Below are 57,671 nucleotides of genomic sequence, written 5' to 3'. Positions count from 1 at the left end.
CCATGGAAGCCTGCGGCGACTGGATAGCCGATGTTGACGCTCAGTGGGGCGACGGTATCCTTACTGTTAAGGATTATGAAACAGCATGGGGCAGCCCCGTTATCACAAAAGCCATGATACAGGGAATGGCTGACGAGGGCTTCGGAGTCGTTCGTGTGCCTGTGGCGTGGTCAAACCTTATGGGTGATAACTATAAGATCAGCGAGGAGCTCGATGCGCGTGTACATGAGATCGTTGACTGGGTAATAGACGCTGATATGTACTGTATCATCAATATCCACTGGGACAACGGCTGGGTCAATACATTTCCCGATAATAAGGACGAATGTATGAAGCGTTACAAGGTAATGTGGGAGCAGATATCTGACAGCTTCAAGGATTACGGCGACAAGCTCATGTTCGAGTCACAGAATGAGGAGCTTGGCTGGGAGAGCGTATGGAATCCGTGGGGAAGTACCGACGGAAAAGCTGAGTCCTACGGACTTGTAAACGAGATAAATCAGAAGTTTGTTGATGTTGTGAGAAATTCAGGCGGTAACAATCCTAAGCGTCATTTGCTCATATCAGGCTATAATACAGGATTTGACCGCACTTGTGATCCTCTTTTCAAAATGCCTGACGATCCCGCAAACCGTATGGCTGTTTCGGTACATTATTATACTCCCGCAGGTTTTGCTATCCTCGAAGATAAGGATGAGTCATGGGCAAAGGCACGTTCCACATGGGGAGCAGCTGATGACTATAAGGAACTCAACGACAATATGGAAATGATGAAAAAAGGCTTCATTGACAAGGGTATACCTGTAATAGTCGGCGAATACGGTTGTCCTACAAAGGGAAAAGAAACAGATTCTGTACGACTTTTCCTCAGCTCTGTCTGCAAATCTGCATACGAACACGGACTTTGCCCTATACTCTGGTCAACTCCTGATTCAACTACAGATGACGGAACTGTTATAAAAGGGCACTATGACAGAGCAACCTGTAAGCTTGTGGATCAGGAATTAAAGAAGCTCTTCAACGAGATATCAGGATTTGAGCCAAAGGAAACTGCTTCCACAACAACTTCATCTGCTACTACAACCACAACAGCATCTACCACTACTACATCATCTGCGACAACAGTTACAGAAACTTCTGCAACTTCTGCAACAACACTTACATCGACAAGTGAGACAACTACTTCTACAGTTACCACTGCAACAGTTGTACTGCCTGCTGTAACATTATGGGGTGATGCTAACTGTGACGGAGATGTTGATATGTCTGATATAGTGCTTATCATGCAGAGCCTTGCAAATCCGAATAAATATGGTCTTGGCGGTACAGATGAAAAAGCTATAACAGCACAGGGTCAGGCAAACGGCGATGTTGATACTGCAAGCAAGGGCATCACATCTAATGATGCTGTATTTATTCAGGAATTCCTTCTCCATAAGATATCATCTCTTGAACCTGTAAAATAATGATAAATACTTATGCTTTAACGCGATGATCATATATAAATTATCGGGGGACTCTTTCTCGTGAAAGAGTCCCCGATGTTTTTTGCATATGAACTCATAAAACTGACAAGACTATATAATAGAGGTGATATAATGGTCAGAAAACGCGGAGAGCATGGAGTAATAGTACTTATAGCTGCATTTTTTATCAGCTTTACGGTGATAACTGCAAACTATTACAGAATTGCGCTGGAGCAGAAAAACGTACCTGCCGCTCAGCAGAGCAGGATATTCACATATGAAGTCGGACGGTGTCAGGGAACGATATATGATACAAAAATGCGTCCGCTGACAAATGCGGAGACAAAGCTGAAAGCAGTAGCTGTTCCCGATATGACGGACAGGGAAATAACAGCCGAGTATGCAGTTGACCGTGATAAATTCTATGAAGAATATGACAAGGGACTGCCTTTCGAGTTTGAGTATACTTCCTCAGCCTACGAAAGTGACGGATTGACCATATTCAAAGTACCGCAGAGATACAGCGAAAGACAGACTGCAAGACACGTAATAGGCTATCTTTCCGATAATGAGGGAGCTGACGGCGTGGAATACGCATATAACAGCATACTGAGAGCAGATCATGCCAATAACAGCGTATCTTACGAAACAGACGGCTTCGGCAGGATATTAACGGGCAACGGCAAAAGCGTATTTCGTACAAATTCATACAAATGTGGAGTAGTTCTTACTATTGACAAGGATATACAGAAGATATGCGAGGACTGCGGAAAGGGCATAAAGACAGGAGCTATAGTGTGTGCTGATATAAAAAGCGGCGATATACTGGCAATGGCGAGTTTCCCCAATTATTCCCCCGAAAAGCTGGACGAAGCAATGGAAAACAAGGACTGTCCGCTTATAAATCGAGCATTATATTCCTACAGTGTTGGCTCTGTGTTCAAGCTCGTGACGGCAGCAGAAGCACTCGAAGAAGGAGCAGGAGATATTGTGTATGACTGCTGCGGAAGTACAGACGTAGACGGCAAGGTATTCAATTGTCATAAGCTTGACGGACACGGTACCCAGACCATGAGCGAAGCTCTTACAAATTCCTGCAACACCTATTTTATCGAGCTGAGTCAATGCCTTGACCTTGAAAAGCTGAGAGAAAGAGCCTATTCATTGGGCTTCGGAAGAGAAAACTACCTTTGCACAGGCATGATAGGTTCGGCAGGAGTACTGCCCACAGAAAAGGAACTGAGCATACCTGCAGAGAGGGCGAATTTCTCCTTCGGACAAGGGAAGCTTTCTGCAACTCCGCTCCAGATAACGCAGCTTACCTGTTCCATAGCAAATGGGGGCAAGAAGCCTGTTCTGCGGTTGATAAAGGGGCTTACAGTGGACGGTGAGACGGTCGGAAACGAGAAAAAAGTAAGGTATTCTCAGGTCATGAGCAAAGATACAGCGGAGCAGCTGAGGAAGATGATGATACTTGCGGTCAGGGAAAATGAGAATTCCAAGGCAAAGACAAAGAAAATGAGTGTTGGTGCTAAAACTTCCACAGCACAGACGGGAAAAACAGACGCAAAAGGTGAGGAGCTCTGTCACGCATGGATAACAGGTTTTTTCCCTGCGCGTAAGCCTAAATACGCGGTTACAGTATTTATTGAAAACGGCGGATACGGAAATGATGCAGCAGCACCTGTTTTTCGCATGATAGCCGACAGAATGAGCGAATTGGATTAAATTTGTGAGTAACATTATACAATTATGAAGCATAGCTTTTTCTTTACAAATCCTGCTCAGATGTGGTATAATCATTGTAAATGGATACAGTCATTCATTATACTTGATCTGAATGTCCACCGAAAGGAGCACGGTACATTATGAAGCGGATATTAAAACGGTTTTCGGCTGCATTTTCGGCAGCTATAGTAACGGCAGTTTCAGTTCCTGCCGCAGTATATGCGGAAGCAGGCAAATTAATAAACATCGGTGACTATGGAAAGAAAGGGATATCATCATCTCATACATTTTCGTTCTCCATGCCGCAGCTGCACAGTGTTACGGTCGGTAAATGTACTGACCTTGTGCCTTTGGTCACATATTCACCTATAAGAGGCACAGCTTCCGAAACAGAAGCTGCATCACTTCCCGAAGCCTTTGATATGAGAAAAGTTTACAGCATGACATCTGTAAAGGAGCAGGGAAACTACGGTACTTGCTGGGCGCACTCGGCTATAGTTAGTGCCGAGACAAGTATGCTTGCAGCTGATCCGTATATCGACCTTTCGGAGCTGCACACTTCTTATTACAGCTATTACGGCGACGATCAGATGATAATCAGCAGCAATACCACAAACGGCATACTGTCCGAGGGCGGAAGTCCTCGTATAGTTTCAAATCTCTGGTCGCAGTGGATAGGACCTGTTAACGAAAGTGCGATGCCGTATTCCGATACAGCTGTTTTTGATAATGCTTCAAAGACCGTATTTATGAAGTATCAGTCCGATTATCACATGAAAAACGCTTACAGCTTCGATTTCGATGCGGATAGAAGCAACTTTGATGATGTAAACGCACTTGTAAAGGAGTTCATTTATAAGGGACAAGCAGTAGATATATCTTATATGTCTGAAAAGTCATCGAACTGGAACCCTGAATATTGTACATCAAATTCCAAAAAGAAACCAAGATTTGCAGATCACGGAGTTGCTATAGTCGGCTGGGACGATAGTATTTCAGCAGATAAATTCGTGAACGAGCCTGAGGGCGACGGTGCATGGCTTTGCAAGAACAGCTGGGGTACAAAAGATAGTGATGACGGATATTTCTGGATATCATACTATGACAGAACACTTTGTGATTTTACCGTTTTTGAACTTGAAAACGCTGATGAGCATGAGATAATTTATCAGCACGACACCTATGTACCGATACAGAATTATTCAGCCTATGATACTGCCGAAGAGGAAGGACCTTCCTATTTTGCAAATGTTTTCGATGCTGTCGGACCTTCGCAGATAAGCGCAGTAGGCACATATATACTCAATCCCGATACCGAATATGAAATAACGGTATATACTGATATCAAGGACGCTTCCGATCCTGTATCGGGAACTCCTTCATCGGTTACAAAGGGTAAGGCAAAGCTCACAGGCTTTCAGCAGCTGGGACTTGACAAGCCTGTAGTCATTGACAGCACAGAAAAGTTTTCGGTAGTCGTTAAGCTTTACAGCGAGGATACTCCTTTTGTACTTCCCTTCGAGAGCAGTTTTTATGCCGAGAATGAGGAGAAAGAGGAACTGTATGATATTACAAGTTTTGCCACAGATGCACAGATCGCAGCACATACAGGCGAGGGCGAGAGCTTCATCAGTGCTGACGGAAAAGACTGGGAAGATGTATATGATAGTGTTGAGGTTTACAGCGGAGAAGAAAAGGCGTTATTGTTAGAGTCATTCATAGAACAGTTTTATGACGGACTTGATGAAGATGATACCGTGCTCCTTGAAGATGCTGCGAAAAAGGAGGCATTTTTCAGAAATATTTTTTCCGAATGTGATATCAAAACAAGAATGGGCAATGCATCATTGAAGGTATACGGAGATCCGATCGGCAAGGTAAGATTTTCTCATGCCGAGGGATATGTACCAGAAAATGAAAAGGTAGAGCTTTCATCGGGATTTGATGACGCTAAGATATACTGGAAAGCTGATGACGGTGAATATAAGGAATACACTTCACCTATAACAATTACTTCACCTGTTACCATATCTGCTTATACAGACCTTACAGGCAGTTACGGCGATAAAGTACCCGAAACAAGCCTATGTGCAGCAGCTGAAAGAAAATTTGAACCTGCGAAAGCAGTTTTTAACTGGCTTGCATATAATACATCGTCACCTGATAATAAAGGTGAACTTAAATATGCACAGCGTATATCGGACAGCGAGTACAGTATTGATCTTCCCTCGGATAAAGACCATATATGCCTTTCCCTCGGAACTACAGCTGATACTGAATACGGCGGAAAGAGCTATGACGGTTACAGCTGGATAGAGAACGTTTCGGCGAAGTACGGCAATACAGATATAAAGCTGAAGCTTTCGGGAGATGAAAAGGTCGATAATGAAGTGACCGTACATATAAACAGAAGGATACTTGGCTTTAATTATTTGTCAGAGACTATTAATTTCTCTCTTGCAGACGAGATATATGCTCCTGACGGTACAGAATTGAAGATCAATTCATACGTGGGAAAATACTGCGGACAGGAGCTGCGCGTCATCAAGGACGGTTCGGAGATAAAGGTAAAAGTCCCCGAAAGAAGGGTAATGCCCGATATAGCAATAAACTATATGGCAGAAGTTATTGGACCTTTTACCGAGGAAATGATGAACTATATCGAGATATGTGTCGATGCTGATAAGAATGACAATTACTATTCTGCAAGGGGCAGAAAGGTAAGCGGCGACGACTGGATAATGCTTGAGAACGGCTATTATTACCTCTCGGTGATACCGGGTGAGGTCATATCCGTCAAAATAGACGGCGGCGACGGTATGTTCGAGAGCGAACCCTATCTATGCAGAGTCCCGCAGGCACCTGCCGCAAAGCCTGATAAAAAAATGTTTGACACCAGCGATGCAGCTGTGGTAAAATGTAACGGTACTGCAATGATCGAAGCATCACCGCTCATGTACATGAATGATATAATGTACGAAGCAATGGCAGAGGACTTCGGTTACAGCAGGGAAAGATTTACAGAACTCCAGAAGCAGAGACTTGGTGTCAGCGATGATGACGTAAAGGGTTTTACGGGTAATACCTTCAAAAGCATTAATGAACTGCAATACGGCGTTGAATATCTTGTCAGATATCCTGCTACAGGCAGCAGCTTTGCATCTCAGGGAGAAAAGGTCGTGTTCTACACGAGGGGAGATGTGAACAGAGATCGAAAAGTCGATTCTGTTGACGCATCACTGGTATTAAAGCACTATTCCCTCGTATCTGTAGGAAAGGACGGTCTGTTTGACGAGTCTCAGCAGCTTATGGCTGATGTAAATAATGACGGAACTATAACGTCGGTAGACGCTTCACAGATCATGGTGATATACACCAAAGCAATGACCGAATAGGGTACCTATTGTTGTACAAAAAATACGAATATATGTTTGACTAAGTTTACTAAAACCGCACAAAAGAACTGTAATATTTTTTATAGTTTAGTCAATAAGTATAAAACCGAGCCTTGTTCTTTGTGTAATAGGTGTTATTTTGCTTTTACCGTTTTGTAACTTTTAGATAGAAATGGTACTATTTGTGTTATAATTGACAAAAAATAGGTGTTGAAAATGTACATGGTGTTCAAAAAAGATTAAAGAACGATACAAAATATTGACTTTGACCGCAAGATACGGTATATTTGTATATGCAAAAGCAATTGTTGCACAGTGCAGACAAAAACAGTTAGGATTAACTGTTCTGCTGATTTGAAAGCACTGCGGAGCATACAGTGTCCTGTCAGGCTTTTTTGACAAAGGTCTGCGGAGTACATTCGTGACTGATGCCGCTTGCGGACAGTGATGCGAATGATTGCTTAGAAAAATCAAGATCAACATGGACGCAAGTCCTTGTTATAATCAATGAACAGAAGACAGGGTAAACATAACGGCTGCCGGACGCTGCGGTGAGGACAATCATCGGGCAGAACGATTGACCGCGATGCGTACCGCAAAAACAATTCACGAATATTATACACGGTAATGTATAATATACATATTTAAGGAGGAAAAATCTCATGAACACACTTAAGAGAACATTAGCTTTAGTAGCTACACTCGCTATGACAGCTACTGCATTTGCAAGCTGCGGCGATGACAAGAAGGACGACAATAAGGCTGAAACAACAACAGCTGCTGCTACAGAGGCAACAACTGCTGGCGACGGCGAAACAACAACTACTGACGGCGGCACAGAGAAAAAGGATCACGAAATCGATGCTTCAGTTGGACAGGGCGGCGACACATTCACAGTTGCAGCTTGGAACGCTGATGACGTACCTTACCTCATCGCACAGTGGAAGGGCCTTTCATATGAAACAATCGTTGAAGATCTCGCAAACAATAAGGTTGACGGCGTAAACGCTATCATCTTCGGTGTTGGCGGCGGTGAAGCTTCTGAGCGTTATGATCAGCTCTTCAACGACGGCGGCGATCTCGACGTTTACTTCTGCGAAGCTGACTGGGCACTCAAGTACATCAACGATGATGAGAAGACACTTGACCTTGCTAAGCTTGGTCTCAGCGATGCAGACTTCACAAATATGTATGATTACACAAACCAGATCGGTCTTACAACTGACGGCGTTCGTAAGGGCGTTTCATGGCAGGCAGCAGCAGGCGGATTTGCTTACAGAGCTGACCTCGCTGAGGAATACCTCGAGGCTAAGACACCAGCTGAGATGCAGGAAAAGGTTAAGGACTGGGATGCTTTCGTAGAAGCTGCTAAGACAGTTTCTGAAAAGTCAGGTCAGAAGGTTGCTCTTGCTGACTCACTCGGCGGTCTCTGGCAGGCATTTGCTTGTGGACGTACACAGCCATGGGTTAAGGACAACAAGCTCGTTATCGATGACTTCTGCACAAAGTTCGGCGACACAGCTAAGGCACTCTGGGATTGCGGCGGTGTAACAAAGAACAACCAGTGGTCAGATGAAGCTTGGACAGCTGCTGGCGTATCTGGTAACGTAATGGGTTACTTCGTATCAACATGGGGCTTCGGCGGATTCTTCCTCGATGCTGCAGGCGGCGAAGGCGGTGCTCAGTACGGTAAGTGGAATGTATGTGAAGGACCACAGTCATTCTACTGGGGCGGTACTTGGATCGTTGTAAATCCAAAGACAGATAACGGTAAGGAAGCTCAGGAATTCATCCTCTCAGCTACATCAGATGAAGCTCAGATGACAACATATGCTAAGAACAAGCCTGAGTATGTAAACAACTCTAAGGTTATGGATGACCTTATTGCTGGCAACACAGTATTCAACGAGAAGATCTCTGGCAACTTCAAGGATGGTCAGAACTACTTCGCTGAGCTTGCTAAGAACGCTAAGTCAATCGACTTCAAGGGCCTCATCACTCCTTACGATGCAACAGTTAAGGCTGACTTCGTAACAGCTGTAAGAGAGCAGTACCTTGAGGGTGGCAAGTCTTGGGACGAAGCTATGGATAAGTTCAAGGACAAGGTTGCTGAAGACGTAACAACTCTCGACTGGGATGACTAATTTAAAATAGTCTGAACTATTTACAATGTAATAAATATACCTACGGAATACTTATGTATTCCGTAGGTGTATATTTATTTATACTATTATTCCGAGAGGGTGTGTGTTATGGCGTCAGGCGCGCAGAGACGTATAAAGTCTATTAGCTACGCTAAGTATGGTTATATATTTATATTACCTTTTTTCCTTGTTTATTTCTTTTTCCAGTTATGGCCGTTGATTAACACCTTTATTGTAAGTTTCCACGGCAATGGTAAGTCCATTCAGGAATGGGTAGGACTTCAGAACTACAAAGACATTTTATTTGGCGGTACTCGTAAAGTCAGAGTTATCCATGAGAGCTTCTTCAAGTGTCTGAAGAATACAGTTATACTTTGGGTTGGTAACTTTATTCCTCAGCTCGCTCTTTCATTATCTCTGGCTGTATGGTTTACAGAAGCGCAGTTAAAGATCCCTGGAAAGGGCTTCTTTAAGATAGTTATGTATCTTCCAAATATCATCACAGCTGCATCAGTTGCTGTACTTTTCCTTCAGCTTTGCGGACAGTCAGAAACAAACCCCGGTGCATTAAACTTACTCCTTCACAAGATGGGTATAGTACATAGGAACCCGGTATCCGAGCACTATGAGTCTATACAATTCATTGACGGTGTATGGCAGTCACGCGGCGTTGTAATGTTTATCCAGACATGGATGTGGTTCGGTAATACCATGATTATGCTCATGTCAGGTATTCAGGGTATCAACCCTTCACTGTTTGAAGCTGCAAGCATCGACGGTGCAAGCTCCGGACAGGTATTCAGAAAGATCACTCTTCCTCTGTTGACACCTATTATGGCATATACACTTATCACATCTATGATCGGTGGTCTCCAGATGTTTGATATTCCTTTCCTTTACACAAATTCAGTTACTCCAAAGGAACACCTCAGAACTATGGCTGTAATGATCTTCCAGTACTTCCATGCTCAGGCTGATAATAACAAGATGGGTTATGCAGGTGCTGCATCAGTACTCCTCTTCTTCATTACTCTTGCACTCGGTCTTATCGCATTCTACATTACTCGTGATAAGGATGAGATCGCTAAGAAGAAGCAGCGTAAAAAGATCGCTCAGCAGGCTAAGAGAGAAAGCAAACAGTTTGGAGGGATCAGCTTATGAGTACTAATATGAAATCAGTTTACGGTAAGGCAAAGGACAACTATAGCTTTAAGATCAAATTAAAGTCAACTATACTGGTTGTCTGGTTCGTTATACTGACCATCATCTGTCTGCTTCCGATATACATTCTTATTATCAATGCTACTCGTGAGCATTCGGATATTGCAAACGGACTTTCATTCATACCGGGCTCTAACCTGAAAGCAAACTTCCATAAGATAGTTACAGACCAGAACTTCAAGCTTTCATATAACGCTCTTTACGGTTATAAGAACAGCTTGATAATCACTGTTTGTGCTACTTTCCTTACAGTTTTCTTCTCAGCTCTTACAGCTTACGGTATCCATGTATACGATTTCAAACTCAAGGAGATCTCTTACTCAGTTATCCTCCTTGTAATGATGGTACCTATGCAGGTTACATCAGCAGGTTTCGTATCATTCATGTCTGATATGCATCTCACAAATACATACTGGCCGCTCATTATCCCTGCTATTGCAGCACCTGCGGTCGTATACTTCATGCGTTCCTACATGAAGTCGTCATTCCCGCTGGACATCGTTGAAGCAGCTCGAATTGACGGATGCAGTGAGTTCAGAACATTCTTATCAATTGCAATCCCTATGATGAAGCCCGCTATAGCTGTACAGGCTATCTTCGCTTTCATCGCAAGCTGGAACAACTTCTACACACCTAACATGATCCTTATCAATGTTAAGCTCAACAAGAAGACACTTCCAATGATGGTTGCCGCTCTTCAGTCATCAGATAAGTTCAATGACTACGGTGCTATCTATCTTGCAATTGCACTTTCAATTATTCCTATCATTATTGCATACGTACTTCTCTCAAGATTCATCATTGCCGGTGTAGCTCTTGGTGGCGTAAAGGAATAATAATACAAATCACAGCACACTTCGGTGTGCTGTTTTTTTATGGACGCTTTGAGCGTCCTTTTTTTATGCATAAACGAAAACAGCATTGAATATGATTTAGTAAAAGGAGATGATTAAATGCACGGGAGTACAAGCATTGAAACAGTAATGAACTATTTACCCGAAAAGATAAGGGAGCATATCAAAGCGATACCGTACGACAAACTCGAAAATGTAATGGAGATAAGACTTCGTGCAGGCGGACCTGTATATTTTGTCTATGCGGACAAAATATGCTATTTAAGTCAAAGCGGAGAGATTTCGGAAATGATGACTGACAATACATTTAATGTCAGCGGAGTTCAGATCCGTGAAGTTATCGACAGGCTGTGTCACTATTCAATGCACAGCTGTGTGAAGCAGCTGAGAGAAGGCTATTTCGTAGTTGAAAACGGAGTGCGTGTGGGAGTTTCAGGTACATACTCAACAAATGAAACACCGATACTAACTGATTTCGCGTCAGTAAATTTCAGAGTATCAAGGTGCATAAAAGGCTGTGCAGACGATGTTTTTTCAAAAACTTACGGAAAGAACGTTATCATATGCGGCGGAGTAAGCTCGGGGAAAACTACAGTACTACGCGAGCTTTGCCGACTTACGGGAAGCTTTCGCAAGGTCACGCTGATAGATGAGCGCAATGAAATATCATGTCTTACAGGCGGTATACCACAGAATGATGTAGGCTGTCTGACCGATGTGATAAGCGGAAGTCCGCGCTCAGCAGGTATTATGGCTGCCATTAGATCTCTTTCTCCCGATGTTATATTCTGCGATGAGATAGCTTCACAGAGTGACGCAGAGGCAATACTTGACGGTATAGGCTGCGGAGTAAAATTTGTTGTAACTGCTCATGGTGTAAATTATACTGAACTGCTCAGGAGGAAAGAGATAAACTATCTGCTCGAAAAAGGCAAGTTTGATGCAGCAGTTTTTCTGACCGGTTCAAGCTCACCCGGAGAAGTCAGGGAGATAAGGAGGCTTAAAAATGTGGATTAAGCTAAGTGCAGGATTTCTTTTCATACTTGGCGGAATGTTCTGCGGATTTAGTATGGCAGACAGGCTTAAAAAGGGAGTGGATTTTTGCAGGTCAGCAGAAAGGATACTGAACATATGCGAGTCGGAAATACGTTCAAAAAACAGTGACGTATACAGTATAATCAGGCGGCTGAAAAGTGAAAAGCTTAAAATAGATATCTCTTTTGAAAGCTTGCCCGAGTGCTACAGTTACGAGACTGATTTCCGCGAGCAGTGGTCGGAGTCTTTTCGCAAACTCAGCTATTTCGATAATGAGGAGCTTGATATCATGCTCTCGCTCGGAAGTATCCTCGGGACTACCGATACTGAGGGGCAGCTTAGAGGCATAGACGATATCCGCACAAGAGTAGGACAGCTGTATAAAAACAGACAAGGCGAATATGACCGAAAAGGGAGGCTTTACAGGAGTATAGGCTTGCTTTCGGGCGCAGCAATAGGGATAATGATAATATGAAAATTGATCTGATCTTTAAAATTGCAGGTACAGGCATAATCGTAGCGGTGCTAAATCTTGTACTGAAACGGGCAGAGCGCGAGGAACAGGCGATGATGACGACTCTTGCAGGACTTATCGTAGTCCTTGTGGTCATCGTTGACGAGATAGGCGATCTTTTCGACAAGGTAAAGACGGTGTTCGGCTTATGGTAGACAATTGTTTTTCAGTGGGAGCGTTTTGTGTTGTGGGAGCATTGCTTGCTATGATTTTAAAACAATATTGCTCCGAGCAGTCAATACTGGTATCAATAGCAGTCAGTGTGCTGGTGATAGCATTTTTTGTTTCATTTCTTGGTGGGACTATTGACGAGATACGCAGTATATTTGAGTCGGCAGGCATATCTGAGAGCTGCATATCAGTAATATTCAAGGTGCTTGCAATATGCTGCATTACCCATATTTCAGCTGAAATCTGCCGTGACAGCGGCGAGACTGCCATAGCATCAGCGGCGGAGCTCTGCGGCAGGGCTGCAATAATGGTACTTAGTCTGCCGCTTATGACAAGCTTTGTCCAATTGATAGACAAGCTTATAAAGGTCTGATATGAAGAAGTTCTTACCGATATTATTTATAACTATATTGCTCGTCGCTTTTTGTGTACCTGTAAAAGCTCATGCAGAGGATACAGCTTCCACACAAAACGAAATGGTATCACAGTTTGACGAGGTCTTGCAGGATAACGATATAAGCTACAGCACTGATGAACTGAGCGGCATATCTTTCAGCAGCCTTGTAGGCGATGTTACGAAAAGGACGGCTGAGATTTGTGGAGCACCATTGCGACTTCTTGGAACTATGCTTCTTATTATCGTGATAACATCTGTTTTAAAGAGCTTCGGAGGCGGTATTTTAGGAAATTCCGAAAAGATATACAGCTCAGTCTGTGTAATTACAGCTGTTACAGTTATTGCACCGCCGCTTTTTGAAGTCTTTTCACAGACGATAGAGAGCGTAAGGCTCTGCGGCAGTTTTATTGCGGTTTACATACCTGTATTTTCGGGTATAACAGCCGCCTGCGGCAATATCGGCAGCGCAGGAGTATATGATATAATGCTCCTTGCAGGTTCAGAGTTTATAGTGCAGCTTGTCAGCGGTATGCTCGTGCCTATCCTGAGTGCAGTTACCATGCTTTCGATAACAGGAGGAGCAGTTTCAAAAAACAATTTCGGCGGAGCAGTTCAGCTTATGAAAAAGCTAATCACATGGGTGCTTACAGTATCTATGACATTGTTTACGGGCTTTCTCACGCTGAAATGTACGCTTGCAGCCAAGACAGACGGAGCTGTAACAAAGACGGCGCGTTTCCTTATATCAGGGCTTGTGCCCGTAGTTGGCGGAGCAGTTTCCGATGCATATGCAACAGTAAGGAGCAGCTTCGATATACTTCGCGGAACAGTTGGTACAGGGGGCTGCATAGTAATAATACTTATGATACTTCCGCCTGTTCTGCATATTCTTATATACAGGGCAGTGATATGGACTGCTTCGGCGGCTGCGGATATGTTTGGTGAGGAGAACATGAGCGCGGTATTGAAGTCACTTGACAGCGGACTTGCTATAGCTCAGACAGTGCTTATCTGCTATGGAATGATGTTTGTTCTGTGTACAGCTATACTAATGCAGACTGCGGGGTGAAAACATGGAAGATATAACAACAGCTGTAAGAGCTGTCTGTGTTACGGCGGCAGGCATATGCATAATAAGTCATCTTACTGAGGGGACAAGGCTGCGTTCGCAGGCGGAATTCGTGTACAGGCTTGTATTTGCAATAGTTGTTGCAGGACTTATATTCAGCGGCAGTAAAAAAATAGAACTTCCCGATCTAAGTATATTTGACAGCAATGAGTTCAGCTTTTCAACAGAAGCATATGACAATGCCGTAGCCGAACAGACAGCTTCAAATATCTCAGATATACTTCTTTCGCAGCTGAGTGCAGCAGGAATAACAGTTGATGACATTGTGACAGAGGTTAATATTTCAGAAGAAAGCGGCATATCTATTAATAGAGTCATTATCAGAACGGCTGATTTTGAAAGAGCAGCCGAAATAATACGCAGCAGTCTTGGACAAAAAACGGAGGTCATAAATGGAAATAGCTGAAAAGCTCAGGGAACTTATAAAAGGCAGGAAATGGGCTGTATTTATGACAATATGCGGAATTGCCGGACTGCTGCTGATAATGATATCCTCGCTCATACCTGATGATGCTCCCAAAAAGAATGATGTATCTGACAGATGCATCGGTGCAGTTGATACTGAAAAATACTGCAATGACACAGAAAAACGGCTCGAAGTCTTTCTTTCGGAGATCGAAGGTGCAGGAGAAGTGAGGGTATATCTTACAGTGGGGAGTGATGAACGCTACGTTTATGCAACTGAGGGGCGGTGCAGCCGCGGTGATAATAAAACGGAGGAGGAAGAGAGATATGTTATAGTCGGAGGGGGAAGCGAGAAGAACGCGCTTGTGGAAACAGTCAGATCGCCCGAGATAACAGGAGCAGTAGTAGCTTGTGAGGGCGGAGGGAGTGCGCAGGTACGCGAAAGCATATACAAGGCAGTATCAGCTGCACTTGATATACCAACATCGAGAATATACGTAACCAAACTCAGATAAAAGGAGAGAACGGCAATGAAAAAGCCATCACTTATTATAGGAAAAAAGCAGATAATAATGACCTGTCTTACACTTATGCTTGCAGTAGCGGTCTACATAAACTATACAGCATCGCCTGACATGATGAAGGAAGATAAAATGACAATGAAAAAGCAGAGCGAGACCATAAACTATGGTCAGACCGAGTTCGTGAACGCCGCAGCTGAGGGGACAGCAGGTGACTATTTTGCACAGGCGCGGCTCGACAAGATGAATGACCGTGACGAAGCAGTACAGACCTTGCAGTCAATAATCGGCGGCGGGGATATTACCGAAAATGAAATGGTAGTTAATGCACTTGATGCTGTTGAAGTATCGAAGCTCATAGAGAGCGAGGGGACTATAGAATCTCTCGTAAAAGCGCAGGGATTTCAGGACTGCGTGGCATATCTTGACGGTGAGACAGCAAAGGTAGTTGTAAAGACTGAGGGGCTTGACAAGGCACAGGCAGCTTCAATAAAGGAGATTATCCTCGGTGAAGCGGAAGTTCCTGCTGAAAATATCAGGATATTTGAAGTCAAATAAGCGCAGTAGTTCAAATACATTATAAAGTAAATTTTTCTCCGCGTCTGTTGCTATTTCTTGAATTATATGTTATAATACAATAGTACTGGTGTAAATACAGTTTTGATTAAAATTTACACTCAAATATGTGCTATGGAGGTTCAGTATGGAAGTTGAAGAGATGAAGCCTGCGGCATCAAGTAGATTGAAGATATCCGAAGATGTAATAATAGCAATAGCAAAGCTTGCAGCTCTTGATGTAAACGGAGTTGCAAGTCTTGGCGGTGAAATTAATAAGATGAGCAAGCTGAGGAAAAACGGACCTATTAAAATAAGTATGATGGGCGATGTAGCTGCCATTGACATGAATATAGTTATAAAGAGCGGTGAAAAAGCCTGCAATATTGCTCAGGAAGTGCAGACTGCCGTCAAGGAAAACGTGCAGAATATGACAGGTGTCCCTGTGGCAAGAGTCAACGTAACAGTAGGCGGAGTAGTATTTGAATGATACGCCGATACAGGGAAGATGATCTTGAGGGAGCCGCGGCTGTATTCACAGCAGCATTTGCTGCACCGCCGTGGAACGAGGCATGGTCTGATGAATTGTCACGTAAAAGGATAAGCGAGCTTATGTCCGCACCTCAGTCCATAGGATACGTCTGTGAGAAAAACGGCTGTATACAGGCGATATTATGCGGCAGAAAGCTTACATATCTCCACGGACCTGAATACGTTATAGATGAATTCTGCGTACTGCCCGAGCTTCACAGAAGCGGTATAGGCACAGCAGTCATAGGATATGCAAAGGACGAACTTGTAAAAGAGGGAGTCGTAGCAATGGCTCTGATGACAACTAAGGGCTATCCCAGCGAGAAGTTTTACATAAAAAACGGATTTGAAGGAAACGAGGGCATGATATTCATGTACCGGGTTTTAGATGAAAAATAAGGAGTGTACAAATGACAAGGCGTGAAATAAGAGACAGCGCATTCAAGCTGGTATTTGAACAGCTTCTGCGCGATGATGATATAAATGAGCTTTACGAGATAGCAGAGGAGATCGATGAGATAACTATAAACGATGAGGTCAAGAAGATAGTTGAGGGCACACTTGCTCATGCAGAGGAACTTGACGGCATCATCTCAAAATACAGCAAGTCAAGAAGCGTTTCGAGAATATCCAAGCTCAATCTTGCAATCCTGCGCATAGCTATGTATGAGTCGCTGTATGATGACAATACACCTATGAACGCAGCAATAAGCGAAGCGATAAAGCTTTCAATGATGTATACATATCAGGAAGATACAGCATTTATCAACGGCGTTCTCGGAGCATTCTCACGAGACGAGCAGAAGGAAGAAAAAACAGATGCCTGAGTTTCTCGGAGTCGATACCAGTAATTATACCACCTCTGCGGCAGTGTATGTCAGCGAGGAGAACAAGGTATATCAGTGTAAAAAGCTTCTTCCAGTAAAGGACGGAGAGCTTGGACTCAGACAGAGCGATGCAGTTTTCCACCATACGAAGCAGCTTCCCGATATGCTGGAGCAGCTTTTCGGCGAGAATGAGCTTGCAGCTCCTAAGGTGGTAACAGCTTCTGCCAGACCGCGAAACATCGAGGGTTCGTATATGCCCTGCTTTCTCTGCGGAGAGGGCTTTGCCCGTTCATATGCGGCAGCAGTTGGCGCAAAGCTTTTCACCACCTCGCATCAGATCGGACATATACTTGCAGCCCTGTATTCTGCGGACAGGCTCGACCTTGTGAATGAGCGTTTCATAGCCTTTCACGTAAGCGGCGGAACTACCGACTGCCTCCTCTGCGAGCCTGATGAAGAAACTGTACTGAAAATAACAGAGATAGGTACATCTCTCGACCTTAAAGCAGGACAGGCTGTAGACCGTACAGGCGTAATGCTGGGACTTAAATTTCCATGCGGAGCAGAGCTTGAAAAGCTTGCCATGAACGCAAACAAGCACTTCAAGGTTAAGGCTGTACTGAAAAACGGCAGCTGCTGTCTTTCGGGAGTTGAGAATAAGTGCGGCGATATGCTTGACAGCGGCGAAAGTCCCGAAAATATAGCGAAATACTGTCTTGACTTCATTGCCGAGACAATTATTGCCATGACAGCCCATGCTGTCGGCGAATACGGAGAGCTTCCCCTTGTATTTGCAGGCGGAGTAATGTCGGACGTTATTATCCGCGACAGGATAATTTCCCGTTTCCCGTCAGCAAGCTTTGCGCAGCCGCAGTTTTCATGCGACAATGCAGCAGGAGTGGCTATATATGGTTATCTGAAAACCACAGGAGAGAAATAGATGCCTGTAATCACAGTTACACAGATAAATAAATACATAGGCTCGATACTCAAAAACGACAGAAATATCCAGGGCGTAATGGTTCGCGGCGAGATAACGGACTACGTAAAGCATTACCGAAGCGGACACGTATACTTTACATTAAAAGACAGCGAAAGCTCACTTAAAGCAGTGATGTTTGCAAGTGCGGCAGCGCGTCTCAGATTTGAGCCCGAGGACGGTATGTCGGTAATAGTTTCGGGAAGTATCGGAGTATATGAGCGTGACGGAGCTTATCAGCTCTACGTCAATGATATCATTCCCGAGGGCGCAGGAGCAGCAGGAGCAGCTCTTGAACAGCTGAAAAAGAAGCTTGCCAAAGAGGGGATATTCGATACAACTCATAAGCGTCCCATACCTCCTATGCCTAAGAAAATAGGCGCAGTTACTTCGCTCAGCGGAGCAGCTGTGCGCGATATAATAAACGTATTATCGAGACGCTATCCCTTGTGTGAGATATATGCAGTCAATGCACTCGTACAGGGCGACGGTGCGGCAGAGTCGGTATGCAGAGGCATATTGAAAGCAGAAGCCGCAGGCTGTGACGTTATCATCGTAGGACGCGGCGGCGGTTCAAGCGAGGATCTCAGTGCCTTCAATACCGAAAAGGTGGCATATGCGGTATACAACTGCAAAGTTCCTGTTATATCCGCAGTAGGACACGAAACTGACTATACCATAGCTGACCTTGCGGCCGATCTTCGTGCGCCTACACCGTCGGCAGCAGCGGAGCTTGCAGCTCCCGATATGGCAAGTCTGTATGAAAAGATATCCATACTTGAACGCAGAGCAGAAAGGTCTGTACTTGCGCAGCTTGACAAGGCAAGCGACAGATTTATCGCACTTAACGCCCGACTTTCGGCACAGTCTCCCGAGAACAGGGTAAAGCTTACTGCCGAGAAGCTTGCAGGACTTGACAAAAGGCGTGAAGCCGCATTTTCGAGATACTATGAACGCCTTGAGCACCAGCTTTCGGAGAGGATTGCAAAGCTTGACAGCCTGAGCCCACTCAAAGTGCTTTCACGAGGATATTCTCTCGTATATAAAGAGGAAAAGCTCCTCAGCAGTTCTGAGACTCTTGAAAAGGGCGACAAGATAAAGCTCACATTCGGCAGCGGCGGTGCTGAAGCAGAGATTACTGATAAATGGTGATATAATGAAAGAAAAGCTTACATTTGAAGATAATATGACAAAGCTCGGAAAGATAGTGAACGAGCTTGAAAAAGGGGATATCCCGCTCGAAAAAGCTGTGGAATTATACGGCGAGGGCGTAAAGCTTTCAGCTGCCTGCCGCAAACAGCTCGATGAAGCACAGATAAAGATCACGGAGGACGACGGAACAGTTCCGTCAGAGAAATAATATGTCAGGATTTAAAGAAAAGCTAAGCGAATATATAAGCTTTACTGAGGAAAATCTCAGAAAATACAATACCCATTCGGAAACTATGACAGCCCAGAAAAACCTCATAGATGCAATGAATTATTCTCTTGAAGCAGGCGGAAAGCGTATCCGTCCCGTGTTGGTATACTCATTCTGTAATGCACTGGGCGGCGACTACAGAAAGGCAGCCGCACCTGCTGCTGCAATAGAGATGATACACACATTCTCGCTTATACATGACGATCTTCCCGCAATGGACAATGATGATTTCCGCCGCGGAAAGCCTTCATGCCACAAGGCATTCGGCGAAGCAATGGCTATACTTGCAGGTGATGCACTTTCGGTTCAGCCCTTTGAGATCATCGCCAATGACGACAGCCTTACTGCTGAGCAGAAAGTAAAGATCATCTCATGTCTTGCAAAGGCAGTAGGCAGAGAGGGAATGATAGGCGGACAGGTCATAGATATGGAAAATGAGGAGCGCAGCGACGTTGACGAAGCAAATCTGCGCAATATGTACCGCCACAAGACAGGACAGCTAATTGCAGTATCATGCATCATGGGCTGTATATGTGCAGGAGCAGATGAAGCAAAGATACAGGCAGCCGCAGACTACGGCTTCAAGCTTGGACTTGCTTTTCAGATAATAGATGATATCCTTGATGTTACAAGCACAACTGAGGAGCTTGGAAAGCCCGTAGGCAGTGATGCCGAGGAAAACAAGACCACATTTGTAACACTTTATGGAGTTGAAAAGGCTCAGGAGATAGCCAACAGCATAACAGAAGAGGCACTTGGCTGTCTTGAAGTATTCGGAAAGGACGCATTCCTCACAGAGCTGACGGAAATGCTTCTGAAAAGAAAGAACTAATAAAAGGAGCTGCGGATATATCCGCATTTCGTAAAAATGAAGGATAATATAAATGAAAAGGTCACATTGGAGGAGCTTGATCTCCCCAGGGACCTGAAAAAGCTTTCGCTTAACCAGTGTGCAGGCTTATGCAAGGAGATAAGGAATATCCTTATTTCAACGGTATCCGCAACAGGCGGACACCTTGCCTCAAATCTGGGAGCTGTAGAGCTCACTATGGCGATACACCGCAATTTCAATTCGCCTGAGGACAAGATAGTATGGGACGTAGGTCATCAGGCATATACACATAAAATACTTACAGGCAGACTTGACAGCTTTTCAACGCTCAGGCAGGAGGGCGGTATATCAGGCTTTCCAAAGCCGGCGGAATCCCCTCATGATACATTCATAAGCGGTCACAGCAGTACATCTGTGTCTGTTGCCTGCGGAATTGCAGAAGCTATGGAGCTGCAAGGCAAGGATAACTATGCTGTGGCAGTTATCGGTGACGGAGCTATGACGGGCGGAATGTTCTATGAAGCTATGAACAACTGCGGCAGAGGACTCCAGAGAAATCTCATAGTCATACTCAATGACAATAATATGTCCATATCAAAGAGCGTAGGTTCGCTTTCAAAGTACCTTACTTCTCTTAGAAATACCGAGAAGTATCTTTCCACCAAGCGAGCAGTTGAACGCGGTCTCGGAATGATACCCCTTGTGGGAAACAGTGTTGCCAAGGGCATCAAGAACGTCAAGGACTCCGTAAAGTCAAATATCCTTGAGCAGAGTACGATGTTCGAGGACATGGGCTTCATCTATCTTGGACCTGTAAACGGTCATAATTTGTCTGAGCTTGAAGAAGTAATGCACATGGCTAAGTCCTATCACGAGCCTGTGTTTATCCATGTCAAGACTGTAAAGGGCAAGGGCTATGCGCCTGCCGAGCAAAATCCGGGAGAATATCACGGTATCTCAAAGTTCGACATAGCTACAGGAAATCCCGAAGTCTCGGCAGCAGACAGCTATTCTACAGTATTCGGCAAGGAGCTTGTGCGTCTAGCGGAAAAAGATGAAAAGATATGCGCTATAACAGCTGCTATGAAATACGGAACTGGCTTGCAGTTCTTTCATTTCAAATATCCCGAGAGATTTTTTGATGTTGGAATAGCCGAACAGCACGCAGTCACATTTGCAGGCGGACTTGCATCAATGGGTATGCTGCCTGTATTTGCAGTATATTCAACATTTTTGCAGCGCGCCTACGACCAGCTGGTACATGATATCGCAATAGGCGGACTGCATATCGTGCTTGGCATCGACCGTGCAGGCATAGTCGGCGAGGACGGCGAGACACATCAGGGACTTCTTGATGTACCTATGCTTACGACTATACCAAATACGGTAATATATTCGCCCTCATGCTATTCAGAGATGAAGATGTGCATGAAAAAGGCGTTATACAGCGAAACAGGACTTGCAGCGGTAAGGTATCCCCGCGGTTCTGAGGAGATGTCGTTCAGTAAATACCACCTTACTACTGAGCATCTTTATATACGTGAAGAAAACAGTGATATACTCATAATAACCTACGGCAGACTTTACAATGAAGCATACAAGGCACAGCAGGAACTCAAAAAAGACGGCATAAACTGCGATATACTGAAGCTTACGAAGATATATCCACTTGAGAGCGACTTAGGCGAAGAGATAAGCAGGTATGATACTATCGTATTTTTTGAGGAGTCTATGGGCGAGGGAAGTATTTCCGAAAAGATAGGAGATGTGCTTTCCGAGCTTGGATATCGCGGAGACTACAGCCGAGTTACAGCTAATGGCTTTGTAAAGCAGGCTTCCGTAATGTCATGTCTCGAAAAGCTTGGACTTACAAGTGAAAAAATGGCGGAGTATATCCGCGGCAGGAGAAAATAAATGGCAAGACTTGACGCTGAGCTTGTAGCCAGAGGACTATCAAGGAGCCGCGAGCGTGCAAAGGAAATGATACGTTCGGGAAGTGTTACTGTAAACGGAAAAAAAGCAGGCAAGCCCTCTGACGAAGTCACTGAGGCTGATGTGATAGAATGTTCCGAAACAGAGGCATATGTAGGCAGAGGTGCGTTAAAGCTGGAAAAGGCTGTAGCCGAATTCGGGATTGACCTTAATGGCAAGGTCTGTCTTGATATAGGAGCTTCCACAGGCGGTTTTACTGATTTCATGCTGCAAAACGGTGCAGCTAAGGTCTATGCCGTAGACGTAGGACACGGACAGCTTGCAGAAACGCTTGTAAACGATCCCCGTGTGGTGAACATGGAAGGAACTGATATACGCGAGGTCTTTGCGGAGGATATAGGCGGACAAGCAGACTTTATCTCTGTAGATGTATCCTTTATCTCCCTTACAAAGATACTACCAAAGGTGTATGAGCTCCTCAAAGACGGAGAGTGTGCAGCAGTTCTTATCAAGCCGCAGTTTGAAGCAGGACGCAGCGATATAGGCAAGCGCGGCATCGTCAAGGACAGGAAGGTGCATATACGTGTGCTTTCCGAGACAGACAGCTTTGCCGTGTCGATAGGCTTTGTCACTGAGAAATATACGTATTCCCCCGTCCGCGGAGGAAGCGGAAATATAGAATATCTTGTCCTGCTGAGGAAGTCGGCAGGAGAGCAGAAAAAACATGATTTCAAGGAGCTTACCGATAGCTCCTTCAATAAACTATAAGGAGTGCGTTTATGAAGGCAGCGTTGTACCCTAATTTTCAGAAGCCCAATGCGCTCAGCTGTGCCCGCGAGGTATGCGATGTGCTTGACAGGTGCGGTATAGAGGTATCTGTCAGCGAGGTGTTCAGAAATGATTTTTCTGATAAGCATTTTGTTAAATTTGAAGATATCAGAGAAGCTGCAAAGACAGCGGATTATGTACTTGCCATAGGCGGTGACGGAACGATACTGCGCTGTGCTAAGCTTCTCATCGGAAGTGATACAAAGCTTCTGGGCATAAATACCGGAACTCTCGGATTTATGGCAGGACTTGAAGCCGACCAGCTTGACAAGCTCAGTCTGCTTACAACGGGTGAGTATGAGCTCTCACCGCGAATGACGCTTGATGTGGTATACCACAGTGATGACGGTGATAAAACAGCCACAGTCCTCAACGAAGTATCCGCAAGGTCGGGAAGCTTCAGGATATGTGAATTCGAGGTCTATTCCGAAAGCTATCTCGTTGGAAGATATCGTGCTGACGGAGTACTTTTCAGCACTCCCTCAGGCTCTACGGCATATGCCCTTTCGGCAGGCGGACCTGTAATAGAGCCCGATCTTGAATGTATCGAAATGACACTTATATGTCCTCACTCACTTTTTTCCCGTGCGACAATGTTCTCGCCCCAGAGAAAGCTTATTATGAAGGACGTTACTGTGCGTGATGACAGCATGGTCATCAATGTTGACGGTGAGCTGTTTGTAAGTCTCAGAAACGGCGACAGTATAGAGATATGCCGTGGAAAGAACAATATAAACTTTATAAATCTCATAGGAAATTCGTTCCATGAGTCACTTTGCAAAAAAATGTGCAAACCTATAAAGTAAGGAAAACGGTGGTATTATGAAGAACCGCAGACATGAAGCAATACTTGAGATAATAAACGAGCAGCCCGTAGCAACGCAGGAGCTTCTTATACAGCTTCTTGCACAGCGAGGTATAAAGACTACACAGGCAACACTGTCAAGAGATATCCAGCAGCTGTCACTTATAAAGCAGAGGGACGAGCACGGAGTATACCGTTATTCCGTACCTGCGGCAGCTGTTGCTGAAAGATCGCTGTTTGAAGAAGCCGTGATATCAGTGGATTACGCAATGAATACCATAGTACTGAAATGCCGTGCAGGCATGGCTCAGGGAACTTGTGCAGCCATAGACTCAGTGGAGCATCAGGGCGTAGTTGGTACTATTGCAGGTGATGATACCATATTCATACTTGTAAGAAGCGAAGCAGATGCGAAAAAGCTTTCCAAAAAGTTCCGCAGCGAGCTTTTCCCGAGGAGGTAAGCTCTGACAGATGTTAAAGGAGATTTATATACAAAATCTTGCTGTTATCAAGGAAGCAGTCATTCCACTCGACAGCAGGCTGAACATTTTTACAGGTGAAACGGGAGCAGGTAAATCCATACTTATAAACGGAATAAATGCTGTTCTCGGACAGAGATGCACAAAGGACATAGTACGTACAGGCTGCGAAAAAGCTGTAATTACCGCATTGTTCACAGATCTTTCCAATGAGGTCTGCGAAAAGCTTGACGAGCTCGGCATATCACACGATGATGAAGAGATAACTGTAACGCGAGAGATAAGCGCGGACGGCGGAAGCGTTTCAAGGATAAACCAGAGAACAGCTCCTGCTGCACTTCTCAAAGAGATAGGCTCAATGCTTATCAATATCCACGGACAGCATGATAACCAGATACTTCTTGACAGCGAGAAGCATTTGCAGATACTTGATGATTTCGGTGGAGATGATACACTTTTAAACGAATACAGAGTGACGTTCCGCGAATTGCAGCAGACTGCGAGAAAGCTTGGCGAGCTAAAAAAGCTTGAACAGACCCGTATCGAGCGCAGCAGAAAGCTCAACGAGATAATCGACGATATAGGCGAGCTTGAACTCCGTGACGGCGAAGATGACGAGCTTGAAAAGGAGTACGAGACTGCAAAGAATTCGGAAAAGACAATAATAGCCATAAAGAGTGCGGTAAACGCTCTGACAGGCGAGGAAGCAGCTTCTGATATGATAGTTTCCGCAGAGACTGAGATAGCAGGCTTTACCGATACAAACGAGACTCTGAACAGCCTTTACGAAAGACTTTCGGCAGCAGAGATCGAGCTTGCAGACATAGCTTCCGAGCTTGAAAGCCTTGCAGACAAGGTGGAGCTTGACGGACAGCGTCTGGAGTATCTCGGTACAAGGCTAAATTCCATAAATAAACTTAAGCGTAAGTACGCAACAGACTGCGAAGGACTTGTTAAACTCTACGATGATGCCTGCCGCGAAATAATGCAGCTTGAAAGCTCCGATACTGAGATAAAAGAGCTCATGTCAAAGCGAGAGGAGCTTCTTCACAAGGTAACGGAGCAGGCAAAGGCACTGTATGAATACCGCGAAAAAGTTGCAAAGCGTTTCACAGAGCGTGTTACGGCAGAGCTTGAATTCCTCAACATGGCAGGAGTAATAATTGCAGTCCGCCATGAAAAGGGCAAGCTCACAGTAAACGGTATGGACTCAGTGGAGTTTCTCATTTCCGCAAACAAGGGTGAAGAACCCAAGCCTATATCCAAGATAGCATCGGGCGGTGAGCTTTCGAGAATAATGCTTGCACTGAAAAGCGTTATTGCCGATAAGGACTCTATCCCCACTATGATATTTGACGAGATAGATACAGGGGTAAGCGGCAAGGCAGCGCAGAAAATCGGCATAAAGCTGAGAGAGATAGGTAAAGTCAGACAGGTAATATGCGTTACTCATCTGTCTCAGATAGCAGTAATGGCGGACAATCATCTGCTTATCGAAAAGCAGATAGTAGGCGACCGCACAGAGACTCATGTTATGCAGCTCGATATGGACGGCAGAGTGTCCGAGATTGCGCGAATAATGGGCGGTGATGATCCAAGCGCACTTATGCTTGACAACGCCCGCGCCGAAATACAAAAAGCATCTGAATTATAACGTGCTGTTTATATGAAGGTATATGTGCATTTATCGGGGCAAACCTTTCTGAGGAAAGGTTCTTCCTCAATAGTGTACATAGACTTTCCATATGTACAACACGAACAATGGAGGCACAGGTATTGAAGATATATTCCACGCGGCACGGACAGACCGCGTACAACAAGCAGGAGATAATTCTCGGAACTACAGATATCGACCTTGATGAAACAGGTGAAAAGCAGGCGCAGGAGCTTGCCGAGAAGATAAATGAGCTCGGAAATATCGACCTTATGATAGTATCGCCGATGAAACGTGCTATGAAAACTGCGAGGGCAGTTGCCGAAAAATGCGGCATAGATATGGTCATCGACGAGCGTCTCAGAGAATGGGATTATGGTGAATACGAAGGCAAGAGCCGATTTACGGAAGGCTTTGCCGAAAACAAAATAAACTTTGGGGTACGAATGGGAAAGAGCGGCGAATCACTTCTTCAGCTTTCCCACAGGGTCTATGCGGCACTTGACGATATTATAAGCAGGTACAGAGACAAGAACGTGCTTATAGTAAGTCATGGCGGAATATGCCGGGTAATAGAGACCTATTTCAATGATATGACAACAGATGAGTTTGCAAACTGGTTCACGGACAATTGCGGACTTATCGAATATAACGTAAACTGAGCGGAGTGATGTTATGAGAATTGGCGTAGATTATTATCCCGAACAATGGAACAGAGAGCTTTGGAAGATAGATGCAGACCTTATGGCAAAGACAGGCGTAAAGTTTGTCCGCATAGGCGAATTCGCATGGTCAAAGCTTGAACCGCGCGACGGCGAATTCTGCTTTGAATGGCTTGATGAAGCCATAAGTATTTTTGCCCGTCACTCTATCGGAGTAATAATGTGTACGCCAACAAGCTGTCCTCCCTTGTGGATGTATGAGACTTATCCCGACATTGCCCGTGTGGGAGCAGACGGAAACAGGATACAGACTGGCATAAGAGCACACAGATGTATAAATGCGCCCATGTTTCTGTATTATGCCAAGCGCATAACTGATCTGCTTGCAAAGAGATATGCCAATTCTCGTGCGATCGTTGCGTGGCAGATAGATAACGAGATAGAAGCATATCCCTGTACCTGTGAGGTATGCCGTGGACTTTTCAGGGACTGGCTCCTTGACAAGCATGACACCCTTGAAAATATAAACGCTGCATTCGGCAACACTGTTTGGAGCGGTGAATACAGTGATATATCGCAGATACAGCCGCCAAATGCATACCCCAAAGCATGGCAGAACCCTGCACTTTGTCTTGAATACAGCAGATTTTCATCTGACATGGCGATCAAGTTCATAAATGAAATGGCAATGATGATAAAGCGTGTAAATCCAAACGCCAAGGTGACCACTAACGTTTGGTTTAGTCAGAATACCCCTGATTTTTACAAGCTTTTCGACTTGCTGGACTTCGTATCCTATGACAATTATCCGCCCGTACTTATACCCGAGGAGGAAGGGGAGATATATTCACATTCCTTCCAACTTGATCTCATGCGCGGAGTCAAGCAGAGCAACTTCTGGGTAATGGAGCAGCTCAGCGGACCTACAGGCAGCTGGATGCCAATGAGCCCCACGCCTCGTCCCGGACAGATAAAGGGCTACGCTTTGCAGGCTATGGCACACGGAGCAGATACGGTCATGCATTTCCGCTGGAGAACAGCTAACACAGGCGCAGAGATGTACTGGCACGGACTTATCGACCACAGCAACGTTTTAGGACGCAGATTCAAGGAGTTCGCAGAACTTTGCCGTACTGCGGCAAAGCTCAGTGTCATAGAGACCACACAGATAGTATCAGAGATAGCTATACTTTATTCGCCTGATAATGACTGGGCATTCGGTATACAGCCCCAGACTGAGGGTTATGACTATCTTGAACAGCTGAAACTCCTTCACGCATCATTTACACGTTACGGAGCAAATGTGGATATAATCTCACCAAGCTCTGACTTGTCGAGGTATAAGGCAGTCATAGCTCCTGCAATGTACATCTACGAAAAAGAAGCTACAGAGAATATATACAGGTATGTTATCAAGGGTGGAACTGTTGTAATGACCAATCGAAGCGGCGTAAAGGATCAGAACAACAACTGTATCATGGAACCTCTGCCAACAGTTTACAGGGAGCTTATCGGTGCGGAAATAACTGAATACGATCCCATTGGACCACTTGAACAGACCATAGAGGACTTTTCGGGAAGCAGGTTCACCTGTACAGCATGGTGCGATATCATAGAGCTTACAACAGCCCGTGCATATGCCGAATATAAGGATACTTTCTATGACGGCACACCTGCTGTCACCATGAACCGTTATTGCAGCGGTGTAGCATACTACATCGGAACATTATGTGATTACAAGTTCTATGACAGCTTTGCAGCCAACATAATGAAACAGACAGGCATACCGCGATTAATGGAGCTTCCGCGCGGAGTAGAAGTAACTACTCGCACCAACGGAACAGATGATTATATATTCTTCTTCAACAATACAGAAAAGGAAGTGCATATAACACTTCCCAAGGCAATGTACAGTATTATCGACGGCGGAGACAGAGAGAAGCTTTGTCTGAAGCCCTTTGATATGGATATAGTAAGGAAGTAAGCGCAGATGAGGATAGTATTACAGCGAGTTACCAGAGCAAGCGTAACAGTAAACGGTGAAGTTATCGGAAAGATAGATACGGGATTTCTTCTCCTTTTCGGAGTAGGTCACGAAGATACTGAGGAGGATTGCCGCAGACTTGGCGATAAGATATGCGGACTTAGGATATTCTCAGATGAAAACGACAAGATAAACCTTGACCTTGAAAACGTAGGCGGTAAGCTTCTGGTAGTTCCTCAGTTTACTCTATATGCCGACTGCCGAAAGGGAAACAGACCGAATTTCATACAGGCTGCCAATCCCGAAAAAGCCAATGCGCTGTATGAATACTTTGTGGAGTATCTCCGCAGTAAGGGCAAGCACGTAGAAACAGGTTCATTCGGAGCTGACATGAAAGTCGAGCTTCTCAATGACGGACCTTTTACGGTTATACTTGAATAACGAGAAAAACTTTAAACGATAAACTTATTTGATTTTATTTAGGAGTGATTATATGAAAAAGAGAGTGCGGATAAGTGCGGTTTCATTGCTGATGACTTTTATGACTGCATTGCCTGTAAGCTATATGACAGCATATTCAGCCGACCCCCCTTATACATATTTTTCTGCGGGTAAAGATGATGAGGGGGAAGTAATTGTTCCTGATTTTATATTTGATAAGCCTGTGACCAGTGCGAACTTTGAAGATAATGACAAAATAACAACAGTATATCTGCATGATAAAATTGAGCATATGTGGGTAGATAATTGTCCGTCCATCAAAGCTTTTTATGTTGATGAGAATAATCCGTATCTTTGCTCTGTAGACGGAGTGCTGTATGATAAGGACAAAACAAAGCTTATCTGTTACCCGTCTGCAAAAGAGGGAGAAAGTTATGAAATTGCCGATTCTGTATGGCGTATAGAAAAGAAAGCTTTCTGCGGAGCTAGAAATCTCAGATCAGTAGAACTGCCAGACAAACTGTCAATGATAGATAAATATGCTTTTGCTGATACAAAGATATCTGCATTTGATCTTCCTGAGTCTCTTGGTATTGTGGAATATGGAGCTTTTTTCGGAAATGATGAACTTGAATCAATAATCATACCTGAGAGCGTACAGATCATATACAGTGCATTTGAAGGATGCAGTTCGCTGAAAAACATAGTTTTGATGCGCAAAGATGTCTCGGAATATGTTGACGACACTTCATGGGGAGGCGGAGGGCGTGATTGCTACAGAAACCTTCTCGTTAACGGAAGTGATATCACAGTATATGTACCTGACGAGTCATATGAAATGTACCAGAAATACAACTGGGACGAAAACAACAGACTAAGCACGTTCAGTGATATGTACGGTGACGTTAATTGTGACGGTGAATTCAACATATCTGATCTTGTCTTATTCAGAAAGTGGCTGCTCAATGCTGATGAAAACAAGCTGGGGAACTGGAAAGCAGCCGATTTCTCAGATGATAACAAGCTTGATATATTTGATATGATAGCAATGAGAAAAAAACTGATAGATATCAGTAAATAATGATATGATAAAAGCTGCCTGGTTTAATACAGGCAGCTTTTTCACATATACAGTACTTGACAATAAAATGATAATATGATATAATGTAAAAAAATCTAAAAAGAGGTGTCAGGATGAAAAAATGATCTGCTTTTGAACACATGAATAGTTATGCGGCAGTGTGGCGAAGGTCGTACTGTCTTATCATGTTGCCAAAAGTGGATTATGTTCTCATAACCTCTTTTTTTGCGTATATATATATCACATTATAGGTGTATTGTGATGTCTATTTCCTCCGACCATGAGGTTATAAGTATGTAATGGAACTGTTTGGCAGCAAATGGTTCTGTTTTTTCATACAGGACCGTGGAAGGAGGAATTTTTATGTCACAGATAAGAGTTAATGATCTTACATTTTATTATGAGGGAAGCTTCGATAATATATTCGAGAATGTATCCTTTTCCATTGATACTAACTGGAAACTTGGCTTCATAGGCAGAAACGGAAAGGGAAAAACTACGTTCCTTGATCTTCTTCTCGGTAAATATCAGTACAGCGGAAATATTACCGCTTCTGTAAGATTTGAGTATTTTCCGTATCATATCAGTGAAAGTCAGAAGAAAATGACAGGCTCTGAGCTTATATACGAACTCAGGAATGAGTGCGAAGAATGGCGTGTTATATGCGAGCTTGAAAAGCTTGGTGAATCTGCGGATATACTTTACAGGAGCTTTGGTACGCTCAGTCTTGGCGAACAGACAAAGGTTCTGCTTGCGGTGCTATTCTCGGGCGAGAATGAGTTTCTGCTGATAGATGAGCCAACAAATCATCTCGATTTTGAAGCCCGAGAAAAAGTAAAGGAATACCTGTCGGGCAAGAAAGGTTTTATACTTGTATCGCACGACCGTGACCTTTTGGACGCTTGTATCGACCATGTACTGGTGCTTAACCGTAAGAGCATAGAGGTGCAGAGCGGCAATTTCTCGGTATGGTGGGAGAACAAGCAGCGCAGGGACAGCTTTGCAATGGCTGAAAACGAGAAACACAAAAAGGAGATACGCAAGCTTAGGCAGGCTGCTAAAAAAACTTCCGATTGGGCTGATAAAAACGAGCGCACAAAGATAGGTTTTGATCCTATAAAGGAAAATGACCGTTGTATCTCTACAAGATCATTTATCGGTGCCAAGACTAAGAAAATGCAGAGCAGAGTCAAGAACATAGAAAAGCGTATCGACCGTCAGATTGAAGAAAAGGAAGGACTTCTCAGTGATATCGAAAGAATGAAGCAGCTCAAGCTTGAAAAGCTTACACATTACAGGAAAAATCTCATAAGCTTTGCGGATTACAGTCTCAGATACGATAATTCAGAGACAGCAGTCCTTGACGGTATAAGCCTTAATATATGCGGCGGTGAGCGTGTAGCACTTCATGGCAGCAACGGCTGCGGAAAATCAACGCTGATAAAAGTTATTCTTAATAAAGCAGGATATAATGTCCCTATTGGCAATATACACGAAAGCGGTGTATGTGATATCGCTTCCGGACTTGTAATATCCTATATAGACCAGAATACGAGCGGACTTTGCGGCAGTATCGAAAAATACTGCGAGGAACACAGTTTTGACAGGAGTATGTTCAGTACAATACTCCGTGATCTTGATCTTGACCGTGTTCAGCTCTCAAAGGATATCTCGGAATATTCCGAGGGACAGAAAAAGAAAGTACTTATTGCGGCAAGTTTGCTCACACCTGCACATATTTATATATGGGACGAGCCCTTGAATTATATCGACGTCTTTTCACGAATGCAGCTTGAAAAACTGCTTCTGGAATATGAGCCTACAATGCTTTTTGTTGAGCACGATGCAACATTCCGTGAAAAAATTGCAACACGTACAATAGAGCTATAAAAAATAAAACCGCAGTTTTAACCGTGGTACTGATGTAGAGGCTTTTATAACTATTATTGAGGGAGACCCTTTTGAAAAAGGGGCCCTCTGACGGAGGCGTGCCCCTTTGTCACTGCGTGACATCTCCCCGCACTGCGGGGAGTCACCCTCAAACTCTCTCCCTAAAACTTCTGTTTTTATTTTTTTCCATATAGAGCGCGTGTGAATAATAAAAAAGACCTGTAAAAAACAGGTCGCGCTCTATATAGAAAAAAATCAGATAAAAGTCTTTGGAAAAGGGTTCGGGGAAGAACCTTTCCTCAGAAAGGTTTTCCCCGAGTAATAACTATAAACTTCTATATGAGCATCGTAGTTAAAACCTGCGGTTTGCTTTTACATCTGTGCATTGAAGAGAGCAGCAAGCTCATAAACAACGTCGTCGTTATCAGCGTCTATATATACGGCTTCATTTATTGAAGAAAGATCCTTCAGGGATTCGATATCCTCATTGTAGCCGATAGTATAGATCGGTATACCATAGTAATCAACGATATCTGCTGCTGTTTTGTAATCATATCCCTCGTTGCACTGTCCGTCGCTGAGAAGGAATATCATAGCCTTTGCATCAGGAACTGTCTGCTTGTACTGATTTATAAGGTCAACGCCTACAAGGAGAGCATCATATGTTGCGGTATTTCCGCCTGTTCTCATTCTTTCAACAGCACCTGCAAAGTAGGACTGCTGTTCAAGAGTGAACTGTGAAATAGGAAGCTCCAATGAAACGTTGTCGCTGTAGGAAAGAAGTCCGACATAGTTGTCAGGTTTTATATTCTTTGAAGCCTGAAGAAGTGATTCTTTAAGTCTTGCAAGAGGGTCGCCGCCCATACTGCCTGAAACATCGGCAATAAAGAGAGCAACTGTAGGTGTGCCTGAGTCCTTTTCTTCCTTCCAGAGACGCTGTGCGCTGATTATATCAGAACCGTTGAGCTTTGAAGTGTTGTAGCTGAATGAATTATCGGGATCAAATCCATACTCTTTTGCATGAGCCTGAGGACCGTCGCTGAGAGCATAGTTAAGGAAAGCAGAAAGTGTTTGCTGCTGATCAGGTGTAAGCTCACCAACGCTGTAAAGAGGGTTGCTGTGCTTGTAGCCGAATGGTACGAAATCATAGCCGCCCTTTAATACAGGACTGTTGGTATATGCCTGATATTCAACAACGCCTGCCTGGAGAGTTCCGCTCTGCATAGCGTTTACCATTTGGTCTGTGGTATAGCATACAAATGGGATACCCTTCTGGAGCTGCTGGAACTTTTCAATAGCTGCACTGCTGAGCATATCACTGCCGTCAAAGTGCTGGAGAGCATTTACGAGGAAGTTAAGGCCTGTTGCAGATGTATAAGGATAAGTATATCCCATCTGTAATTCGCCTGATACAACGGCATCTACGATAGTCTCAAAGGATACATTGCCGTACTTTGATTTGAGAGTTGATGCAGCTGTACGTGATATTGCAATTCCTGCTACGTTAGAAACAAGTGACTCAGCTTCAAGTTTGAGCTTTGCACCGTTTTCGACAGCAAGCTCACCGAAGAGCTCGTTTGAAGGTGTATAAGCCTGTGGAATGTATACATTATTTGTAATGTAATCGCAGGAAGCACCTGAAGCGATACTTCTGACGCTTACTGACATGGATTTGCCGTTTGAGAGGCGGTTGCCCTGTTTGTTGAACTCTTCAGCAACCTCGTTGAGCCAGCCGTTGTTGTTCTTGCCTGCTTTTTCAGATGTTGAGAAGATCTCTATGTCAACATCGCCTGTACCCTCTACTGTAAGGGGATATTTTGTATTGATGTTAGGCAGGTTAGCTGCACTTTTGTCTGAGTAATCAACAGTGCCCTTTACCTTTTCTGCATTTGTTACTTTAATGCTTTTAAGGCAGTCTTCAAGTGTCTGAGTAACATTCTTCTGCGTAACAGGTGCCTTTTTTCCTTCTTTCTTTGAAGAGTTGCTGTTGATAACTACAATTATGAGTATCATAGTTACCAGTGCGCCTATAACAGCGATTATAACGGGTGATTTACTTTTGTTCATTATATATCCTCACTTTCCATTTCCTTTTTATAATCATGTATTGATTCGATTATAAGACTTAAAGATTTTATCTCTGTATTCTTACGTTCACTGTCGGTGAGCTGTGAAACTTCAATAAGTAAGTTGGTGTAATCATTAAGTATCTTTTCGTTTCTGCCTGTAAGCATTTTAAGGTAATCCTTGTGCATAGTCAATTCACCGTTGCGTGAAGCGGACTGTATTATAGCAGTTCTTTTCATAAAAAGAAGCATATTGCTGAGCATTACCGACTGTATGTCCTGATTTACAAGCTCATAGACTCCTGCACCGTCGCTTATTGCGTTAAGTGTGACGGATTTTTTCTGGAAAACTTCCCACTGGTCTATAAGTCTTGCAGCTTCCTGTCTGCACGGTGCATAATCCTTCAAATCTTTCATGACTGCAAGATAATCCTCAGGCTGACTAAGTGACTCAAAGGTATGCTCGTCTATTATATATGCACGCTGAAAAGCCTTTCTTCCAAGGCTTGCGATCTTTATGAAATAATAATTTCCCCATGACAGAAGCGCAACTGTTGCAATTATAGCTATTATTGATAATAACGCGGAATCGAGCAGATCCGTACATCCGAACAATAATACTGACATGATAGCAACGGTCACATTGAAAATGATCTGTCCGAAATATTTTTTCAATACAATCCCCCCATCATTAAGATTGGTAAAAATACGTTTTATATATTATATATCATAATTGGCAAAATGTCAATTATCACTGTATTTGTTTAGATCCTGCCAAGTGATATATTATTCCGCAGCAATTATGATCCTATGATGTTTTATATATGGTTCATTGTCGTAACGCATCATGCAGACAATTATCTGTTTTTTTTATGGTCACTTTCTGAATGAGTTCGTGTGAACTTATTTACTTGCCGATCAAGCCTGTATTTGGATAAGATAAATACGTTCGAGAGAACATAAAATGAAGTCAACTGTGTTGATACAAAATAGACTTAATGTATAAGTTTGCACACGATACACAAATAGTATAATATAAAAGATATATCACAGACAATAAAAAGCCGACAGTTTTATCTTGTCGGCTTTAATGTTATTTGATCACCACGTTATAGCTGAATGACTGTGGATATAGAATTCTTCCTGACTTGGTTGCCAGCCCTTTTCCTTTGGCGGGAACAGCTTGTCAAATTCCTCTACAGCCTTTTCGTCATCGCACGGCTTGTCCACCTCGCTTGGGTGATAGAACCATTTCCGTCCGTCGAGAGCATCTTCCTTCAACACCTTTACCAGCAGAGCGGCAGGGAATATATCACCTTCAAAGCACACATTGTACTTCTTGCAGCTTTTATAACCTCTTGCAACATAGTTGTCGGGATTACCGAAGTTTATGACAGTGTCATAGCCCATTTCTTCTGCAATTTTGAATGTATGCTCAAGAAGAGCCTTTCCAAAGCCCATTCGCTGATACTCAGGGAGTACACACAACGGTCCCATAGTTACCACAGGCTTTACATTGCCCTGTTCATCTGTGAGAGTTGCTTTGCAGTACATAACATTTGCAATGATCTTGCCGTCAAACTCGATAACATAGTCAAGCTCGGGGATAAAGTCTGCATGATCTCTCATAATATGTATGAAGTAATGCTCATGGCAGCCGGGCTTGCTCATGTTCCAGAATGCTTCGCGTGCGAGATTTTCGGTTTCGCGGTAGTCGTTATTTGTTTCCTTACGAATGATGTAGTCATGTTTATTCATTATTTTTTCCTCCTGAATTAGCTGACAAGACACGGGAGGTTTGTGTGAGATAGTATTCGCAAACCACCCGTTTACGCTGCTATCTCAGTTCTGTTATTATTTTTCAAACAACTTCTCCTTAAAATAAATTTTGAAATACACTATTTTGTATTTCTGAGTACATTATACAATGCATTTTAGGCGTTGTCAATACTTTTATCTGAATTTATTACAGTAATACCTGCCTTTGTATTCGTACACGGTGCATTTTTTGCTGACAAGTTCGTAGTAATTGTTGAACATATATCTTTCCGTCTTTATGATACGCCCGTCATTGTATTATGTGAACGGAGCCTTTCGCTGTTTTTTCATATCATCGCAGTGTTTCCATAAGTTCGGGAAGATCGCTGAATTTTGCAAGTTCGGGAACAGTCTGTTTTATCTTACCGAAGCCGTAGGCGGCATGGATAAAGTCAATGCCTGCCTGCATAGTAGCATCATAGTCTCCCTGTATATCGCCAACATACCAAGCCTTGTCAAGCTTGTTCCGCTTTACAACGAGAGCGATATTGTCACCCTTGCCTTTGAGATTATTGCCGTAACATTCGATATCGTCAAAGTATTTCCCAAAGTCGTAGTGCTCAAGGAATGTTTCGATATATCCTTTCTGACAGTTGCTTACGATATAGAGATGAAACTTTTCTCTAAGGCGGATAAAAGTCTTTTCAAGCTGTGGATAAAGCACTCCGCCGTGTTTCAGCAAGTAGTCGTTTTCGTAATTGCAGCACTGTTCAAGAAGCTCCATGCGTTCTTTCTGAGAAAGTGAACTGAAAAGCTTGTCTGCGATCCTGTCCATAGTAAGTCCCATTACACCCATAACGTCTTCCTGAGTTATATCTGGAAGATCGTATTCGGACTTGCGTACTATCTCTGTCCATGAAGCAGCAACATTTGCCGAGGAGTCCCAGAGAGTACCGTCCATATCAAAAATTATGCCTTTTTTCATTTTCCTTCCACCATTCTGCTGTATATTTCATCGAACTGAACCCGATCAAGTTTGATATCATCAAGTATTGTTATCCTGCCTGTTCTGACAGTGCGAGCCTTATCCCACATATCCGCGAACATATCCTCGGTTATGCCGTAGGACTTTGGATTGATGTCAAGCTTGTATGTCCTGAAAAAGTCAAGAAGTCCCTGTGGAGTCTGTCCCTGGAATATGCAGGCAGGTATACTTCCGAGAGCTACTGCAAGTCCGTGGGATATTTTTACATCGGGGTAGTATTCTTCAATAGCATGGGCGAAAAGGTGTTCGCTGCCGCTGCACGGACGTGAAGAACCTGCTATCTCCATAGCAAGTCCGCCCATAACAAGTGCTCTTGAAAGGATACGGATAAATACACGGTTTTTCATGTCTTTTTCGTCACAGTGGTAAACCGAATCATAACTCATTCGGCTGAGGGCGTACGCGAAGTCGTCAACGCGGGAATTGGTCTTTGACGCAGAGAGCTTCCAGTCAAAAAGTGCAGTGTGTTTTGCAATAGTATCACCGATGCCCGATAAGGTCTGTCCCTCGGGAGCGTTGATTATCATATTTGTATCAACTATTATTGCAGTAGGTATCTTACAGGTCAGTGTCTTTCGAGCCTTACCGTAAGTTTCAAGAACAGAAAATGGAGATGCAAGAGAGTCGTTGCTGAGAGATGTAGGCATACATATATATACAGCCTTGCTGATATGAGCTGCATATTTGGCTGTATCAAGCACTCTTCCGCCGCCTATGCCGATTATGACCTTAACATCTTCAACGCATACCTTTTTGGCAATAGAAACAGCCTCGTCGAAGCTCGCGCTCTTCATTGCAACTATTTCTGCGTTGCCGAAATCACTGCTTATATCTGTTATTTTGTCCTTATAGATGCCAATGAGGAATTCCTCGGAAATGATGATAGTTTTCTGACCGATTATATCGGGAATGTATCTCTTTACTATCTCGTCCGAGTGGAAGAATGCGTCCTCTTCAACTGCAAGACAAATTGGAAGATTGAATCTTGTATGCTGGTTCATATGATTACCCCCTAAAATAATGCTATGACTATTTTACCACATTTAATAAAAATATGCAATAACGGCAATGAAAAAGGTAATGTGAATATAAAAATCAAAAAAATTTTTAAAAACCCCTTGACAAGATAATATATATATGATAATATCATAATAGAAGAAACAAGAGCATCACCCGAAGAACGTACCGTTAAGCTATATGCGAAAGGTGTAAAATCGAGCAAACTTAAAAAATTATACTTGACCTTGCATAAAAGCTGCGGTATAATTGAGGTATATTACTTTTATCATAGGAGGATATGAGGTTATGAAAAAGTTTTTGATCGTTGTTGATATGCAGAAGGACTTTATCGACGGAGCACTTGGCTCAAAAGAGGCTTGCGCTATAGTACCTGCTGCTGTAAAAAAGATCGCTGATTTCGACGGCGAGATCTTTGCAACATATGATACTCATTTTGATGATTATATGGACACAGCAGAGGGCAAAAAGCTTCCTGTACCTCACTGTATAAAGGGGACTGAGGGCTGGCAGCTGAACAGAGAGATATCTGCTGCACTTAAAGGAAAAAAGTATACTCCTGTTGAAAAGTATACATTCGGTTCTGTAAAGCTCCCCGAGCTTATAAAAAAGGCAGCAGGCAGCGAAGAATTCAGCATTGAACTTATCGGACTTTGTACGGATATATGCGTTGTGAGCAATGCACTGTTGTTAAAGGCAAGCTTCCCCGAAGCTCCAATTGCAGTAGATGAAAAGTGCTGTGCAGGCGTAACTCCCGAAAAGCATGGTGCTGCAATAGAGACAATGAAAAGCTGTCAGATAGATATTCTTTGATATAGAAAGGAGAAAGCTATGAAACTCGAATCTATCGTTATTTCACTTCTTGATACAGACCTGTATAAATTCAATATGGATCAGGTCATCTTCCACAAGCACACCGATCTTTGCGGACAGTATTTCTTCAAATGCAGAAATAAGGACGTTGTGTTTACTCCCGAAATGGTTCAGGAGATAAACGAGCAGATTGACCACCTTTGCTCACTTACTTTCAAAAAGGAAGAGCTTGATTATCTTCGTTCAATACGTTTCATAAAAAATGACTATGTTGAATTCCTCAGGCTCTGGAGACCTATCCGTGATTACGTTACAGCTGAACTGAAAGACGGTGAGCTTGTTATCGAAGTTAACGGACCTCTTTTCTCGGCTATGCAGTTCGAGATATATCTCCTTGAAATTGTAAATGAGGTATACTTCCGTATGAAGTATGACTACGAGAAGCTGAAAAAGTCGGCTGAGGAGCGTCTTGACGCTAAGATAAAGGCTATGAACGATGGAACTTATACATTCAAGTTCGCTGAATTCGGCTGCCGTAGGAGACTTTCACGTGAGTGGGAGGATGTTGTTGTAAAGAGATTTGTTACAGAGACTAAAAACTGCGTAGGTACTTCAAATGTTTACCTTGCAATGAAGTATAATGTAACACCTATCGGTACTTATGCACATGAATTCGTGCAGATGTATCAGGGAATAGACTCTATCCCTCTTGCTTATACCAACCATTATGCTATGAAGGATTGGTATGACGAGTACGACGGCGATAACGGTACTGCACTTACGGATACGGTTACAACAGACCTGTTTCTGCTTGATTTCAACCGTTCCATGGTCAATAACTATACAGGTGTCCGCCATGACAGCGGTGATCCCTATGAGTGGGGAGAAAAGATGATCGCTCACTATAAAAAGTACGGCGTTGACCCGAAAACTAAGCTCCTTCTTTTCAGCGACAGCCTTGACTTTGACAGAGCTCAGAAGCTGCATGACTATTTCTGCGACAAGACAAAGGTATCTTTTGGTATAGGCACGTTCTGCTCAAATGATACTGAGGAAAAGGCTTTAAATATCGTTATAAAGCTCCAGTATGTAAACGGCAGACCTGTTGCAAAGCTTTCTGACGATATCGGCAAGGCAATGTGCAGAGATGAAGAGTATCTCGGCTATCTGAAACGTTCTGTTGATTTCAGAATTAAAAGAGAAGCAACAGTAAAATAATAAAGATTTTTTCAGCCATAGTATTTCCGAGTTGTTATCGGTTATACTATGGCATTTTTTATTGATTGATAACGTTAATTCAGCACCGTATGACTTGCTATTTTATTATTACTATGATATAATATTCGTAACGGAATACTAATTATTACTTATTGGAGAGATCAATGTTTACAGGAAAATACAAAATGGCGGATAAGCTCATTGAAGTGAATTCAATATATGAAAAAGTTCACGAATACTGCAAGGATTATCTCACAGACGAGCCTGCTGATCTTTCAGTGAAGATAACTGCTGAGGATATAATTTATGAAAAGCAGAAGTCGGACTCTGAATTTGCATATGAAGGAAAAGATATCCCTGATTTTTCGGACGATCTTCTTGAAGAGACCGCGGTATACCGTAAGATAGCAGAGTATATGCCGAGCTATGATACATTTGTGTTTCATGGCTCTGTAATAGCAGTTGACGGACAGGGATTTCTTTTTACGGCAAAGTCAGGCACAGGCAAGTCCACGCATACCAGGCTTTGGCGCGAGTATCTCGGTGACAGGGCGGTAATGGTCAATGACGACAAACCTATGCTGAAAATAACAGACAGCGGAGTTATCGCTTACGGTACTCCATATAACGGTAAGCACAGGCTTGGCTGCAATATGTCAGTGCCGCTTAAAGCTATATGTATACTTACACGCGGTGAAAAAAACAGTATCGTGCCTATCGGTAAAACAGAGGCTTATTCAATGCTTTTACAGCAGGTATATCGTCCGCAGGATCCTTTACAAATGGCTAAAACGCTTAAACTTGTGGACAAAATGGCGGCAGGTATCGAACTTTACAGGCTCGCCTGCAATATGGATATGGAAGCGGCGGAAGTCGCATATAACGGAATGAAAGGTTGATTTTATGAAAATTAACAGCGGTTTTTTAACACATGATGACGGAGATCAGAAGCTTCTCGTTTCTACAGGAGCAAGCAAGTTTTCGGGACTTGTCCGCAGCAATGAAACAGCAGGTTTTATAATAAGCTGCCTCGAAAATGATACTACCGAGGCTGAAATAGTTGCAAAAATGCAGGAGAAGTATGACGCTCCAAAGGAAGCTCTGGAACGTGATGTGAAGAAGATCATAGATCAGCTCAGAAAAATCGGGGCTATAGATGATTAAGACAACGTATGAAGACTACCTTGAACAGAACGGTGAAATGACTTACAGTAATGTCGGCGTAAGTATGATGCCCCTTCTTAAACAAGGGCGCGACCTTTTTACTGTAAAGAAAAAGGACGAAGAACGCTGCAAAAAATATGATGTTGTATTATATCGGCGACCACCTGACAGTTATGTTCTGCACCGAATCATAAAGGTGTGTGACAAAGATTATGTTATTCTTGGCGATAACTGTATCAACAAGGAATACGGCATTAAAGATGAAGATATTATCGGAGTAATGACATCTTTTGTCCACAACGGCAGAAAACATTCGATCGACGAGTTCAGTTATCGCCTTTACAGCCATATTTGGGTTGATCTTGCAGCTGTGAGGATCTTTTTTATGCGTGTTAAACTGAAGTTGAAAAGGCTGATAAAGCGATGAAGAACAATGCGGTAAAATGGCTGTATTCAGTTACAGGACGAAAAAAATGGAACATATTGTGGCTGATAATAGTGCAGGCACTTCACGGTGCAAGCGGAGTTCTTTACGCGCTTTTGCTTAGAAATATTGTTGATAACGCAGTTGACGGCGACAGGAGCAGTTTCAGGCTGAATGTTATGTTTATAATTCTCCTTGTACTTGCACAAGTGGCAATGAGGGCTGTAATTCGTTGGCTTGAAGAGCTTTCCCGTGCTTCGCTCGAAAACCTTTTCAAGCAGAGACTGCTCAACAATATCCTTACCAAAGACTTCGGAACTGTCAGTGCGGTACATTCGGGCGAGTGGCTGAACCGCCTTACAAATGATACAGTAGTTGTGGCTCAGAACAGTGTGGAGATACTGCCTGGGCTTGCAGGTATGGTCGTGAAAATGGTCAGCGCAATGACGATGATGATAGTGCTTGATTATCGTTTCGCGCTTATACTTCTGCCTGTCGGAGTTGTCCTGTTTTTTGCTACATACGGTTTCCGCAAGGTGCTGAAAAGACTCCATAAGAACATACAGGAGCGCGACGGAAAGCTCCGTGTATATTTGCAGGAACGACTCGGCAGTATGATGATGATACGTTCATTTACTGCGGAAGAACAGACCGAAAATGATGCACTCGAAAAAATGCTTGACCATAAGAAGTCACGCATGAAGCGCACTCGCTTTTCAAATTTCTGCAATATCGGATTTCATGCAGGTATGCAGGGAATGTATGTGGGAGGAGTTATCTACTGCGGCTACGGTATCCTCACAGGAGCTATAAGCTACGGTACATTGACAGCTATCACACAGCTCATTTCACAGATACAGTCTCCGTTTGCAAATATTACAGGCTATCTGCCCAAGTTTTACGCTATGACGGCAAGTGCCGAACGTCTCATGGAGATAGAAGCATTTGAGAATGACACCGATGTTCAGCCTATGGACATTGACGAAACTCTTGGTTATTACCGCAATGACTTCTTGGCGATGGGACTTGAAAACGCTGAGTTTGCTTACTATCCGTCAGGTGACAGTGTCCGTGAACTCAGCAAGGATACTATGCCTGCAGTGCTGAAAGATATCAGTGTGGAGATAAAAAAAGGACAGTATGTTGCTTTTACAGGTCACAGCGGCTGCGGCAAAAGTACCGTGCTCAAACTGCTTATGTGCATATATAAGCTTGACGGCGGCAGACGCTACATAACCGATAAAAGCGGCAATACCGAAGAGCTTTCGGCGAAGTTCCACAGGTTATTTGCATATGTTCCGCAGGGCAATCAGCTTATGAGCGGAACTATCCGTGATGTGGTCTGCTTTGCGGATAAAAGTAATATGAGCGATGATGAGCGCATCAGCAATGTGCTGAAAATAGCCTGTGCTGACGAGTTCGTAAGTGAGCTTGATGACGGCGTGGATACACTTCTCGGCGAGCGCGGAACAGGTCTTTCAGAGGGACAGATGCAGCGTATAGCCATTGCAAGGGCTATATACTCGAAATGTCCTATAATGCTTCTGGACGAAGCAACAAGTGCTCTCGATGAAGCTACTGAACGCAAAGTTCTTGAAAATCTCAGGAATATGACAGATAAGACCGTGGTCATCGTGACTCATAGACCTGCTGCTTTGGATATTTGCGACAGGATACTGAAATTTACCGAAAAGGGCGTGATAGAAAATGGAGAAGAGTGAATTCCGCAGCAATGCTGAGGATATGATATATCTTACTGTTTGTTCTATAAACGGTGTAACTCCTGACCGTGAGCGAATAGATGCTCTTGATCTGCCAAAGCTTTTTGAGGTTTGTCAGACTCATATCCTTACAGCCTGCGTGGCTTATGCACTGGAATCAGCAGGCATTAAAGACAATGACTTCACACAGGCTAAGGAAAAATCTATCCGTAAGAATATACTCCTTGATTCCGAACGCGCAAAGATACTAAAGCGTCTTGAAGCGGAAAAAATATGGTATATGCCTTTGAAAGGTGCTATATTCAAGGATTGGTACCCTAAGCTCGGTATGCGTCAGATGTCGGATAATGATATACTATGTGACGGCACTAAACGAGCATATATAAAGGAAGTTATGCTTGATATGAGCTTTACCTGCGATCATTTCGGGCAGGATAATGATGATGCTTATTTCAAGCCGCCTGTGTGTAATTTTGAGATGCACAACGAACTGTTCACGGGAGCTCATGTAGGAAAGCTTCATGGTTATTATGAAGATGTGAAGAAAAGGCTCATCAAGGACGAGAAAAACGAATACGGTTATCACTTCCGTGACGAGGATTTTTACATATACTTCATAGCTCATGAATACAAGCATTTTGCAAGTGACGGAACAGGTGTGCGTTCTCTTGTGGATACATATATTTTCATGCGCAGATTTAAGGACTCGCTTGATAAGGATTATATCAATGCAGAGCTAAAAAAGCTGGATATTGTTGATTTTGAAAAGACTAACCGTGAGCTTGCAGTTAAAATTTTCTCGAATGAGCCGCTTACAAGTGAGGAAAAAGAGCTTCTTGATTACTACATTATGTCAGGAACTTATGGTGTGCGTGAAAACCGAGTTAAAAACGATCTCAAATACCGCGCCAAAGGCTCAAAATTAGGATATCTGCGATATCGTTTGTTCCCGTCTTTGGAATACCTTGAAGTATCTGTACCGTGGGTGAAAAAGAGCAAGCTGCTTATCCCTGCTGCGTACATATACCGTTTATTCCGCGGACCTGCTGCAAGCAAAAAGAGAATATCCGATCAGATAAAACAAATTCGCAAAGAATAAATCAACAGCACAAAACGTCCCTGATAATCAGGGGCGTTTTTCTTATGTTTAAATGGGGGAAATGTCGGATGGAAGGTGATTAACAGTTTGTTAATTATACTCACTATGCATTGACGAAGATATAATGTAATGGTATAATATTACTATAATAATCGCTGTAACGTAAAAACTAATGTATATTATGTTGAATAATGCCGTATAAGGAGGCAAATGATGGAATACTATGCTCACACTACAGATGACAGGAAGCAGACTGTTCGGGAACATCTTGAAAATGTTGCGGAAGCGGCTCGTGATAATTCTGTTGAACTTACAAAGGATATAGCGTATTTTATCGGACTTGCCCATGATATAGGCAAGTTTGCATTGACATTCCAGCGCAGACTAAACGGCAGCAATGAGCGTTTTGAACATTCGTCATGCGGTGCGATAGAGGCAGGGAAGCTGAATACTAATATCTCAGCAGAAAACCGTTTATTTTTGCTGTATATGATACAATATTGCATTGCAGGACATCATACTGGACTTCCTGACGGCGGTACAGATATTGATCTTGCTGATGCCGATACTACTCTTCACAGTCGTTTGAAACGTGAAAAAAATTATGTTGGTGATGCGGATTATAGTGCGTACCGTCAGCAGATAGATCTGGTTTTTCCTGAGGCGATACGTTTTGCTGATGAACTTAAAAAAGTAAACGGCAAAACTGAATTGTTCGAAAAGTACGCATTTTTTACTCGGTATCTGTTTTCATGCCTTGCAGATGCGGATTTTATAGATACTGAGCATTTTTGTTCGCCTGAGATAGAACGTGGATGTGATGCGGATTTTTCAGAAGCTGAAAAAACTGTTGATGAGTGCCTTTCAGGTTTTGTACACGATACGCCTTTGAAGCTTGCAAGGAGCAGGTTACAGGAACAGGCTGTGAGCCGCAGTTCAAATGACAGTGCGGTAAGTATACTCAATATGCCTACAGGAAGCGGAAAAACTCTTTGCAGTATAAAGATAGCGTTGAAAAAGCTGCGTGAGCATGGAAAAAAGCGAATTATTTACGTCATTCCTTATACGAGCATAATTGAACAGACGGCTGAGACTTTTGAGAAGCTGTTCGGAGAATATGCTGATATTTTACAGCATCATTCAAATTATTGCTTTGAGGATATTGGTGAAAACGATCTCACAGCCGATAAGCTGAAACGTTCAGCTGAAAACTGGGACGCTCCTATAATTATTACAACTTGTGTTCAGTTTTTTCAGTCGCTGTATCATTACAGGAGTTCAGGACTGAGAAAGCTGCATAACTATGCTGACAGTATCATCATATTTGACGAGGTGCATATGCTGCCCGTTGAAATGCTTCAGCCTTGTCTGAGAGGAATAGGTTTCGTGACAAAGTACTTAAACAGCGAAGCAGTGTTCCTGTCGGCAACAATGCCTGATTACATGCCGCTTTTTGAGAAGTTTTCCATAAATGTTCCTCTTTGTGAGCTTATATGCGACAGAAGTGATTTCTCATATTTCAGCAAGTGCAGGTATATTGATCTCGGTAAAACAACAATTGAAAGCATTGCTGAACGTGCTATGGGATACCGCAGCAGTCTTATAATTGTCAACAGCCGAAGAACAGCCCGAGAGATGTATAATATTCTTGGCGGAAAGAAATATCATCTTTCAACGTATATGACTCCGTCAGACCGTTCCATTACGATAAAGGCTATACGCAGCGATCTTGCGAAAGGCGAAAAGATAACTGTTGTGTCTACGTCACTTGTAGAAGCAGGCGTTGATCTTGATTTTGAGACTGTTTTCAGACAGCTTGCAGGACTTGACAGCATACTGCAATCGGGCGGCAGATGTAATCGTGAGGGAAAACGGGAATGTGGTGACGTTTTCATTTTTGAAACCGATGAAAAGCCCCACGGTGATCTGCAAATCAGGGCAAGTGCGATGAGGGAACTTCTTCAGAATTATGATGACATTTCCTCACAGGAGTGCATAAGGGAGTATTACAGCCGTATATTCAACTACAGCAAAGAAGCCATAGAAAGGAACTCCATTGCGAATATAACTCATAGTCTTGACAGTATCCCGTTTCGTACCTATTCTGAAAAATTCAAATTCATACGGGACGATACTGTGGGAGTTGTCATAAACAACAACACCGAAACAGAAGAACTGATTGCGCTTGTTTTTTCAAGCAAAAAGACGGCACTGCGTAAATTGCAGAAATATACTGTTTCACTTAAATTGCGCGGAGAATACGACAAAGCACTTTCTCTCGGACTTATCCGGGATGTTGGAAACGGTATCTATGTACTGACGAATAATGATAATTACAGATCAGATACGGGACTTGATATTGATTATCAAAGTGACAATATATATTAAAGAGGTGATAATATGGGATATGGATTTAAGATAATCGTTGAAGGCGATTATGCCTTATTCACAAGACCTGAGTTCAAGGTAGAAAGAGTAAGCTATGATGTTCCGACTATATCGGCAATAGAGGGACTCATAAAATCAGTGTACTGGAAGCCTGCTATAAGGATAGTTGTGGATAAGATCATTGTTTTTAACCCTATACGTTTTATCAACATAAGAAGAAACGAGATCAAATGCAAAATACCGCTTTCATCGGTAAAGTCACAGATGAAAGGAAAAGGCTCAGCGGAGATATTTGCCTCTGAACAGCGCAGCCAGCGTGCAGGAATGTTGCTGAGAGATGTAAAATACGGCATAGAGTTCCACTTTGAGCTTACAGGCAACAGATCAGAGCATGAAGATGAATGTGAAGAAAAGCATTACAATATAATGCTGCGGCGGCTCAGGAACGGCCAGTTTTTCCGACAGCCGTGCCTTGGGTGCAGGGAATTCTCGGTGAAGCGAATGGAGATTGTGGATGATTTTGATATGTCACTCATTGACAGTGAGCTTGAAGGTGATATTGATCTTGGCTTTATGCTTTACGGCCTTAAATTCGATGACGGCGGCAAGCCGGTGAACGGTGACTGGGAAAATCCAAGATTTTCGGATATTGCCTCTCCGCTTTATTATCGTCCTCACATGATAAACGGAGTGATAGACGTTGGAAAATACAGGGAGGGGATAATATGCTGATAAAAGCTCTGTGTGATTATGCGGACAAACAAGCGTTAAAAGGCGATAATAAAAAAATACCTGACGGTTTTGCCGAACAGGATATCAATTTTCGTATTGTTCTTTCCGAGAACGGAGACATGAAGGATATTATACCCTTCAAGGATAAAAAGCCAATAAAGGACAAAAAAGGAAATGAGAAGTTTATTGACGTGCCGAGAAAAGCCTGTCTGCCTGCCAGAACTCAGAAGCCCGGTATAGACTCAAATTACATAGAACACAGACCGCTGTATATTTTCGGTCTGAACTATGAGGATGGAGTTTTTACTCCCGATGACAAGACTGGAAAAGCAAGGAAATCACATAAAGCCTTTGTGGAACATGAGCTTGAATTCTTTGACGGACTTGACTCGCAGATATGTACGGCTTATCGTAAATTCATTGAAAAATGGGTGCCCGAAAACGAGACAGAGAATGATGTGCTGAAGCAGCTGGGCAAGGAATACCAAAAAGCTTATTTTGGCTTTACTTTAGGTGTAGGAATGGCAGACCTTGAAGCTGATGAGCAGTTTATTGAAAAGTATCAGAAAACGCAAATCCAAAAAGAAGATGAAAACAGTAACTCCGAAATATCTGTTTGCGGCATATTGGGTGAAAAACTTCCGCAGGCAAGATTGCATGATAAGATTATGAGGTTTCCCGGCGGACAGGCATCAGGCTGTCAGCTTGTATGCATGAATGATACTGCATTTGAGTCATATGGCAAGACGCAGTCATTCAACAGCAATGTTTCCGAAGCTGCAATGAAGAAATACACGGCAACGCTTAATAAGCTTCTTGCCTCACCCGAGCGTCATGTTACAATAGGCGATATGGTGATCGTATACTTTGCAATGAAGAATGACGATTCGGCAGAATGCAGCCTTTTTTCAGCTCTTCTTGGTATGAGCAGTGATGACGAGAAAACAACATTGCAGATCAGTACGATAATGAGCTATGCCAAAGGCGGATATTCAGCCGATAAAAGCTCAATAGACAAACTTGAAACTGACAATGATGTAACTTTCTATATTGCAGGTTTAACTGCTAACAGTTCTCGTATTTGTCAGAAGTTCATCTACCGTGATAAATTCGGGAATATGCTGAAAAATCTCATTCGTCATCAGAGTGATCTTAATATAAGCGAGGAGAATACTCGTCCCGTTTATTTCAGCAGAATAGCAAAAGAGCTTGTGTCGCCAAAATCATCAAATGACAAAGTACCGCCGCCGCTTATGACAGGCATAATGCTTGCTGCATTTAACGGTGCGAAGTACCCTGACGCTATGCTATCAACTGCTGTAAGACGAGTAAAAACAGACAGTGATGAGGAAAAAAATCAATTTATCAAACTCAACGATACAAGGGCAGGAATAATAAAAGCCTGTCTTAACAGAAAAAATAATAAGGAGGAATTCACTTTGGCTTGGAACGATGAAAACAAAAATCCCGCTTATCTGTGCGGAGGTCTGTTTGCAGTTTATGAAAAAATACAGCAGGAGTCATCAGGCGGAAATCTCAACAGAACTATTAAAGATGCTTATTTTGCTTCGGCTTGTTCAAGACCTGCCAGTGTGTTTCCGAAGCTTGCGAAGCTCTCACAGAACCACATGAGAAAGCTGGGCGACGGCAAACAGATATACTACAATCGTCTCATAGGAAGCGTATGTGACGGTTTTGACGGAGAATATCCGCAGACGCTCAGTCTTGACGATCAGGGAAGATTTATCATAGGCTATTATCAGATGAACAAGAAGCTGTATACTTCGGAAAAAAGTGAATGAAAGGACGGTCAATTATGGAAAATAATGCTATCAAGAACAGATATGAATTTGTAATGCTTTTCGATGTGGAGAACGGTAATCCCAATGGTGATCCCGATGCAGGCAATATGCCGAGAACTGATCCCGAGACTTCCTTCGGTATCGTTACTGATGTATGTCTGAAGCGTAAGATAAGGAACTTTGTGGAGCTTTATAAGGAAGGCGAGGGAGGATACAATATACTTGTGAAGGCTGACCGTTCGCTCAATTCAAAATTCACTGAGGCATATGATGCACTTGGACTTGAAAAGAAGCAGAAAGGCAAGAATACAGATGATGTAAAAAAGGCACAGGGATACATATGCGATAACTATTTCGATGTTAGAACTTTTGGTGCTGTAATGAGTACAGGTGATGATCCCTGCGGAATAGTTAGAGGTCCTGTTCAGCTTAATTTTGCAAAGAGCATTGATCCTGTATATGTTCAGGATATCACAGTCACTCGTCAGGCAGTAACGACCGATAAGGATTTTAATGAAAAAAAGCAGAGTGAAATGGGCAAAAAGAGCTTTATTTCCTATGGACTTTACCGCGCTGAGGGTTATGTTTCCGCAATGCTGGCACAGAAGGTCACAGGCTTTTCAGAGGACGATCTGGAGCTCCTCTGGACCGCGATAATCAATATGTTTGAGAATGACAGAAGTGCTGCAAGAGGAAAAATGTGTCTGAGAAAGCTTTACGTATTCAAGCATGAGTCTGCACTTGGAAATGCTCCTGCACATATCCTCTTCGATAAGATCAAGGTAGAAAGGAAGGCAGGTGTCGAGCCGCCGAGAAGCTTCGGCGATTACGAGATAACTGTTGACAGGGATATGCCTGAGGGCATCGAGTTTATCGAAAAGCTATGAATGACAGCACAATAAATATCCGCACTATCCAGCATTATATGTACTGTCCGAGAAGATTTGCCCTGCTGGAAGTAAACAGCGACTGGGCAGAAAATGCATTCGTTGTAAAGGCTAATCTTCTTCACGAACACGTACACGACGGCAGTCACAGTTTTTCTGACAGTAAAAAGATAGTGCGGAGCGATATAACAGTTTATAATGATATGCCTGAGTATGATATTTTCGGTGTGACTGACTGTATCGAATTTGTCAGGAGCGATGACGGTGTAAGGCTTGACGGCTATGACGGAAGCTTTACGGTGCGCATAGTCGAATATAAGCCGAAAGCTCCTAAGAATGAGGAGTTCAGCGAAACAGATGCGATACAGGTATTTGCTCAGAAGATATGTGCGGACAGTATCTGGAAATGCAGCTGTGAATGTTACATTTATTATGCAGATAAACGCAGGAGAGTACGGCTGCCCTTTGATGAGGAATATCAGAAGTATGATGATATGCTGAAAAAGCTTCTTGAAGAAATGAGAGGAGTCCTTGCGGAAAAAACTATCCCTCAGCGTAAAAAAGGACAGAAATGTTCAGGCTGTTCATTAAGTGATATTTGCTTTCCCGTGAAGAAAAAGTATAGTGTAAAAGAGCTTGTTATGCAGCAGAAAGGAGCTGATTATCCGTGAAAAAACTATTGAATTCTTTGTATATCCTCGATGAGACAGCATGGCTCACCCTTGACGGCGAAAATATTGTATGTAAATGCGAGGATAAGGAAAAATTCCGCCTGCCATTTGTAAATATAGGGGATATATACTGTTTCAGCTATCTTGGCTGCTCGCCTGCGCTTATTGGAAAATGTGCGGATACGGGTGTAAAGATCAGCTTTATATCTCCGTCAGGCAAGTATCTTGCTTCGGTATGCGGCAAGACAAAGGGCAACATTTTTCTGAGAAAGGCACAGTTTGAACAGCTTGCAAAGCCTGATATACTTCTTGCTCAGAATACGGTAGCTGCAAAGCTGTCGAATACACGCTTCCTTATACGGCGTTCAATGCGTGATAATCCGCAGCTTGACAGTGACGGCGAGCTTAGCAGATGTATTGAATATCTCGAGAGCGGTATGGAACACGTTTATGAACTGAATGATACCGAAACTATAATGGGACTTGAAGGAAGCTGTGCAAAGTCATATTTCAATATATTTGATAAGCTTATCCTGCATCAGAAAGATGATTTTTACGTAACAGCAAGAATCAAGCGTCCGCCTCTTGATCCCGTAAATGCCGTATTGTCGTTCCTTTATACGATAATGACGAGCTGGTATGCTTCCGCGCTTGAAAGTGTAGGACTTGACAGCTGCTACGGCTTCTATCATGCACTTCGGTCAGGCAGGAGCAGTCTCGCCTGTGATCTTGTTGAGGAAGTGAGATGTATCGCAGAACGCCTCACACTGACGCTTATAAATCTGAAAAAGATAAATATCAGCGATTTTGAAAAGCAGGAAAGCGGAGCAGTATATCTTACAAAGGAAGGCAAAAAGAAAGTCCTGTCCGCATGGCAGGAAAAGAAAAGGACAAGTATAGTTCACCCATATCTTAATGAAAAGATCACCCTCGGAATACTGCCGTTTGTACAGAGCAGTCTTCTGGCAAAGTATTTCAGAGGAGAGATAGAGGAATATCCTTGTTTTATCATGAAGTAGGTGATACATATGATGGTGCTTATAAGCTATGATGTTTCAACAACTGACAGCAAGGGAAAAACAAGACTGCGTAAAATAGCAAAGGAATGTCAGAATTACGGACAGAGAGTGCAGAATTCTGTATTTGAGATAGATGTTGATTATGGCATATTTCTGAAAGTCAAAGACAAACTTCTGAAACTTATAGACGAAAAACATGACAGCCTGAGGTTTTACTATCTTGGAAATAACTGGCAGAGGCGAGTTGAACATTTTGGTGCTAAAGAGACATATGATCCCGAAGGAGTGATAATAATTTGAGCTGCGAAAGCCAAATGATATTGAAATGCCCATAGGTTCGCAGTAAAAAAACAACGATTTATTAATAAAATGTGAACAAAACTATATGATTTTGTTTGAATTAGTCCACCCGTTGTGGCGGAAGTGACTCTTTATATACTAAATATAGGGTCACGCCCCACGCGGGCGTGTGAGTTGAAATGTCTTTGACGAGAACGGAATCGCAAATCTTGTCAAGTCACGCCCCACGCGGGCGTGTGAGTTGAAATTTCTACCTTTGGCAGCACCACATTTCCGAGCTGGTCACGCCCCACGCGGGCGTGTGAGTTGAAATAGCAAGAGAGCGCGCAAGGAGTATCGTCGACTGAGTCACGCCCCACGCGGGCGTGTGAGTTGAAATCGAGAGCTACAGTCAATCCTACAACTGCCGCTGTGTCACGCCCCACGCGGGCGTGTGAGTTGAAATATCGTCTGTGCTATCATAAATCATATAGCCACAGTGTCACGCCCCACGCGGGCGTGTGAGTTGAAATCTATGACATCGTATCCTTCGTCACTGAGTTCAAGCAGTCACGCCCCACGCGGGCGTGTGAGTTGAAATTGCGCTCTTTTCCTTGGTATGAGCGTTGTAGGCGTCACGCCCCACGCGGGCGTGTGAGTTGAAATCTGTAACGTACGCACTTGTCAAAGATGAGTGGGTCACGCCCCACGCGGGCGTGTGAGTTGAAATTTAAATGTATTATAACGCTCGATAAGAGCCGCAAGTCACGCCCCACGCGGGCGTGTGAGTTGAAATCACATTCGATCGTCATTCTCTGGCCGTTGTCATGTCACGCCCCACGCGGGCGTGTGAGTTGAAATCCTGTACTATGAAGGGGTTCGGATTTCCTTCATCATGTCACGCCCCACGCGGGCGTGTGAGTTGAAATCTGAATAAATGCTGCTAACTCGTACTTGTCCTTGTCACGCCCCACGCGGGCGTGTGAGTTGAAATACGTGTAATGTAACTGCTGGTATCGATAACCGCCGTCACGCCCCACGCGGGCGTGTGAGTTGAAATGCAACGGATATGGGCGGCGAATGGCAAACACAGGTCACGCCCCACGCGGGCGTGTGAGTTGAAATGATAAGCAAATCAGAGATATTACTGCAACCGTTACAGGTCACGCCCCACGCGGGCGTGTGAGTTGAAATCGCCCCTTAAATGGGGACAAAAAATTACCGAGCCATAATTTCAGGCTCGGTATTTTGCTTCGTTCAATAAAACTTACTGATAGAAAGTATTTTATTGAACTGCACTTTTGAAGTCATTATAATAATTAAGCGAGAGGGAACAAATTTTTATCATACTCCGAAGAGGAGCTTATCGTATGCAGGGAATGGATAGTAATCCTCGGCAGTTATTGTTTCAGCCTTGTCGGCAGCTGCACGAAGCTTATCCATTGCAGGTATCATCTTGTCGCGTACATATTCGGATTCCTTTGTTATAGCACCGATAGTCTTGAGCTTTGAAACTGTGCCTTCAAGTTCGGTGGTTGCTTCGTCCATTTTGTCAATGAGTACTGAAAGCTCCTCAACGAGCTTTGTCTCATACTTGCAGGCAGCTTTTGATACGCTCTTCTTTACTGCAACAGCGGAAGCTGTATCAGAAGCGAATTTAGCAACAGCAGGGATTATCTCCTTACGAGCCATATCCACCATTGTCTGAGCTTCGATGTTTACGGATTTTACATAGTTCTCAAGCATGATATCGCAGCGTGAATATATCTCAGCCTCTGTGAAGATGCCGTGAGATGTAAGCATATCAACATTCTTCTTGTCGCATATTTTAGGCATACAGTCTGCTGTAGTTCTGAGGTTTGAAAGTCCGCGCTTTTCAGCTTCCTTTACCCATGAATCATCATAGCCGTTGCCGTTGAAGATTATGCGCTTGTGCTCCTTGATAGTCTTTTTGATAAGGTCGTGGAGTGCCTTGTTGAAGTCCTTTGCACCTTCGAGCTTGTCAGCAAACTGCTTTAATACTTCAGCAACAGCTGCATTGAGGTGAATGTTTGCACAGGAGATGCTGTTTGATGAACCGAGCATACGGAACTCGAACTTGTTGCCTGTGAAAGCGAAAGGAGATGTACGGTTACGGTCTGTAGTGTCCTTGCTGAACTGAGGAAGAACATCAACGCCGAGCTTCATCTTTTCCTTTGCTGTGCCGCCGTATGGCTTGTCGGTCTCGATAGCTTCGAGGATATCTGTGAGCTCATCACCAAGGAAGATAGAAATGATAGCAGGAGGAGCTTCGTTTGCACCGAGACGGTGATCGTTGCCTGCAGTAGCAACTGAAAGTCTCAGCAGATCCTGATAGTCGTCAACTGCCTTGATAACAGCTGCAAGGAAGAGCAGGAACTGAGCGTTCTCATAAGGTGTTTCACCAGGGGAAAGGAGGTTTACGCCTGTATCTGTAGAGATAGACCAGTTGTTGTGCTTACCTGAACCGTTAACGCCTTCGAATGGCTTTTCGTGAAGCAGGCAAACAAGTCCGTGACGCTCTGCAACTTTTTTCATAACTTCCATTGTGAGCTGGTTGTGGTCAGCAGCAATGTTTGTAGTCTTGTAAATAGGAGCAAGCTCATGCTGTGCAGGAGCAACTTCGTTGTGCTTTGTTTTAGCGAGGATACCGAGCTTCCACAGCTCCTTGTCAAGGTCAGCCATATATTCTGCGACTCTTGTCTTGATAGAGCCGAAGTAGTGGTCTTCCATTTCCTGACCCTTTGGAGGCATTGCACCGAACAGGGTACGGCCTGTCATTACAAGGTCTTTTCTCTTCTTGTACATTTCACGGTCAACGAGGAAATATTCCTGTTCTGGACCTACTGATGTACGGACGCTTCTTACATTATCGTTTCCGAAGAGTTTGAGTACACGCATTGCCTGCTTGTTGAGAGCTTCCATTGAACGGAGAAGAGGTACTTTCTTATCGAGTGCTTCACCTGTGTATGAACAGAATGCTGTAGGGATATAGAGTGTGCCGTCCTTGATGAAAGCGTAGGAAGTAGGATCCCATGCTGTATATCCGCGAGCCTCAAATGTTGCACGAAGTCCGCCTGACGGGAATGAAGAAGCATCAGGCTCGCCCTTGACGAGTTCCTTGCCTGAGAATTCCATGATAACTCTGCCGTCGGGAGCGGGAGTGATGAAGCTGTCGTGCTTCTCGGCAGTAACGCCTGTCATTGGCTGGAACCAGTGTGTGTAGTGAGTTGCGCCTTTTTCGATAGCCCAGTCTTTCATAGCAGCTGCTACTGCATTTGCAACTGAGATATCAAGAGGAGTGCCCCTGTCGATAGTTCTTTTAAGTGACTTGTAAACTTTCTCGGAGAGGGTAGCTTTCATGACTCTCTCATCGAATACCATTGAACCAAAATACTCTGTTACCTTTTCCATTTTTATTTCCTCCATTTATTTAGCCTTTAGCCGTTAGCCATTAGCATTTAGCCAAAGGTATCGCTGTACGATATTATTTATAATTGTTTGTCCCGAAGGGACACCATAAGCTAATAGCTAAGTGCTAAAGGCTAATGGCTTATTTGTTTTCGAGTGAAGCTCTTATAAAGTCTGCAAAGAGCTTCTGCGGTTTATTTGGACGTGATTTGAATTCGGGGTGGAACTGCACGCCTATGAACCACGGGTGGTCTGAGAGTTCCACTATCTCGACCAGCTTTTCGTCAGGCGACATACCTGCGATATGGAGTCCGTTTTGTGTAAGTACCTTGCGGTATGCATTGTTGAATTCATAGCGGTGACGGTGACGCTCGTAGATGAGCTCTTCGCCGTATATCTCGCGGCATCTTGAACCCTCTGTCAGCTTGCAGGGGTAAAGTCCGAGACGCATCGTACCGCCTTTTTCGGAAATGTTCCTCTGCTCGTCCATAATGTCGATGACGGGGTAGCGAGTTTCTCCGAACTCAGCAGAATTTGCACCTGTAAGTCCGCATACATTTCGTGCATATTCGATGACTGTCATCTGCATACCGAGGCAGATACCAAAGAAGGGGACTTTATTCTCACGCGCATAGCGGATAGACTCAACCATTCCCTCAATTCCTCTGTGACCGAAGCCGCCGGGTACTATGATACCATTGCAGTCTTTAAAGGTATCAGCGGCGTTTTCAGCAGTTACGTTCTCAGAGTCTATCCACTTTATCTCAACTGCCGCATCGTTGATGATTCCGCCGTGTCGGAGTGCTTCTGCGACTGAGAGATATGCGTCGTGGAGTTCAACGTACTTGCCCACAAGTCCTATAGTTACTGCCTTGTGTGCATTTTCTGCACGGTGTACCATTTCTGTCCATTCTGTCAGGTCGGGGGCATTGTCTGCGATACCGAGGTGTCGGCATACTGAATGTGCCAGTCCTTCTTCTTCCAGCCACAGCGGAACTTCATACAGTGACGGGGCTGTAAGGTTCTGAATAACATCTTCCTTTCGGATATTGCAGAAGAGTGCGATCTTTTCAGCCATATCATCTGGTATGCGTTTTTCCGTTCGGCAAACTATTATGTCAGGCTGAATGCCTATTGAAAGGAGCTCCTTGGTGGAGTGCTGTGTTGGCTTGGATTTAAGTTCCTCAGAGCCTGCTATATAGGGAACAAGCGTAACGTGTATGTAGCATACATTTTCGCGTCCTTGTTCAGTACCTACCTGACGTATCGCCTCAAGAAAAGGTGTGGACTCTATATCGCCGACAGTACCGCCGATCTCGGTGATGACAACGTCTGCATTTGCTTCATTTGCTGCGCTGTAAACTCTGTCCTTTATCTCATTGGTAATGTGCGGTATGACCTGTACTGTACCGCCGAGGTAGTCACCGCGCCGCTCTTTTGTTATGACGTTCCAGTATATCTTTCCTGTAGTGACATTTGAGTGGACTGAAAGGTTTTCATCAACAAATCGCTCATAATGACCAAGGTCAAGGTCAGTCTCAGCACCGTCATCGGTTACAAATACCTCACCGTGCTGGAATGGTGACATAGTACCTGGGTCTACATTGATATAGGGATCAAACTTCTGTATGGTGACTTTATAGCCTCGCTGTTTGAGAAGTCTGCCCAGGGAAGCAGCTGTGATACCTTTTCCGAGTCCCGAAACGACTCCGCCTGTTACAAAAATGAACTTTGACATTTTTTTATGCTCCTTGAAATACATTTATGAGAAAGGCAGTCTGCGAACATCTGGGAGATTTGTGTGATGATGTCCGCAAACGCCCTTATCAGCTTATGCTTTTTCCCACTCTGCCGAATCGTGGAGTGCGTTGTAGCCTTCTTCGCCTGTTCTTATCTTGATAACGTTCTCGATATCGTAAATGAACATCTTGCCGTCGCCGTAGTTTCCAGTGTAGAGAGCAGATTTTGCTGCTGCAACTACCTTTTCAACAGGAACTGCACATACTGCAATCTCAGCCTTTACCTTTGGAAGCAGGTTCATCTCAACAGCTGCACCACGGTAGTAGTTACGCTGTCCGTTCTGCATTCCGCAGCCAAGAACATTCGTTACTGTGATGCCCTTGACATCAATATGTTCCATAGCTTCGATGAACTGCTGTAATTTCTGCTGTTTGAATATGACTACAATGTTTGTGAGCTTTGTTGCTCCGTCAGGTGAAGGTGTTGAGTAATTCTTTACTTCTACTGCTTCATCAACTG

At 43.6% G+C, this 57,671-nt stretch carries 53 protein-coding genes and 1 CRISPR repeat array (1 of these 54 running past the window's edge); of the genes, 45 read left to right on the top strand and 8 right to left on the bottom strand.

The features are described 5' to 3' along the window. From QZZ41_RS11055 to abc-f, 31 genes are all read left to right on the top strand, one after another. Window positions 1-1,466 carry the 3' portion of a cellulase family glycosylhydrolase gene (locus QZZ41_RS11055; RefSeq protein ID WP_295071889.1) on the top strand. It extends 169 nt beyond the left edge of the window, so 1,466 of the gene's 1,635 nt are visible here — the last part of the coding sequence; its start codon lies beyond the left edge, outside the window; it ends in the stop codon at window positions 1,464-1,466. Window positions 1,467-1,598: 132 nt separating this feature from the next. Further along, the gene (locus tag QZZ41_RS11050) at window positions 1,599-3,194 is read left to right on the top strand and encodes a penicillin-binding protein 2 (protein ID WP_295071886.1); all 1,596 of its coding nucleotides are present in this window, start codon (window positions 1,599-1,601) and stop codon (window positions 3,192-3,194) included. Window positions 3,195-3,334: 140 nt separating this feature from the next. Continuing rightward, window positions 3,335-6,589: a lectin like domain-containing protein gene (locus QZZ41_RS11045; RefSeq protein WP_295071883.1), complete on the top strand. Its 3,255-nt coding sequence runs from the start codon at window positions 3,335-3,337 to the stop codon at window positions 6,587-6,589. Window positions 6,590-7,251: 662 nt separating this feature from the next. Next, a complete protein-coding gene (locus QZZ41_RS11040; RefSeq protein WP_295071880.1) occupies window positions 7,252-8,733 on the top strand; it encodes an ABC transporter substrate-binding protein in 1,482 nt (493 codons plus the stop codon). Between the two features lie 216 nt (window positions 8,734-8,949). Further along, window positions 8,950-9,894 carry a carbohydrate ABC transporter permease gene (locus QZZ41_RS11035; protein ID WP_295071877.1) on the top strand — a complete coding sequence of 315 codons (945 nt, stop codon included), beginning with the start codon at window positions 8,950-8,952 and terminating at the stop codon, window positions 9,892-9,894. Beyond that, a complete protein-coding gene (locus QZZ41_RS11030) occupies window positions 9,891-10,790 on the top strand; it encodes a carbohydrate ABC transporter permease (protein ID WP_295071874.1) in 900 nt (299 codons plus the stop codon). The genes QZZ41_RS11035 and QZZ41_RS11030 overlap by 4 nt, the downstream gene beginning before the upstream one ends. 117 nt (window positions 10,791-10,907) lie before the next feature. Beyond that, complete coding sequence (locus QZZ41_RS11025) at window positions 10,908-11,825, top strand: hypothetical protein (RefSeq protein ID WP_295071871.1); 918 nt, start codon at window positions 10,908-10,910, stop codon at window positions 11,823-11,825. After that, window positions 11,815-12,318: a stage III sporulation protein AB gene (locus QZZ41_RS11020; RefSeq protein WP_295071869.1), complete on the top strand. Its 504-nt coding sequence runs from the start codon at window positions 11,815-11,817 to the stop codon at window positions 12,316-12,318. The genes QZZ41_RS11025 and QZZ41_RS11020 overlap by 11 nt, the downstream gene beginning before the upstream one ends. Further along, on the top strand, window positions 12,315-12,512 hold the full coding sequence (gene spoIIIAC, locus QZZ41_RS11015; RefSeq protein ID WP_028516401.1) for a stage III sporulation protein AC: 198 nt from the start codon (window positions 12,315-12,317) through the stop codon (window positions 12,510-12,512). The genes QZZ41_RS11020 and spoIIIAC overlap by 4 nt, the downstream gene beginning before the upstream one ends. Next, complete coding sequence (locus tag QZZ41_RS11010; protein ID WP_295071863.1) at window positions 12,506-12,901, top strand: stage III sporulation AC/AD family protein; 396 nt, start codon at window positions 12,506-12,508, stop codon at window positions 12,899-12,901. Before spoIIIAC ends, QZZ41_RS11010 begins: the two co-directional genes overlap by 7 nt. A gap of 1 nt (window position 12,902) precedes the next feature. Then, the gene (locus tag QZZ41_RS11005; RefSeq protein WP_295071860.1) at window positions 12,903-13,994 is read left to right on the top strand and encodes a hypothetical protein; all 1,092 of its coding nucleotides are present in this window, start codon (window positions 12,903-12,905) and stop codon (window positions 13,992-13,994) included. A gap of 4 nt (window positions 13,995-13,998) precedes the next feature. Next, window positions 13,999-14,460, top strand: coding sequence for a hypothetical protein (locus QZZ41_RS11000; protein ID WP_295071857.1), 462 nt, complete (start codon window positions 13,999-14,001; stop codon window positions 14,458-14,460). Continuing rightward, window positions 14,447-14,974 carry a stage III sporulation protein AG gene (locus tag QZZ41_RS10995; protein WP_295071854.1) on the top strand — a complete coding sequence of 176 codons (528 nt, stop codon included), beginning with the start codon at window positions 14,447-14,449 and terminating at the stop codon, window positions 14,972-14,974. The genes QZZ41_RS11000 and QZZ41_RS10995 overlap by 14 nt, the downstream gene beginning before the upstream one ends. Before the next feature lie 15 nt (window positions 14,975-14,989). Further along, window positions 14,990-15,538, top strand: coding sequence for a SpoIIIAH-like family protein (locus QZZ41_RS10990; RefSeq protein ID WP_295071851.1), 549 nt, complete (start codon window positions 14,990-14,992; stop codon window positions 15,536-15,538). Window positions 15,539-15,683: 145 nt separating this feature from the next. After that, on the top strand, window positions 15,684-16,025 hold the full coding sequence (locus QZZ41_RS10985; RefSeq protein ID WP_295071848.1) for an Asp23/Gls24 family envelope stress response protein: 342 nt from the start codon (window positions 15,684-15,686) through the stop codon (window positions 16,023-16,025). Further along, entirely contained in the window at window positions 16,022-16,465 is a 444-nt protein-coding gene (locus tag QZZ41_RS10980) for a GNAT family N-acetyltransferase (protein WP_295071845.1), read from the top strand. The genes QZZ41_RS10985 and QZZ41_RS10980 overlap by 4 nt, the downstream gene beginning before the upstream one ends. Before the next feature lie 11 nt (window positions 16,466-16,476). Then, a complete protein-coding gene (nusB, locus tag QZZ41_RS10975) occupies window positions 16,477-16,893 on the top strand; it encodes a transcription antitermination factor NusB (protein ID WP_295071841.1) in 417 nt (138 codons plus the stop codon). After that, window positions 16,886-17,833: a peptidase M22 gene (locus QZZ41_RS10970; RefSeq protein ID WP_295071838.1), complete on the top strand. Its 948-nt coding sequence runs from the start codon at window positions 16,886-16,888 to the stop codon at window positions 17,831-17,833. Before nusB ends, QZZ41_RS10970 begins: the two co-directional genes overlap by 8 nt. Then, window positions 17,834-19,024, top strand: a complete 1,191-nt coding sequence (xseA, locus tag QZZ41_RS10965) for an exodeoxyribonuclease VII large subunit (protein ID WP_295071835.1) — start codon at window positions 17,834-17,836, stop codon at window positions 19,022-19,024. Between the two features lie 4 nt (window positions 19,025-19,028). Continuing rightward, complete coding sequence (gene xseB, locus QZZ41_RS10960) at window positions 19,029-19,232, top strand: exodeoxyribonuclease VII small subunit (protein ID WP_295071832.1); 204 nt, start codon at window positions 19,029-19,031, stop codon at window positions 19,230-19,232. Window position 19,233: 1 nt separating this feature from the next. After that, window positions 19,234-20,124, top strand: coding sequence for a polyprenyl synthetase family protein (locus QZZ41_RS10955; protein ID WP_295071829.1), 891 nt, complete (start codon window positions 19,234-19,236; stop codon window positions 20,122-20,124). Window positions 20,125-20,160: 36 nt separating this feature from the next. Continuing rightward, window positions 20,161-22,038, top strand: a complete 1,878-nt coding sequence (gene dxs, locus QZZ41_RS10950; RefSeq protein WP_295071826.1) for a 1-deoxy-D-xylulose-5-phosphate synthase — start codon at window positions 20,161-20,163, stop codon at window positions 22,036-22,038. Continuing rightward, window positions 22,039-22,824: a TlyA family RNA methyltransferase gene (locus QZZ41_RS10945; RefSeq protein WP_295071823.1), complete on the top strand. Its 786-nt coding sequence runs from the start codon at window positions 22,039-22,041 to the stop codon at window positions 22,822-22,824. It begins immediately after the preceding gene. An 11-nt stretch (window positions 22,825-22,835) separates the two neighbouring features. Beyond that, window positions 22,836-23,690: an NAD(+)/NADH kinase gene (locus tag QZZ41_RS10940; protein ID WP_295071820.1), complete on the top strand. Its 855-nt coding sequence runs from the start codon at window positions 22,836-22,838 to the stop codon at window positions 23,688-23,690. Between the two features lie 16 nt (window positions 23,691-23,706). Further along, window positions 23,707-24,150 carry an arginine repressor gene (argR, locus tag QZZ41_RS10935; RefSeq protein ID WP_295071817.1) on the top strand — a complete coding sequence of 148 codons (444 nt, stop codon included), beginning with the start codon at window positions 23,707-23,709 and terminating at the stop codon, window positions 24,148-24,150. Window positions 24,151-24,160: 10 nt separating this feature from the next. Further along, window positions 24,161-25,822, top strand: coding sequence for a DNA repair protein RecN (gene recN, locus QZZ41_RS10930; RefSeq protein ID WP_295071814.1), 1,662 nt, complete (start codon window positions 24,161-24,163; stop codon window positions 25,820-25,822). A 122-nt stretch (window positions 25,823-25,944) separates the two neighbouring features. Continuing rightward, the gene (locus tag QZZ41_RS10925; protein WP_295071811.1) at window positions 25,945-26,484 is read left to right on the top strand and encodes a histidine phosphatase family protein; all 540 of its coding nucleotides are present in this window, start codon (window positions 25,945-25,947) and stop codon (window positions 26,482-26,484) included. Between the two features lie 13 nt (window positions 26,485-26,497). Then, the gene (locus QZZ41_RS10920) at window positions 26,498-28,468 is read left to right on the top strand and encodes a beta-galactosidase (RefSeq protein ID WP_295071808.1); all 1,971 of its coding nucleotides are present in this window, start codon (window positions 26,498-26,500) and stop codon (window positions 28,466-28,468) included. A gap of 6 nt (window positions 28,469-28,474) precedes the next feature. Then, window positions 28,475-28,909: a D-aminoacyl-tRNA deacylase gene (dtd, locus tag QZZ41_RS10915; RefSeq protein WP_295071806.1), complete on the top strand. Its 435-nt coding sequence runs from the start codon at window positions 28,475-28,477 to the stop codon at window positions 28,907-28,909. Between the two features lie 52 nt (window positions 28,910-28,961). Next, window positions 28,962-29,990 (top strand): leucine-rich repeat protein, encoded by a 1,029-nt coding sequence (locus QZZ41_RS10910; protein ID WP_295071803.1) that lies wholly within the window; start codon window positions 28,962-28,964, stop codon window positions 29,988-29,990. Between the two features lie 363 nt (window positions 29,991-30,353). After that, window positions 30,354-31,880: a ribosomal protection-like ABC-F family protein gene (gene abc-f / locus QZZ41_RS10905; protein ID WP_295071800.1), complete on the top strand. Its 1,527-nt coding sequence runs from the start codon at window positions 30,354-30,356 to the stop codon at window positions 31,878-31,880. Between the two features lie 372 nt (window positions 31,881-32,252). On the opposite strand, the gene QZZ41_RS10900 is transcribed toward abc-f, so the two are convergent. The 5 genes from QZZ41_RS10900 to QZZ41_RS10880 all read right to left on the bottom strand — a co-directional run bounded on the left by QZZ41_RS10900 (window position 32,253) and on the right by QZZ41_RS10880 (window position 37,750). Beyond that, window positions 32,253-33,947 (bottom strand): VWA domain-containing protein, encoded by a 1,695-nt coding sequence (locus tag QZZ41_RS10900; protein ID WP_295071797.1) that lies wholly within the window; start codon window positions 33,945-33,947, stop codon window positions 32,253-32,255. Then, window positions 33,947-34,621, bottom strand: coding sequence for a hypothetical protein (locus QZZ41_RS10895; RefSeq protein WP_295071794.1), 675 nt, complete (start codon window positions 34,619-34,621; stop codon window positions 33,947-33,949). Before QZZ41_RS10895 ends, QZZ41_RS10900 begins: the two co-directional genes overlap by 1 nt. Window positions 34,622-35,047: 426 nt before the next feature. Further along, window positions 35,048-35,704, bottom strand: coding sequence for a GNAT family N-acetyltransferase (locus QZZ41_RS10890; RefSeq protein ID WP_295071791.1), 657 nt, complete (start codon window positions 35,702-35,704; stop codon window positions 35,048-35,050). A gap of 352 nt (window positions 35,705-36,056) precedes the next feature. Further along, window positions 36,057-36,689: an HAD family hydrolase gene (locus tag QZZ41_RS10885; protein ID WP_295071788.1), complete on the bottom strand. Its 633-nt coding sequence runs from the start codon at window positions 36,687-36,689 to the stop codon at window positions 36,057-36,059. Then, a complete protein-coding gene (locus QZZ41_RS10880; RefSeq protein WP_295071785.1) occupies window positions 36,686-37,750 on the bottom strand; it encodes an iron-containing alcohol dehydrogenase family protein in 1,065 nt (354 codons plus the stop codon). The genes QZZ41_RS10885 and QZZ41_RS10880 overlap by 4 nt, the downstream gene beginning before the upstream one ends. A gap of 304 nt (window positions 37,751-38,054) precedes the next feature. Between QZZ41_RS10880 and QZZ41_RS10875 the strand changes: the two genes are divergently transcribed. From QZZ41_RS10875 to cas2, 14 genes are all read left to right on the top strand, one after another. Continuing rightward, window positions 38,055-38,579 carry an isochorismatase family protein gene (locus QZZ41_RS10875; protein WP_295071782.1) on the top strand — a complete coding sequence of 175 codons (525 nt, stop codon included), beginning with the start codon at window positions 38,055-38,057 and terminating at the stop codon, window positions 38,577-38,579. Window positions 38,580-38,597: 18 nt separating this feature from the next. Then, window positions 38,598-39,797, top strand: coding sequence for a nicotinate phosphoribosyltransferase (gene pncB, locus QZZ41_RS10870; RefSeq protein WP_295071779.1), 1,200 nt, complete (start codon window positions 38,598-38,600; stop codon window positions 39,795-39,797). Window positions 39,798-39,961: 164 nt separating this feature from the next. Beyond that, window positions 39,962-40,696, top strand: coding sequence for a hypothetical protein (locus QZZ41_RS10865; RefSeq protein WP_295071776.1), 735 nt, complete (start codon window positions 39,962-39,964; stop codon window positions 40,694-40,696). Window positions 40,697-40,700: 4 nt separating this feature from the next. Then, window positions 40,701-40,961: a PqqD family protein gene (locus tag QZZ41_RS10860; RefSeq protein ID WP_295071774.1), complete on the top strand. Its 261-nt coding sequence runs from the start codon at window positions 40,701-40,703 to the stop codon at window positions 40,959-40,961. Further along, complete coding sequence (locus QZZ41_RS10855; RefSeq protein ID WP_295071770.1) at window positions 40,954-41,388, top strand: S24/S26 family peptidase; 435 nt, start codon at window positions 40,954-40,956, stop codon at window positions 41,386-41,388. The genes QZZ41_RS10860 and QZZ41_RS10855 overlap by 8 nt, the downstream gene beginning before the upstream one ends. Further along, window positions 41,385-43,106, top strand: a complete 1,722-nt coding sequence (locus tag QZZ41_RS10850; RefSeq protein ID WP_295071767.1) for an ABC transporter ATP-binding protein — start codon at window positions 41,385-41,387, stop codon at window positions 43,104-43,106. The genes QZZ41_RS10855 and QZZ41_RS10850 overlap by 4 nt, the downstream gene beginning before the upstream one ends. Further along, the gene (locus tag QZZ41_RS10845) at window positions 43,093-44,205 is read left to right on the top strand and encodes a nucleotidyltransferase family protein (RefSeq protein ID WP_295071764.1); all 1,113 of its coding nucleotides are present in this window, start codon (window positions 43,093-43,095) and stop codon (window positions 44,203-44,205) included. The genes QZZ41_RS10850 and QZZ41_RS10845 overlap by 14 nt, the downstream gene beginning before the upstream one ends. 213 nt (window positions 44,206-44,418) lie before the next feature. Beyond that, the gene (gene cas3, locus QZZ41_RS10840) at window positions 44,419-46,593 is read left to right on the top strand and encodes a CRISPR-associated helicase Cas3' (RefSeq protein ID WP_295071761.1); all 2,175 of its coding nucleotides are present in this window, start codon (window positions 44,419-44,421) and stop codon (window positions 46,591-46,593) included. 12 nt (window positions 46,594-46,605) lie between these two features. After that, window positions 46,606-47,325, top strand: coding sequence for a type I-C CRISPR-associated protein Cas5c (gene cas5c / locus QZZ41_RS10835; RefSeq protein WP_295071758.1), 720 nt, complete (start codon window positions 46,606-46,608; stop codon window positions 47,323-47,325). Further along, entirely contained in the window at window positions 47,319-49,127 is a 1,809-nt protein-coding gene (gene cas8c, locus QZZ41_RS10830) for a type I-C CRISPR-associated protein Cas8c/Csd1 (protein WP_295071755.1), read from the top strand. Before cas5c ends, cas8c begins: the two co-directional genes overlap by 7 nt. A gap of 14 nt (window positions 49,128-49,141) precedes the next feature. Then, window positions 49,142-50,014 carry a type I-C CRISPR-associated protein Cas7/Csd2 gene (cas7c, locus tag QZZ41_RS10825; protein ID WP_295071752.1) on the top strand — a complete coding sequence of 291 codons (873 nt, stop codon included), beginning with the start codon at window positions 49,142-49,144 and terminating at the stop codon, window positions 50,012-50,014. Further along, on the top strand, window positions 50,011-50,685 hold the full coding sequence (gene cas4 / locus QZZ41_RS10820; RefSeq protein WP_295071749.1) for a CRISPR-associated protein Cas4: 675 nt from the start codon (window positions 50,011-50,013) through the stop codon (window positions 50,683-50,685). Before cas7c ends, cas4 begins: the two co-directional genes overlap by 4 nt. Further along, window positions 50,682-51,704 carry a type I-C CRISPR-associated endonuclease Cas1c gene (gene cas1c / locus QZZ41_RS10815; protein WP_295071746.1) on the top strand — a complete coding sequence of 341 codons (1,023 nt, stop codon included), beginning with the start codon at window positions 50,682-50,684 and terminating at the stop codon, window positions 51,702-51,704. Before cas4 ends, cas1c begins: the two co-directional genes overlap by 4 nt. 9 nt (window positions 51,705-51,713) lie before the next feature. Further along, window positions 51,714-52,004 (top strand): CRISPR-associated endonuclease Cas2, encoded by a 291-nt coding sequence (gene cas2 / locus QZZ41_RS10810; RefSeq protein ID WP_295071743.1) that lies wholly within the window; start codon window positions 51,714-51,716, stop codon window positions 52,002-52,004. 149 nt (window positions 52,005-52,153) lie between these two features. Next, window positions 52,154-53,177: a CRISPR direct-repeat array (repeat unit 32 nt; unit sequence GTCACGCCCCACGCGGGCGTGTGAGTTGAAAT). 150 nt (window positions 53,178-53,327) lie between these two features. Here cas2 and QZZ41_RS10805 read toward each other — a convergent pair. From QZZ41_RS10805 to QZZ41_RS10795, 3 genes are all read right to left on the bottom strand, one after another. Continuing rightward, entirely contained in the window at window positions 53,328-55,415 is a 2,088-nt protein-coding gene (locus tag QZZ41_RS10805) for a glutamine synthetase III (RefSeq protein ID WP_295071741.1), read from the bottom strand. 139 nt (window positions 55,416-55,554) lie between these two features. Beyond that, complete coding sequence (locus tag QZZ41_RS10800) at window positions 55,555-57,150, bottom strand: CTP synthase (protein WP_295071738.1); 1,596 nt, start codon at window positions 57,148-57,150, stop codon at window positions 55,555-55,557. Window positions 57,151-57,243: 93 nt separating this feature from the next. Further along, window positions 57,244-57,671 (bottom strand): P-II family nitrogen regulator (locus QZZ41_RS10795; RefSeq protein ID WP_295071735.1); only part of this gene is annotated, 428 nt, incomplete at its 5' end.

This window comes from Ruminococcus sp., from assembly GCF_016283395.1.
The sequence above is the reverse complement of the archived record's forward strand: the minus strand, read 5'-3'. Positions and strand labels throughout refer to the sequence as shown.

Coding starts and splice junctions, on each gene's coding strand:
- QZZ41_RS10805 (WP_295071741.1), bottom strand. CDS start 55,415: ATGGAAAAGGTAACAGAGTATTTTGGTTCAATGGTATTCGATGAGAGA.
- QZZ41_RS11040 (WP_295071880.1), top strand. CDS start 7,252: ATGAACACACTTAAGAGAACATTAGCTTTAGTAGCTACACTCGCTATG.
- QZZ41_RS10995 (WP_295071854.1), top strand. CDS start 14,447: ATGGAAATAGCTGAAAAGCTCAGGGAACTTATAAAAGGCAGGAAATGG.
- cas5c (WP_295071758.1), top strand. CDS start 46,606: ATGGGATATGGATTTAAGATAATCGTTGAAGGCGATTATGCCTTATTC.
- cas8c (WP_295071755.1), top strand. CDS start 47,319: ATGCTGATAAAAGCTCTGTGTGATTATGCGGACAAACAAGCGTTAAAA.
- QZZ41_RS10980 (WP_295071845.1), top strand. CDS start 16,022: ATGATACGCCGATACAGGGAAGATGATCTTGAGGGAGCCGCGGCTGTA.
- QZZ41_RS11000 (WP_295071857.1), top strand. CDS start 13,999: ATGGAAGATATAACAACAGCTGTAAGAGCTGTCTGTGTTACGGCGGCA.
- QZZ41_RS10850 (WP_295071767.1), top strand. CDS start 41,385: ATGAAGAACAATGCGGTAAAATGGCTGTATTCAGTTACAGGACGAAAA.
- xseA (WP_295071835.1), top strand. CDS start 17,834: ATGCCTGTAATCACAGTTACACAGATAAATAAATACATAGGCTCGATA.
- QZZ41_RS11045 (WP_295071883.1), top strand. CDS start 3,335: ATGAAGCGGATATTAAAACGGTTTTCGGCTGCATTTTCGGCAGCTATA.
- QZZ41_RS11005 (WP_295071860.1), top strand. CDS start 12,903: ATGAAGAAGTTCTTACCGATATTATTTATAACTATATTGCTCGTCGCT.
- QZZ41_RS11025 (WP_295071871.1), top strand. CDS start 10,908: ATGCACGGGAGTACAAGCATTGAAACAGTAATGAACTATTTACCCGAA.
- QZZ41_RS10865 (WP_295071776.1), top strand. CDS start 39,962: ATGTTTACAGGAAAATACAAAATGGCGGATAAGCTCATTGAAGTGAAT.
- QZZ41_RS10885 (WP_295071788.1), bottom strand. CDS start 36,689: ATGAAAAAAGGCATAATTTTTGATATGGACGGTACTCTCTGGGACTCC.
- QZZ41_RS10860 (WP_295071774.1), top strand. CDS start 40,701: ATGAAAATTAACAGCGGTTTTTTAACACATGATGACGGAGATCAGAAG.
- pncB (WP_295071779.1), top strand. CDS start 38,598: ATGAAACTCGAATCTATCGTTATTTCACTTCTTGATACAGACCTGTAT.
- QZZ41_RS10990 (WP_295071851.1), top strand. CDS start 14,990: ATGAAAAAGCCATCACTTATTATAGGAAAAAAGCAGATAATAATGACC.
- QZZ41_RS10985 (WP_295071848.1), top strand. CDS start 15,684: ATGGAAGTTGAAGAGATGAAGCCTGCGGCATCAAGTAGATTGAAGATA.
- xseB (WP_295071832.1), top strand. CDS start 19,029: ATGAAAGAAAAGCTTACATTTGAAGATAATATGACAAAGCTCGGAAAG.
- cas7c (WP_295071752.1), top strand. CDS start 49,142: ATGGAAAATAATGCTATCAAGAACAGATATGAATTTGTAATGCTTTTC.
- QZZ41_RS10945 (WP_295071823.1), top strand. CDS start 22,039: ATGGCAAGACTTGACGCTGAGCTTGTAGCCAGAGGACTATCAAGGAGC.
- cas3 (WP_295071761.1), top strand. CDS start 44,419: ATGGAATACTATGCTCACACTACAGATGACAGGAAGCAGACTGTTCGG.
- QZZ41_RS10920 (WP_295071808.1), top strand. CDS start 26,498: ATGAGAATTGGCGTAGATTATTATCCCGAACAATGGAACAGAGAGCTT.
- QZZ41_RS10955 (WP_295071829.1), top strand. CDS start 19,234: ATGTCAGGATTTAAAGAAAAGCTAAGCGAATATATAAGCTTTACTGAG.
- QZZ41_RS10875 (WP_295071782.1), top strand. CDS start 38,055: ATGAAAAAGTTTTTGATCGTTGTTGATATGCAGAAGGACTTTATCGAC.
- QZZ41_RS11010 (WP_295071863.1), top strand. CDS start 12,506: ATGGTAGACAATTGTTTTTCAGTGGGAGCGTTTTGTGTTGTGGGAGCA.
- spoIIIAC (WP_028516401.1), top strand. CDS start 12,315: ATGAAAATTGATCTGATCTTTAAAATTGCAGGTACAGGCATAATCGTA.
- nusB (WP_295071841.1), top strand. CDS start 16,477: ATGACAAGGCGTGAAATAAGAGACAGCGCATTCAAGCTGGTATTTGAA.
- QZZ41_RS10890 (WP_295071791.1), bottom strand. CDS start 35,704: ATGAATAAACATGACTACATCATTCGTAAGGAAACAAATAACGACTAC.
- QZZ41_RS10910 (WP_295071803.1), top strand. CDS start 28,962: ATGAAAAAGAGAGTGCGGATAAGTGCGGTTTCATTGCTGATGACTTTT.
- QZZ41_RS10855 (WP_295071770.1), top strand. CDS start 40,954: ATGATTAAGACAACGTATGAAGACTACCTTGAACAGAACGGTGAAATG.
- QZZ41_RS10970 (WP_295071838.1), top strand. CDS start 16,886: ATGCCTGAGTTTCTCGGAGTCGATACCAGTAATTATACCACCTCTGCG.
- QZZ41_RS10880 (WP_295071785.1), bottom strand. CDS start 37,750: ATGAACCAGCATACAAGATTCAATCTTCCAATTTGTCTTGCAGTTGAA.
- abc-f (WP_295071800.1), top strand. CDS start 30,354: ATGTCACAGATAAGAGTTAATGATCTTACATTTTATTATGAGGGAAGC.
- QZZ41_RS10900 (WP_295071797.1), bottom strand. CDS start 33,947: ATGAACAAAAGTAAATCACCCGTTATAATCGCTGTTATAGGCGCACTG.
- QZZ41_RS10845 (WP_295071764.1), top strand. CDS start 43,093: ATGGAGAAGAGTGAATTCCGCAGCAATGCTGAGGATATGATATATCTT.
- recN (WP_295071814.1), top strand. CDS start 24,161: ATGTTAAAGGAGATTTATATACAAAATCTTGCTGTTATCAAGGAAGCA.
- cas4 (WP_295071749.1), top strand. CDS start 50,011: ATGAATGACAGCACAATAAATATCCGCACTATCCAGCATTATATGTAC.
- QZZ41_RS10940 (WP_295071820.1), top strand. CDS start 22,836: ATGAAGGCAGCGTTGTACCCTAATTTTCAGAAGCCCAATGCGCTCAGC.
- QZZ41_RS11020 (WP_295071869.1), top strand. CDS start 11,815: ATGTGGATTAAGCTAAGTGCAGGATTTCTTTTCATACTTGGCGGAATG.
- QZZ41_RS11050 (WP_295071886.1), top strand. CDS start 1,599: ATGGTCAGAAAACGCGGAGAGCATGGAGTAATAGTACTTATAGCTGCA.
- QZZ41_RS10800 (WP_295071738.1), bottom strand. CDS start 57,150: ATGTCAAAGTTCATTTTTGTAACAGGCGGAGTCGTTTCGGGACTCGGA.
- QZZ41_RS11030 (WP_295071874.1), top strand. CDS start 9,891: ATGAGTACTAATATGAAATCAGTTTACGGTAAGGCAAAGGACAACTAT.
- argR (WP_295071817.1), top strand. CDS start 23,707: ATGAAGAACCGCAGACATGAAGCAATACTTGAGATAATAAACGAGCAG.
- cas2 (WP_295071743.1), top strand. CDS start 51,714: ATGATGGTGCTTATAAGCTATGATGTTTCAACAACTGACAGCAAGGGA.
- dtd (WP_295071806.1), top strand. CDS start 28,475: ATGAGGATAGTATTACAGCGAGTTACCAGAGCAAGCGTAACAGTAAAC.
- dxs (WP_295071826.1), top strand. CDS start 20,161: ATGAAGGATAATATAAATGAAAAGGTCACATTGGAGGAGCTTGATCTC.